Origin of the sequence: Chryseobacterium sp. 'Rf worker isolate 10' (genome assembly GCF_050753305.1) — a bacterium.
Lineage (GTDB): Bacteria > Bacteroidota > Bacteroidia > Flavobacteriales > Weeksellaceae > Chryseobacterium.
The window spans coordinates 865,688-923,358 of record NZ_JBOZOF010000001.1 but is presented as its reverse complement, the minus strand read 5'-3'; the positions used below and the strand labels follow the sequence as shown (position 1 = coordinate 923,358).

Below are 57,671 nucleotides of genomic sequence, written 5' to 3'. Positions count from 1 at the left end.
AGATGTAAAAATTGCATTAAGGTTTCCTTTGCATAAAAATCCTTTTGGGTAACAACCTGATAAATAAGATTATCCCAAATATTAGAACCTATTTCAATAATGGGCTTTGGGGTCTCTTTATAAGTCTTAATTTTAGCATCAAATTCCTCTTTGGTTGCTTTTACTTTATTTTTTGCAACCCAAACTGACAATTCATAAAATTGTATACTTTTAGCTTTAAGAGAAGCTTCTGTTTCTAATGTTAAACCTGTGATCTTTTCACAAACATTTTTCAAAGATTCACCAGCTTCTACTCTTGGGTCAATTACTCCCTTCTGTCTTAGATAGTTTCTGAAAATAAATCTTTTCTCCCTATTCTTTGGATCAGATAATTCTGCACTGCGCATCGTTGCAAATCTGAATAAAGTTTGTGAGCTATTATTTTGATTAATTGCTTCCATTTTTTAATTTTGTTTTGGTTTTTATAAAGGTTAGGATCTGAAGCTCTTTTTAGTAGATTGTCTTCAGGTTTTAGCCTTATTTTTTTAGGTGGTTTCCGGCAAAAGATATCCACCATCAGTTTTTAAGTCTGATTTCATTTCCTGTGTTTTTTCTTGAAGCAAAGATCACCCCCAGAAGCGACAGAACTCGTCGTATTAAATTTTATTCAGAAAAAAAATGAAAACTACAATACAGGAGTTATAACCTCACGGAGAGAAACAACAAAATGAGTTTGTATTAGGAAAGCTTCTAAACCCAATAGCATTTACATCCGCAGAATAATTTGACTCTAGTTAAAATAAGGTACTACTCTTTTCACGTTGATATTTCATAAACCCATACTTATGAAATCAGCGTATTTATATGTCAGAGTGAGTACTGATGAACAAATGAGAAAAGGCTACTCTCTTCCCGAGCAGGAAGAAAGATTGTTGAAGTATTGTGAACTGAATCAAATTGTTGTCAAAGGAATCTTCAGAGAAGATTTTTCGGCAAAGGACTTTAATCGGCCTGAATGGAAAAAAATAATTAAAACTTTAAAAAACAACAGAAAAAGACCTGCGGAGAATATACTATTCATTAAGTGGGATCGATTTAGCCGTAACATTGAATATGCCTATCAAATGCTTGGTATATTAAGAAGCTTAAATACAAAACCATTCGCTATTGACCAACCAATCGATTTTGATGTGCCTGAAAGTATAGTAATGCTTGCTGTATATCTTTCAATACCTGAAGCTGAAAACAACAGAAGAGGCAGAAACGCTTCTGATGGGATACGGAGGGCTAGAAAAATGGGGAGATGGCCAGGAAAAGCTCCAATGGGATATATAAACCAATCAGCACAAGATGGTAGAAAAATCATGAGACTTAAACAGCCACAGGCAGATTTAATTAAATGGGCTTTTGAACAGTTTGCAACTGGTACATATTCAATCAGCCAGGTGAGGACAATGACGGTTCAAAAAGGTCTACTATGCAGTAAGAATAATTTTTGGAAGATATTGCATAATCCTATTTATTGTGGAATAATTACGGTTAAAGCAACTAAAAATGAAGAGGTTCAATATGTCAAAGGAATTCATAAACCAATCATATCTGAGAACCTTTTCCGAACAGTCCAGTTATTACTCAAAAGTAAACGTAAACAGAATGAGTCAAAACTTCAAACAAAATTTCTATTCCCTCTCAGAGGATTCATAAATTGCCCTTTTTGTGGACGAAAGCTTACAGGAAGTACATCTCAGGGCAAAAGTAAAAAATACAGATATTACCATTGTAGTACATCTAAATGCAAAGGCAGGTTTAGAGCAGATTTTCTGGAAAAATCATATGAAAGTCTCTTAAAAAGAATTACCCTCCTCCCTGGTGTACATGACCCTTTTGGCCTCATTCTAGAAGACGAAAATATATTCACAGCAAGAAGGCAAGCATTGAATGATAAAAAAAGCATCCTTGCGGAAATTTCTCAGAATAAGGAGCTCCTAGCAAAAGCAAGAAGGTATTTATTGGTTGGAAAAATAGACTTTGAAGATTTCAGAGACACAAAAAAAGAGCATAATCAAATTACTCATGGCCTAAACGAGAGATTACAGCATCTTACACAGAAATTGAATTTGGATTTTTATAAAGACAAAGAAATATGGTCAAAAGATCAGATTAACATTTTTCAAGTCTATAATATTCAAGACTTCGTTGGTAAAAGGCATATTACAAGTATGTTTACACCTTCTGAAATAAATATAGCTCAAAAAGACCTTAAAACTATACAAATCAACCCTATTCTAAAAAAAATAATAATGTATGATGGGGTAATCAATACTAGAACTGATAAAGCTCTAAAAAGTAACGAGAAAAACATCAACAGGAGTACAAAATATTTTTCGGGGCGAATGATTTCTACTATTCAAGCAATAAAAATCCTGAGAAAAAATGGAATACATGTGAATGAAGATGAAGCAATTGTTATCTTAGATTTCCTATACATGCTAGCTACTTCTTTCAAAAAAGATGATGATTTTGAACTACGAGATTGAATGGTTAGAGGAATATCGAACACATAATAATGGATAATGGGGTGCTCTAAAGGCGAATATCTTTTCGTTTAAGGAAACATCACAAAACTCGAACACATTTTTGGATCATTTAAAAACAATGCAATAAACTGAAAACCAATAAATTACAAACATAAAAAAAGGAGACGTTTAAAAATAAACGTCTCCCTAAGCGGAGAGTGAGGGATTCGAACCCCCGGACCTGTTACAGTCAACAGTTTTCAAGACTGCCGCAATCGACCACTCTGCCAACTCTCCTTTAACTCCGGTAGTACCGTTGTTTTCAGTGGTGCAAATATAGAAAGTTTTTTATTACTGACAAAATATTTTTACAATAAAATTTGGGTTTCTATATTTTTAAAGAAAACTCCATTTTTTCAGGCTTCTGAAATATGAACATTAATAACTCGATGTCAGTTATTTAACCCTGTACAGGTACTATTCAGTTTTCAATATTATTTTTTCTGCCATTTTTATCCGTAATAATATTCTGTAGTAACATCTCCGCTAAAAGCCGGATGCATGTCCTGTTTCTGCATATTCAGCTCAAATAATCTTTCTCCGTTTTTATTTCCTCCCCGTATTTTTAAAGAATACCATCCATTTTCTAAGGAAAGGGTTATGCTATTACCTTCATTAATAGAAGCAATATCTTTTAAATATCCAATACCGACAATTTTCACTTCATTATTGGCGGTCTGAAATACCCAGCCTCGCGACTCCACCTCTACTTCATCATCATTCAAAATATTTTCATCGTTCACTGAAACCCGAAAAGCATAATCATCTTCTTCAACACCTATTATTGGAATAGCTATTCCTGACTTTGTTATTTCATCCCCATGTTCGTTTTCTACAAAATATTTTAAAATATTATTACCCTGAAGATGATTTTCTTCCAGGTATTTTGCTAAAAGTTGTGGGCTGAATACCACAAAACCTTTAAGTTCAGAGAATATTTTCTTCATATATATTTGGATTGGATTTGGATTAAATATTTTATAAAGGAGATGTTATTGTAATAACTTAATAAAATTCATAATACTTGCTTCAAAAACTTCCCTAAGTTCATCAAAATTGAACTTTTGTTCAAAGTTTACATTGGGCATATCATCTATATCTATTACATCGAACTCAATATCATCAAGCTCAGTCCCAAAACTGATTTCTTGATTAATTTTATAATTATTATCGTTAATTTGTAATATGATGCTTAAAGTTATATCATTAGGCCTCTGCCCAAACTCGTCCTCTATGTCCTCTTTAAATGTATATGAGATAGAAAATGTAAATACTTCTTTTTTACCTCCTTCAAGTGAATGAAGTATAAAGTTGTTTTTTTTCCCATAAACCACCTCTTTTTTAACTAGTGAATCTATACTTGTTTTAAGTAAAAAAGTATTGATCTCGTTTTCTGTTTGTAAAATTTCATTATTGATGAATGATTTTAAATCCATTATATTTTATTTATAGGTTGCTGCTTTGGAAAGTTCTACACTAAGTGGATGCGACTCTCCTTTTGCATTCCAATCATCTAAAGCTTCTGCCATGCTCATATTATTTCGTGCCAGATAATCATCTGTTGGTTTAACGCTTGCATGTTCTTTTCCATCTTGAATTATTTCTAAATTACTCAATTTCTCTGAGTCAATCTCTAAAATATCTTTAACACCAATTTTTTCAAAAAACTTAGTTGCCTGGCTATTTAACTTAGGTTTTGTTGAAAGTCCCGGCATTGTTCCCGTATTTTTAAAGTGCGCAATATCTCCTGAGCTGGGAAAAAAAGGAGCCTGCCCGGATTTAACGCCTCTAAAAACACTGCCGCTGGTAATAGGCTTGGGATCAAATGGCATTAATCCTAGAATATCTACCTTTCTGTTACTATCATCTACATACCCATAGAAGTTAGGCTCGCCACTCGCAAAACCTATTGGGTCTTTGCTTATGTATCTCCCATTCTCAGAATCATAATATCTAAACCTGTTATAATAAAGACCAGCCAACTCTAAATCTTCATATTGTCCGAGCTGTCTGAATGGAATAAAATGCTGATTCCCTTTAAGGACTCTAACCTTTCCAAAGATATCATATTCTGCGCTCCATATTAAACTTCCATCTTCATCATAAGCCTGTACAGGCCTACCTATATAATCTAAAATAATGGAGGCTTTTCTACCGTCTTCTATTTTGGCACTCGGCACATGATTTCCTCTTTCATATACCCAGGTCACCACATTCTCTACGGGTTCTTTGCCGATAATGAGATTTCCTTCATCATCTACAACTGTTACCGGATCTTCCTCTGCATCGTAGCTCCATTCATGCAGAAGGACATTACCATCCCAAATATAACGAGTTATTTTCTTTAGTCCAATTTTTGAAGTTCTTCTTCCCAGTGCATCATATTCAAAGCTTATTTCCTTTCCGTCAGGACGTTTTACTTTAGCAAGCATTCCGCTGGCAGTCCAGGAATAAGCCCAATCTCCCGAGAACCATTCCTGGTTTTGGACTTCCGTTGAAATCTCCTCATTGACATTAGGTAAATCAGCTCCATCCGGCATTTTCGGGTTACTTAACCAGTCTGAGGCAATGGTTTTATAGTAAGGATGTGTATTATTGGAATCTTCTGTACGTTCCGGTTTCACATTATTGATCGGCCGTTTGCTTTTTAACAGCAAATAACCTTCATCATCGTAATGATAAAACCAGTTTTTATCCCGCATCAGCTGTCCTCCTTTGTTATAAATACGGTCCGTACGTTTGGCGCTTTCATATAAACATCCTGTGGCATCCGGATTTTTATACTGTACTTCTCCGGTGGAATATTCAGCTGTCACAAGGCTTCCGAAAGCATTATAATCAAATCTTGTTCTTCCACCAGTCACCCTATCCAGCGTATGCAGCAAACGGTTTCCTGCTCCCCAGTCGTAATCTTTATGGAAAGTGGTATTGTTTTTATTCACCGTTACTTTCTGGCTTACAGGCATTCCGATGTGATCAAGTTCAAAGGTACTTTCTACCCCGCCAGTCATTTCACGGGAATACATCTGCCCGTTCCGACTGATCTGAAGACTCATCTGCCATGGAATTTCAATATTCCGGTTGGTAGCAGTAACTGTTCTAAGCTGTCCAAAATCATTGTAGCTATAGTCAATTTCTGCTCCCAAACTACTCTTTAAACCCACCAAATTCCCTTGATTGTCATATTCATATTCAATGGAATGTTCGCCTTGTTTTTCGCTGGTAACCAGTCCTAATTTATTTCTTTGGAAGGCTACACTGCTATTTTCATTATCTGCATTAACTAATAACCCTGAAGTGTCATATTGATAGGCTTCCCAGGTTCCGTCCGGATAATGAGTTTGCGTTATTCTTCCTGCCAGATCATACTCATAAAAGATATTATTCCCTTGAGGGGTTCTTCTTTGGGTAACTAATCCATCTTTATCACGAACAAAGAATTTTTTCTGCCCCTCAAAACCAGTTTCGCCTATGATTTCGTTATTATTATTTCTTTCAAAAGAATAAATTTCTCCTTTTTCATTGGTAATGCTCATTAAGTTTTCATAAGCATCATATCCAAAAGCCAGAGTTTGTTCTTTTTTACTCGTAAGTGCATTCCTTCGAATCTGTCGTTTCAGGCTTCCCATAGGGGTGTAACTCATGAGCCATTCTGCACGGCCATCTGTGGCATAAACCGGAAGATCATAAGCATCGTAACGAAGTTTTAATGGCAGCTGCCCCTGTTCATTTACTTCTACAACCCTTCCCATTTTATCTCTGTTCCAAAGAATTCTGTTTAGAGGGTTCGGACTGAAAACCAATAATCTTCCATACTCATCATATTTCCAATATTGCTCAGTTCCCATTGTATTGGTCAACTGAATAAGCTGCCCCTTCAGATTATATTCGTAAGATGTTGTAATATGTTCTCTTATGCTTCTTTCAGGAAGTCTTTCCCTTTCGGCATACTCATAATAGACACTTTCTTCTGCTGCGTTTGTATGGCTGATCAATCTTCCATCCTCATCATAACTCCATGTTTCAGAACTTCCGGATGGTGAAAAGCGTGCAATAACCTGTCCGAATTCATTGTATTGATAATGATACTCTTCCCCGTCAAAACTATGGAAAATCTTGATATTTCCCATTTCATCATAGGTATACCCCTGAACTCTTCCTTCCGGAGTTCCAATCATTTTCAACTCGTTGTTCGCTGTAAAATCATACCAGGTTTCACCACCTTCCCCATCTACTTTTTTGTAAACAAGAAAATTTTCATCATAATAATAACGTTCGGTTTTATTGTTCTGTTTTGGATATATTACTTCTGTAAAACCTTCATCTTCATTATAATTAAGCCTGCCTTCCATAAATCCATCCACTCCTTTGGTATGAACGACTCTTCCCTCTTTATCATAGTTCCAGATGTAGCTCATTCCATTTCGGTTGGTTCTTTTCACCACGTGATTGTTTCCGTCATATTCAAAGGCAATTGCCTTTTTGTGAATATCCCAGACATGGATAAGATTTCCACGATCATCATAATCATAGCGAACCTGCAGATCTCTCTGCTTTTTATAACAATAATAAACTTCTGTTACTTTTTTATATTCAGGATGAATCACAGTTTCTATTCTGAATCCGCTTTTCATATCTTTGATACTTTTCAGGATAATATTGCGATCTTCATATTCGTATTCTCTGATGGTGCCGTCGCCGTATTCAATACGAATTACTTTATAAATTACTCCTTCTGTAACATGATGAAAACGTTTATAGGTATAGATATCAGTTCCTTTTCTTATTACCCAAATGCTGCTGCTTGGTCTGTACTGCCATATTTTATGATCTCTGAAATAGGTCATTTCTTCGCCAATTTCCGGTGCAGGGATTAGCATGGCAATATTCTCAGAAGGATGCATCCATCCGGCAAACTTATTGTTTTCTTCAGGCAGGATAAACAGATCATGATTATTAAAAACTCCGTTTCCTAAAGGACCAAAATCATAAGGCCTGTCACTGTGCCATATATTTCTCCATTTTAAAGAAGTACTTCCCTGAATTTCAAAATCATCCCATTCAAAAACCATTGCTCCTGTGGCAAAATTAACAGGTTCTAATCCCCAGTGGCATAATTTCTTAGAAAGGGCATTTGCAAATTTGAATTTATTGAATGGAGCTTTTTTAAGGACACTATTATTCAGTTTTTTTAAACCATTAGCTCCTAGTTTGCCTATTTTTTTGGTCAAACTTCTCATTAAAAACATTCCCGCGAGACGCATCAGCATTTCTCCGGGTGTATAAACATGCGGAACAAAAGCTCCTCCCACTAATACAGGTCCACCCGTATTGATCTGGATATACATGCTTGAAAAATTATTATAGAAGGCAAAGTAGGCCAGTGGATTTTTCTTTGGTTTGTCCGGCATGGCAGGCAGCATGGTCATCCCGAAAGGAAATCCCATACAGGTAAGTACCTGCTGAGGCTGGTTTCCACTCATTTTACTTCCCTGCGCCAAAACAGTTTGTGAACCATAATAGACTTCTCCTTCGTGTGGAGCTTCCTGAGGAAAGGGAATAAGATAAACCGGAATGAGTGACGTAATGTGTCTGAACGGAATTACCACCCCCATTACACTTGTAGTAGTGGTTGCTTTATGTCTTCCGTGAACGTATATTGAGCCTCCCATCGGAATGCTTTCCGGAAGTGACGGCATCAGATTTCTTGCGAATTGAGGAATCGGAATAGTGATCGTAATGTAATCCATGATATCAAAAACAATCCCGATAAACGGATGCGGCAATGGCAGCGGAATCAACATAAATGAAGGTGGCGGCGGAATCAGTGTCCAGTGAATATCAATCGCCAGCACAATATCAAAATGCTTACTTGTATGCTGAATGGCAGTGGATGGCATTGCAGGTGTATTGACTTTAATCAGCTTCACTTTGCTTTCCGGAGTTGCCTTTTCTGCAGTTACAGCGCTGTCTCCTCCACCTCCTCCACTGCTTTTCGCAGGCTGAGCACTGTCTCCTCCTGCAATGGATTTAGCCATGGAAACCGGATTCAGGGAGTCAACATTATTTTTCATCCCGTTCTTCCATCCCTGTGTGGTTTTATCCCAGCTTCCCGAAGTAACGTCCGCATTTACCTTTATGGAGCGATCAGGATTCATATTCGGTTTTTCAACCTTAATGGTTTTTACTGTTTTTTTATTCAGATCTGCCATGATTCTTTTAATTTGAGGTTACTCAGCTTTTGGTCTTTCTACACTTACCTTCCAGTCATCACCAAAATACATCTTCATTTCATTGTCCAATTTTGTTTTTTTATCCTGATCACCTTCGTATTTGAGAATCAGCATTGAGGCTACAAACCGCAGGCTGCTTTGTTCTCTGACTGAAGGCTCCATTACTTTTGCTATATCAAGGCATTTTTCAAAATACCTTATCATTTTATCTTTTGTAAGGACAGTATCATTAAGGGTTGCTATGATTCTATAGCATTCAATAGCCATCGCATATTCTCCTATTTTCTGTGCTGTTTCTGCAGCTTTTTCAAATATTTTTTCTGCTTTGGATTTCTTGGAGTTTCCTAATAAATGGGTTCCGTAATTCATATACATCTGAACTTGTAAAGGCGAATCCGGCTCCACTTCTTCCAATATAATCCGGTAAGTATCTTCTGCACGCTCTTTTTTTCTGTCTGCTGTATAGGCCTGAGTAAGCATAAAATACGCAGAAATCTCTCCTTGTTTATTCTTTTGTTCTCTGGCCAGTTTCACTGCTGTTTTCAGAGCATGTTCTGCTTCTTTGAACCTTTCTTTACTTAGATGATTACTCGCTGTAAGAATCTGCTGCTGAAAATCCGTATCCGGACTGTTTTTCTTCCGGTTGGTATGTGCTGCCGTATTCTGCATCAGCTGATGAATATCCACTTCTACCCTGAAACTGTGGGCTGAAGGAATTTGTGACAGTGTTCTATAGGTATGATGTTCTGCCCAGACCAGTTTAATATCTTTATTTTCTGATGCTTCACAGATCCTGCACCATTCTTTCACCCATAGAGACAGCTCTTCTTTATCACTGATCCTGAGTGGAGCAATGTAGAGATAGATTTTGGAGTCCCTGATATTTGGGAAGTTTTTCTTTAGTTCCAGCAGCGGATAAAATGCTTTGTAGGCATCTGTTTTAAATGTTTCTTCCGGATTCTTAAAGTCCCATTGCGGAATATTTTCTTCGCTTTTTTTCAGCATTTCATAGAACTCAGTCCATTCATCCAATAAGATCTGTCCAAAGGAATTCATTCCGTTAAACTCCTGATAATGAAGTAAAAAAATATCATTACTTTCTTCATCTTCAGAAAGTTTTGACTTTATAAATCCGTCAAAAAGATCGGTTTCATGTTTTTCACCTATACAGATCAGCATAGGTTTTTCTTCATTTTTTGAAACGACTTTCTGCCATTGTCTTTTTAATTTCACCAACTCCAGGTCTACAGGATTCATCTGCTTTTAATTCAGTTTTACAGTTCCACTTACAATATTTGTTTCACTTCCGCCTCCGACATTTATTTTTCCTCCACTGCTGAGATTGGCTTCAGTATCACCTCTCATTGAAAGAGTTTTGGTTCCGATATCCAGTGTATCGGATTTGATTCCGACTCCCGAAGTAGGATCACCGTCTTCAGGTCCTACCCCTACTCCGATACTCGAGGTTCCCCCAACTCCAATATTAATTCCCTGCACAAATATTTCTTTTCCTTTGATCTGAATATTTCCGTCTTTATCCATATAAAGAGAACTGCTTCCACAGTTCAGAGTAATGGAAATCTTACTGTCTATGGTTATATTTCCTGCTCCATCCAGAAAAACAGAGTTTTGATCTTTATCTTTTACCGTAATTCCACCGGCATCATCCAGACTCATGGTATGACCGCTTTTACTGCTTAAACTTTTAATATTATTTCCGGCACCTCCGCCGCCGCCAACACCGCCATGAAACATTCCTCCCATCACAAACGGACGGTCAGGATGCTGATGTGCAAAATTGACTACAACCTGGTCGCCCACTTCCGGAATAGCCATGAATCCACGGTTTTTGCTTACTTTTTCGCTTCCACCACCATCGGGAGTCATTACTCTGATATATTCTGTAGTGGTAGAACCATTCTGCCAGTCGAACTGTACTTTAACTCTTCCCTGGTTCAAAGGATCCGTATTGGAAATTACTTTGGCAAATTGTGCATCTGCTTTTGGAGAATGAAACTCCGGACGGGGAATAAAACCTGTGTCAGAAGCAATTGCCTCAAAGGTTCCGGTGTAATATCCCCTTGCATCTACATCGTGATGCATATCTATAATCATCAGTTTAGTGAAATAGGTGGTTTCACTGCTTTCGGCTTTTCTCATTTCAATATCAGCGATACATCCCGGATAAAGGAATGGTACTGTTGTAACGCCTGAAATAACAAATACTTCTGAAGCTTTGCTTCCAGCTGTTCCTTTCTGTGAATTTTCCACATCCATAAAAGAGGCCGCTTTTATCGGAGCTACTCTTAACGAAGGGGTTGTAAAGGTTTTTTCTGAAATTTCATAGGCTCTTTTAGCAATATCTGAAGTATGATTGATTTTTGAATTTCCAGCGGTTAATTTTTCATTTTTACTGCTGTTGTAGCCATAAAATGACGGATTCACGTGCTGGGCTTTCATTTTTATCTTTACATCGCTTACACTACTTCCGTAGGTCAGTTTTACTGGTTTTTCCTGCGGTGGAAGTTTCCCGAAATGTAAGACTTCACCATCGTAATAAAACTGTTCACCATACGCTTCTGCCATTCTTGCCAGATAGTTGTAATGGGTTTCTTCATATTGTGAGCTGTAGGAAACATTTCCGTGGGCCGCATCTACCCTGAAATCAAAGGTATTTTGTCCCAAACCTTCTTTGATGACCTGATCTGCAATACTGTTGAGACTTATTTCCTGTGCTCCGCCAAAACTCTGAATATGAGGCGCGGCATCTAAAAGAACGGTAGGACTTGATCCTGTAAGAACAATATTTCCAAGACTCCCTTTTTCCTGGCTGAAACCTACTTCTGTAATTACGCCTACAAAGTTTCTTTCGGGGCCGTCTTCAACGTCTTTATATCTGAAAATAACAGTCATTCTTTTACCTAAAAAATTCTGGGCTTCTTCCAGGTTATGATTTTCTGAGCTTCCTAAGGTATCATGAGCCAGCATCAGATCAAATTCATGATGTTTTACAGCGCTTTGTTTTAATTGAAAATGCTTGAAATGTTTGATTACTTTTCCGTCAATTACAATTTCAAGCTGTATCACACGGTTGATTCCCGCTACCTGATTGCCGGGGATTGTATTAGCATTGTAAATTCCAGAAGTAGGCTGTTTGGACCATACTTTGTCTTCTACCAATGTAGGAGGATTAGGCTGTTTGACCTGATTCATAAACATTTGTGAACCGTTCTGAACCATTCCTGTATAGGCTTGAGCCTGAGCCATTTTTTCTGTAGCTTTTTTAATGGTTCCACTGGATTTTTCCTGTACTTCCTTGGCTGCTTTGCTTACCGCCTGGTCTTTCAGGGTTTCTTTTAAGTTATTTACAGCTGGAATTTTATCTTTGGAAACAGGCATTTTGGGTGAATGATCGTCCTGAAACATAATTATACTATTTTGATTGATTGGGTGTCAAATTTTTTAAGGCTAAAACCTACCTGACGTAAAAACATTCAGATACATTTTCATTATCCGTATTTCATTCTGAGAAATAAAATGCGGATATTAAGATCAAAACAGGGTATATAGAATTGTAAAAAAGTAAAGCAGAAAACAGATCCACTTTACACCCTGTTGAATTCCGGGATTTCTCCTGTATTTACCGTTATAAGATGAAATTTTTAATCATTATTAATTTTTTTTGTAATTGATTGGTGGTATTACAAAGATAAAACGGTAATTTCTATTCAAAAAATTTTCTGGAGCTTATCTGAAAATTTGTAGTAGTTCTACTACTTTTCATCAATAATTCCAAAACAAATGATTAAATAAAAGAAATAAATATCTATTTATCAGATCTATATTTAACAATTTTTAATAAATGAAAACAATAAATTTATCACCTAAAATAGAAATAACATAAAATTATTCTAAATTTCAGCAACAAAAAAACCATCTGAAATAATGAATTTTCAGATGGTTTTATATATAATATTTCAATAAAATGAATTTATTTTACTGCTTTCTCAGCTCTGAAACTTTTCTGAGATAAACATCAGTCTGATCCAGAAACTCCTGATTGGTCTGCTGAATTTTAATATGGGGTATAATCCCCTGTCCTCTTTTCTGATCCGGAAGATTCTGCGCATCCTGAATCACATGAACAATAGAAAATCCTGTCTGTATGCCAGTATTGGGAAGTTCATATACCAGGGGAAGGTGCCCGTTATGTTCATAATAACCTCCTACAGTTTCTTTTCCGATTACTATTGCATTGGTGTAGGATTTAATCAATGAAGCAAGATGTGAAGCTGCAGAAGCCACACGCTGATCTACCAGCAGATACAGCTGCCCTTTAAACGTCCTGTCATTAGGCATAATTAAAGGATTTTTATCATCTGCCCAGTAATATTTTCCCTGAACGGCTTTAGGATAAAGCTGTTTCAGATAGGCATTTAATCCATATTTGTCCTGCACTCCATTGGAAAGAAAAAGAGAAGTGATAATCAGTTTTTCGTCCAAAGGAACTTCATTAAATTTGGTATAAGCATAGTGGCTGTCACGGAAAGGTCTTTGGGTAAGATAAGAGAATACTTTTTCATACAAAGCTCCGGTACCTCCGGTATTGCCTCTAAGATCAATAATAAGGTTATTTATTTTCTCGCGTTCCAGGGTATCCATCATCTGATCAAGGAAAACACTGAATTTTTTATAAGCAGGATCTTCTTTTCCGGTTGAAAAATCAAATCCTCTCAAAGATAGACGGTATATTCCATCTCCTTCATTAGTAAAACTGTATTTTTCGGAGAGCAGTTTTTTATCAAAAGTTAATGAATGTCTTGAATCCTGAAGCTTTTTAAATTTTTCTAATGAAATTCCCGGTAATGCAACTTCTTTTACATTTCCATTCCATTGATAGCTGATGACATAGTTTTTGTGAGTACCAAATTCTATATAAAACTTATCCAGCATACCTCTCTCAAAACCTGTTGTTTCTTTGTAAGGTATTGAATATCCGTCAGAAAAATAATATTTTGAAAAACGGCTAATCATTTCTTTTGCAGAAACTCCGTTGACAGAAAGGATTTCGGCTCCTAAAGGCAATGCCACGTCTTTTGAATCCTGAAGCAGACGGCCATCAATATTCTTCAGTGTAATGGGTAAATATTCCGGTTTTTGGGTGAGGTAATAAGAAGCGTGATTAGGCAGATCTGTGTAGTTATGACAGCTTCCTTCAAATCCGGTAACATTGGCAATAACTTTATAAAAATCGAAAATATTTTTGCTGTTTCGGGCTTCTATCTCAGCCTGCTGATAAATGCTGTCAATCTGTTTTCTTGTTCTGTAGACATATAACCCTGAGTTTGCTTTTTCTCTGATAGAGCGGAACGTTGTAAGATCTTCTACAAACTGGTCCGGACTGAACTGTCCGTCCAAAACTACCACGTTTTTAGATTCCATAATGGAAACTTTAGCTGTTTTACTTTTCTCAACATAAGATTTAGCCCAGATTTTAAGCTCATATCTTTTTCCTTTTTCCGGGGTAAGGTATAAACGTTCAACACTTTTTATTCCTCTGGAATCATCCTGTTCTTTAAGTTTTTTCCCATCCATGAACAATGCAACCCCCAAATTGGCATCTCCGGACTGTACCGAAATCCATGAAGGTTTATGAGACTTGGGAATATATTTTAATGTATCTCCCGGTTTCAGTTCTGAATTTGTTTGTGCATAAGCACTGTTTAGAAACAATAAAAGAGGAATGATAAAAGGTCTGGTCATTATTATTTTTTGAATGGCTAATATACAAATTAACCTTACCCGATTGAACAGCCTTCAATTATTCCTGTTTATCCTATAATTTCACGCTCATCTCCTGAACTTCCTCTGCAGAAAATCCATAGATTTGAGGTGTTTTTACATTCAGAAGATTCAGATAAATATAGATTTCTGCTCTGTGATGAATTTCATGTTCTATCATGGCGCGAAGCCATTTCCAGATAGAGATTTCATTGTTGGCAGGAGTTAAACATTTACGGGTAAGATCCTTATCGGAAAGCCCACTGATGATTTCCAAAGTCTGCCGATGCATTTCATTAAAAAACAGGACTGTATTTTCATAGCCGTCAGCCAATTCTTTTCCACATCCCGGATAAGCACTTTTCTTTCCGGAAATGGTTTCTCCATACATGTATCGTTCTATTGTTGCAATATGCCTTATCTGGTCACCAATAGTAAATTTCCCGGGTTTGTAAGTAAAATCAATGTGTTCGGGAGGCACAACTTCAATAATACGATGGGTTCTTTCTCTTATCTTTTTATAATAATCCAGAAATGATTCTACAGTTTTTATTTCCATATCTATTCAACTTTGTCTGGTCCTTTTTCTATAGAGTGAATATAAGAAATCTTATGAGAGAATTTTTTGATTTCCACTATAAACAATCCATAAAATTAAAAAAATCCCCAATAAGTGAAGATAAAATTTGGAATCTTATTAAATATCCAATATTTTAGTTAAAAAATAACCATGATGAAAACAGGAATTTGTTTGTGTCTATTTCTATTAGGCTTTAACAAAATCACAGCTCAATCTGCAAAAATTGACAGTGAAAAGCTTCTTGAATATTATGAGACACAACGTTATGCCGATGCTGCCCAATATCTTCAGAGTATATATCCAGGAGATACACAGGATATAAAAGCCCTTTCGCAAATAGCGTACTGTAATATGATGGCCGGTAAACTGCCGGAAGCAGAGAAAAATTATCAGAAAATCAATACCATCCAACCGAACAATCTGCCTACTCTATTCAGTCTGGCCAGTATTAATTCCAGGCGTGGTAATGCCTCCAATGCTAAGGAATATCTACAGCAGATCATTCAGCTGGACAGTCTCAATTTCAGTGCTTATAAACAGCTTGCTGCCTATGCAGACACTCCTGAATCCAAACTCAATTATCTGAAAAAAGCCAATATCCTGAACACCACAGATCCCGATGTAGCCTATGATCTTTCTCTGACCTACAGCGGTCTGAAACAATTTAAACCAGCTTATGATGTATTAAAAACAGCCATTGCTTCTGATACAGAAAATTTCATTTTACAACAGGCTTTATTACCGGTTGCCAATCAGCTGGCTAAATATCCAGAAGTAATTGAAATTGGTGAAAAGCTTCTGAAAAATCATTCCGATGTGAATGTAATGAATGATATGGGACAGGCTTATTTTTATCTAAAAGATTATCAGAAATGTATCAGCCTTTATAAGATGCTGGAAGATATGGGAGTACAAAATGAAGGCACCTTATATTTCATGGCATTAAGCTATCGCGAACTGAAAGATTATAACAACGCTGCCATCTATGCGCAAAAGACTATTGATGAAGCTATTTCAGATCATACCACACTCTATTATGCTGCTCTGGCAGGCATTTATGAAGCCAAAAATCAATATAATGATGCGGTGACGGCTTATAAAAGAGGATTAACTTTTGGTACCAGTAATATTATTTATTATCGTTTGGGACTTCTGTATGATCTCAACCTGAAACAGCCCAAAAATGCTGCAATTTACTATCAGCTGTACCTTAAAAACAATCCGGATCAGGAAAAGGAAAAAGAGCAGATTGCTTATGCTAAAGGCAGAATTCCTGGTTTAAAATAGTAAAAATTATAAATCATTTTGTGATTACAATCACAGATGAAATGATATGTGACCAGCTAAATTTGTATTTAACAATAATATTAAGACTTATGAACAATAAAGGCCAAAACACAGCAGAACAGTTTATCCAATATTTAAATGAAGAAAATTTTGACAAGGCAGAAAGCTGTCTTGATCCTAACTTTAAATTTATCGGAGTATTGGGAAAAAGAGAAGGTGCTTCTGTTTATATCACAGATATGAAGCAGATGAAGTTTAAGTATAAAATTCTGAAAGCTTTCACGTCCGGTGAAGATGTATGTTTCTGGTATACCATTGACATGGGAGAAAAAGAGATAGAAGCTGCCGGATGGTATCAGATTAAAGATGGAAAGATTCATACCTTAAAAGTTTTGTTTGATCCCAGACCATTATTACAAGATTAAAATAAGTTTTTACCCTAAAAAATGAGGTATTTCAATCAGCTACCAGAATTTTTGCTGTTCTGCTAAAATTGGATAAGTTTGAAATATAAAATTCCAACATGACGGAACACATTGAAAAAATTCAGGCGCTGGTATCCCGTTTCAGCAAGGAAACTACTGATGCTCTTGACAAAATTACAACAGTAAAGCAAGTCCGGAAAGGAGAAATCCTGCTGCAGCAAAATGAGATATGCAGAAAAAGTTTTCTAATTATCAAAGGGGTTGCCCGTAAGTTTTTCTTCTCTGATAAAAAGGAAATAACAACTGAGTTTTTCTTTCAGGATGATATTGCGCTTTCTTTTAAAAGCTATCTCTACCAAAAACCAAGCAAAGAAGTGATCGAATGTCTGACAGATGTAACTATTGAAACCGTTGATTATACATCATTTGAAACTGTAAAAAAAGACTTTCCACAACTGATGGAATATGATATATTATTAACGGAATTATACACCATTTGGCTGGAAGACAGGCTTTTTGATTTCCATACAATGAGTGCCAGAGAACGTTATGAAAGCCTTTTGAAAAAATCTCCGGAGTATTTTCATCATCTGAAGCTGACACACATTGCTTCTTATCTGGGTGTTTCACTAGAAACCCTGAGCAGAATAAGAGCCAGAATTTAGGTTTTAACAAAATAAAAATAAGAGCCCTGTCCCCATTTTGACCTCCCAATCGTCATTTTATTACATAAACGAATCTTATTATGAAAGAATTTGCATTAATATTCAGACTTAAAGGCATTTCTGATTTAAAACCTTCGCCGGAACAGATCCGGGAACGTATGAGTTGGCTGGGAAGCATTGCCGCTCAAAATAAGCTGGTGGATACAGGAAACACTCTTTTAGCTACTCCCGGATCTGCCAAAACTGTCAAACCAGACAATATTATAACGGACGGACCTTATACTGAGATCAAAGAGTTCATCAGCGGATATATTATCGTAAGGGCAGAATCTATTGATGAAGCAGTAGAAATGGCTAAAGGAAATCCTATCTTTAAAATCGGAGGAAACATTGAAGTACGTGAAATTTTGAAGAAGGATAAGTAAGATGGAAGCTGGAAGTTCTTGAATTTTAAATAGAAATTTTCTTTGTTCAATTTTTTAATAAAAATACTGTCATTTCAAGAGAACTTCTCTTACTTTTTTATCTTCCGTATCCTACTCTCTTTTATTTTTTGACTTTTGTCAAAGGAATGCCCGATCCTATTGTTGACTTTTGCTGAAAATAATTATTCAGTATGAAAAAAAGAATCATCGGGTTCGATCTGGCACGGGCTTATGCTATTTTCGGAATGTTTATCGTAAACTTCAATATGGTCTTCGGAAATCATGATGATCATTCCACTCTTGGAAAATTGCTGATCCTTTTCAGCGGACATTCCAGTACGGTATTTGTAATTCTTGCTGGTATGGGAGTAGCACTGATGACCAATCGTCTTCAGGAATATACTTCGAAAGACAGAAAAATGCTTCGCAATACAATTCTCAAAAGAGCGGCTTTTCTTTTTCTATTCGGAATGCTGTTTTGTCTCTGGTGGCCAGCTGATATTCTTCATTTCTATGGCGGTTACATGAGTATAGGTGCATTACTGGTATTCATGGATAAAAAATATTATCTGATAACAGCAGCCATTGCCATTATTTTGTTTCATTTGCTGTTACTGATTATCCCATTCGAAACAGGATGGAATTTTTCCACCCTTGAATACAGAGACTTCTATACCGTTTCCGGATTTCTCAGAAATACATTGTACAATGGCTGGAACTCTATACTGCCATGGTTTGCTTATTTTGCTATCGGGCTTTATCTTGGAAGACTGGATTGGGCACTTAAGCAGACTCAACAAATGATCTTCAGCATTGGATTGATAATATATCTTATGGTAAAAGGGTTCCGTTACGCAAGCACCTTCATGGATATCAGTACCGAAACGCGAGAATTCATCAATGCAGATTATATTCCTCCAGTATTACCTTTTATCCTGAATACAATAGGTTTTGGGATGATGCTTATTGCGGGTTTTATGTTTATCAGTCAGTATATTTCTGAAAAAAAGTGGACCGCAGACCTTGCCAGGGCCGGACAAATGACACTCACTCATTATGTATCTCATCTAAGCATCGGAATGGTTGTATTTGCTTTATTACAGGGTGAAAATTATTCAGATTTAATGAGTCATAAAACCTGGGTATCTCCACTTGGTGTTTTCCTGTATTCAATAGGATTCTTTATTTTGAGTATTTACTTCAGTAAATTCTGGGGAAAAAAATTCAAGCAGGGACCTTTGGAAATGATGATGAGAAAGATAAGCGGGTAATAGTAAAAAATGAAGAATTAAATCCATCCTACTTTTTTCCTCCAGACCATATACTCAGCATCTTTGCTGTCTATTTCCGGAATCTCTTCAGGTTCCGGAATTTTATGAATCTCAGCCTTTGATAATGCCGGAAGATTTACCTTTTCACGTTCTTCGTTTAAATTTTCTTTATTTTTAACAGGATAGATGGTTCTTTCAGCAGTCAGCTGTGTTCCATATTTTTGTGGTTTACTTTGAAAAACCTGAATCCTATCGTACAAATAGGCTTTATTAGCAGGATTAATATCACTGCCACTCTCTTCCATTATGATACAGCATTCTTTCATAAATTCAGGTTCACCAATAGCATGCTGGATAATCAGCCAGGCTGCATTGCTTGCTTTTTCACCCACTTTCGAGATGGTAGGATAACCGATTTCCAATATAATTTCCCGAAGGCGCTGGGCATTAGCTTTATGAATACTTTCCATCTCGGGATGATAGCCTCCGGATAATTCCCCCGCTTTTAACAGCTTTTCTCTGACAGACAGGTCTTTGTCAGCCAGTTCAATAAGTTCTTTTTCAAAAGGAAGATGATTCATGCTATAAATGATAATTGATGAATGATAATTGATAGATGATGAGATAATTAATCTAATTATTATATGAAATAGTATCAAGGATGAAGCGTACTCTGTTTTTTACTGCAGCTTTCGGAACTTCTACGATATTGTATCCATATTCCTGATAAATTCTTTTCATACATTCAAAGGTAAGTATTGCTTTTTCAAAGGTTTGTTGTCTTTCGGGATCATTTTCATAAATCTCTTTCCATGGGGGAAGAATAAAAACATTATGGTGATAAACCATTTCTCTGGCTTTCGTTTTCATTAATTCCGGAATAGGAATATTTTCAAGCCTCATATAACCCAGCGTATCCAATATTCCACGGTCGAAGAAAATAGGTTCTGAATGGATCATCTGATTTATTTTCCGGTAAGTTTTTGCGGACTCTTCAAACATCAGATGGGCAAAAAGCTCCTTATTCATCCAGGGAAGCCCTTCTCCACCAGACTCCATTTGTTCTTTTATGATTTTTCTGCCTTCTTCCGGAACAGTTATCATTCCGTTTTTGTTTAATTCATCCAGTAATGTAGTCTTTCCTGCTCCGGGACCACCCGTAATACTATATAATGTTAAAATATCCTGCTTCATGGGCTTGACTTATTTTTAAACACAGCCCGTTGTACAGCAGAACCTTTGGATATTCTACAGGGGCTATTTATTATTTTTAATGATACTTTTATAGGTATTGATACGATCTTCCTCCCGATGCATATTGCATAATATCAGGAGATCATCCGTATTGTATTTTTCTGAAACCTGCTGTAATCTCTGATCAACAGATTGTGGTGTTTCCAGGATAATTCTGTCTAAAATTGTAAAAAACTCTTTTTCATCCTGAGTACCCAGAATTTTTTGCTCAACGGCTTCAGGAGAAAGAACAGCATTGGGACTGGCTAACTGACGGGATTGTAAAAACTGATATGCCATGCCATAGGCATTTCTTCTGGCTTGTTCAAGAGTATCTGCCACTGATACTGCCACTGCTACCTGTAAAGAAGGCTGGGAAAAATATTGAGTATCATCGAATTCTCTGAGATAAGCTTTTGTATTTTCCATCCCATTTTCACCATTCATAAAGGCAGCAAAAGAGTAACCTATCCCATGTTTTGCAGCTTCTTTTGCAGAAGTCATACCCGAGCCCAGCCACATGATTTCAGGGATGTTCTTTACCTGAGCAGGTTGTGCAATCAGTCCGTCATACACGCCTTCTTCATCCCTGATGAATTGAATAATCTCTTCCAGTTTTGTTTCCATATTGGATAGAACAACGGGTTTATGATTATTCAGAGCCATTACAGCATCTTTTAATCCTCCGGGAGCTTTTCCCAGTCCGAGAATAAAACGTTCAGGATAGAGGGCTGACAGCATTTTGGTCCATTCTGCAATTTTATAGGCAGAATAATTTCGCATCATAATGCCGGCTGTTCCTACTTTAATTCGATTTGTTTTGCTCAGTATAATGGCTGATAACAGTTCAGGGCTGGAACTTCCATAAGCTTCTACACCATGATGTTCAGAATACATAATACTGTGAAAACCTGTTTCTTCAGCTAATAAAGCAAGATTGATACTGTTTTCCAATGCAGATGCTGCACTGCCGCCCATCGTTGTAGGTGACTGGTCTAATATCCCTAATTTCAACTTCATACTGTTGAATCAATTTTATGGTGAAGTTATGAAAAAAGCTTTATTTAATGGAGAAATATTCGCTGATCATTCCTTGGGCGGAAAGACTATTCCTTCATCTTTGATCAAATCATACCCAAAGTTCATAATGGTTTCAATTACAGGAATTGCTTTTTTCCCTTTTTCTGTAAGACTATACTCCACTTTTGGCGGAACTACGGGAAATACTTCACGATGAACCATGTCTTTAGCTTCCAATTCGCGCAGCTGGCTGGTCAGCATTTTATCAGTAATATGAGGAATATCTTTTTTAAGTTCACTAAAACGAAGAGGTTTTTCCTGTAATCTCCACAGGATGGGCATTTTCCAAGTTCCTCCGATATGACTTAAAGCGAATTCAATGGGAGTATAATACAATCTTTTATCATGGAAAAATTCAGGCATAGAAATCGTTTTTACCGTTATACTTTCGAAAAAGGTAAGGTTATTAAAGACGAAATATACAACTTTTACATTTTAACAAAAAAATAAAACCTCCCGATAATGGAAGGTTTGTTTATAGAAAATGATTATGCACATCTGATATCAGCACAGCCGCCACCGCCGCCATTTCCGTTTTTATAATAACATGTTGAAGTTGGACATCCACATGCTATACATTCACTCTCTGCTGGCGGACGACCTCCTGTGATTGTTTTTAAACTTTGTCTCGCGATTTTCTTTAGATTTTTCATAATAAATAAGTTATTAGTTTGAAGGAGTAATTTAATAAAAAATCATTGAACAGGTTTGATTCCAATTGTTAAAGTTTTATTTTTCTTAGGATATAATACAAAAAAGTCAGCAATAAAGCACCAACTATAATAATCAGCCACCAGTAAGGCAAAACCCAAAGCACAAAATATTTCATGGAATTCATCAGATAGGAAATCCCATTTTCTGATGGATAAACCTGTCTGAAGGCAGAGTCTGTAAGCCCAAGAATATAGGCTGTCAAAGACAATATCATGATGTTTATGATGAACACTTTTAGAATATTTTTCTTCATATCTGCAAAATACATAAACAATTGCTCTAAAACCTTTCCAGAGATAAATCCTTACTTCAAATCCTTATTTTTGTGACCATCTTTAATAATAGTTATTATTACAAAGTAAATCAAGAGTGCCAGCATGTGTCCCCCTGATATAAAAAGTAGAAAAAACCACCATACAAGTCCTGTTCCTCCACTGCTATCAAATATTAACTGATAATATAATATCGAATTGTATAAAAAGAGCAATATCATATTGATAACACCAAATTTTCTACTATGTCTGAAAGATACCATAATAAGCAGAAAACAAACTATGGAAGCAATATATAAAAGTTGATTATCACTCATCTATAATCTAACTATTTGTTCGCTGTTTTAAACTTTATAAGAAGTTTCTCATTTTTAAGAGAATAGCCTTCTTTAGATCTGAAACTTTTATTAGTGAGTACAAATTCATATTCTTTATTAGGCTTAAGATTTACACCCAAAACCAACGTTTTATTATTGTTTTCCATCCCAATAACTTTGGTAATTGGCATGTAATCTTTTCCTTTTTCAGAAAGATTGAAAGAATAATATTCCGGCACCATCTCTTTAGAAAAAGTAATTCGTATTTCTTTTGTATCAGGGTTTACACCTAAAGAACCGTTTACAGGATCTATTTTTACTACATCCGGTGATTTCTTACGGTATTCCTTCATCAGATCACTCGTCTTTTCTTTAAAAAACTTTGATTGGGTAAGGAAATTTTCAACAGTTTTATCACTGTTATAATTCAATTCAATGATATCTTTGATGGCCTGTTTTTTATTTTTAGCATTCTGATAATACAATTTACTGATCTCATATCCTACGTAATATCCTAAATCTGCACTTTCTCCTTTATCTCTTCCATTATAAAGCCAGTTGGCAAAATTTCCGGTGAACATTTCTTTTTTAAACTGATCTTTCACTTTATCTGCATGAGCAGTTCCATAAGATAAATATTTCCTTTCCAGAGGTTTATTCATCACAAGTTCAGCAATCAGGTCGCACGATCCTTCTTTTATAGATTGATTTAAAACCCTTCTGCGGTTGCCAGTTTGCTGGGTATGGATATATTCATGGATATTCAGAGAAACGATATTATCCAGTGACTGCTCAGCAAATACCCCTTTCAACCATTCATCTTTGAATTCTGACACCTCTGTAGACGGAAGCCCTGTGGCAAGTTCAGCTCCTACCAGTACCATATTTTCACTCACTGTTCCCCCGGAATTCAGCCCGCCAATGGTAAAATACATTTCAGCATCTTTGAGTTCAGGATATATTTCTTTTAGCTTGACAACACTGGCTTCCAGTTCAATGGTTTTGGTTTTTATCGTCAAAGTATTGGGTCTTACAGAATTCCAGAATTTGGGATATTTATCAATGACCTTCACATATACACTATCATTATAATTTCTGGCTTTCATAAAAGCTTTTAAGCCTTTTGTAGCTTTATCGGTATACAATCTTTTTATCAGATCCAGTTTTTGGGAGTGATTGTCTGTCTTTTGAATGCTGTCATAAGCGACCCAAAAATTATCAATATCTGAAGTGAAAATTTTGGCCGATTTTTGTGAAAAAGCACTTGCAAATACAAGTGAGAAAATAATGGTGGTAAAACGTTTCATGATTATTTTTAACAGTAACAATGATACATACAATTATTGTATTTTACAACAGTGTTTTTACCGTATAAACACAGTGCATTTTAAAAGAATAAAAACTAAAAACCTATCCTAATAACTCTAACAAAAAAAGATCACAATCTTGGGGTTGTTATTTATTTATATCAATTCCAAATAATTTTAATTCTTTCCATTTTATTGTCGCAAATATTTAATACTTTAGCTTAATAATTTGAACAAATGGGAATAATCCTTAAACCAATTGATATTGTAGATGATATTTCACAAGAAGATTTCCGTGAAAAATATCTAAAGCCATGTAAGCCAGTGGTAATCAAGAATATGGCAAGAAAATGGCCTGCCTACCAAAAATGGACGATGGAGTATATGAAAGAAGTAGTAGGAGACGTTGAAGTTCCCCTTTACGACAGTTCCAAAGCAGATCCTGCCGCTCCTATCAATACTCCAACGACGAAAATGCCATTTCGTGACTACGTTGATCTTATTCAGCGCGAGCCTACTGATCTAAGAATATTTTTCTTTGATCCTATAAAATTTGCACCCAAACTTCTGGACGATTATGTTCCGCCAAAGAATCTGATGGGAGGATTTTTAGATAAATACCCAAGCATGTTTTTCGGAGGTAAAGGCTCTGTGACTTTCCTTCATTATGATATTGATATGCCACATATCTTCCATACCCACTTCAATGGAAGAAAGCATGTTCTATTATTTGAATACAAATGGAAATCAAGACTTTACAAACTTCCGTATGCTACTTATGCACTGGAAGATTATGATATTGCCAATCCGGATTTTGAAAAATTCCCGGCATTGGATGGTATTGAAGGTATCGAATGTTTCCTTGAGCACGGAGATACTTTGTTTATGCCTACCGGCTGGTGGCACTGGATGAAATATCTGGACGGTTCTTTCTCTATTTCTTTACGCGCGTGGGACAAAAGCTGGGCTGTAAAAGCACATTCTCTTTGGAATCTTGCTGTTCAGCGTAACTTTGATAACTTCATGAAAGGACGATACAAAAAAAGGTATATGGACTGGAAAGAAAGAAAAGCAGTAGAAATAGCGAATAATGCATTAAAAAGAGGACTTCCTAAATAACAGGAGGCAATTCTAATACAAGCAAAGAGTGGGTGATTTATGAAAATCATCCACTCTTTTTTATTTGTAGGCTTTGTTTTTTAAAATATCGTTTAAAATTTAATTAAATTGCATAGTACGTTTCCTAATACCCGTGTATATGTTTGAAAAGTTGATCGATAGCTTTGAGAAGCTGTGCCTGCAGATTATTATTGAAATATTATTGGTTCCGGTAACCATTTTCAAATTATTTCAGGATCCCCGGCGCTGCTATGATCTTTCTGTACACGAGATGGAAAAAGAAGAAACTGAACGTTTTCAGGATTATCTTTCTCCTATTAAGCTTTCCGTTTATACCTCTGTCATTATCTCTGTCCTTTTAATGGACTATGGTGGTGAACACAATATTATCTCGAAGATCAAGGGGCTTAGTATGGTTGAAAAAGCTTTATTTATTTTCCTGATGAATAATATTACTGCCGTACTATTCAGTGTTGCTTTATTATGGTATAAAAAAGAGAAGATAAATACTGTTACTTTCAGAACATTATTATTTTCATTCATTTATACTACCGTGTATACCTCTACTCCATTTTTTATATTGATCAGTTCAGCTATGTTTTTGGGACAAACTTTGAATGTAGAAGCTTATCTGGATCGTTTGGGCAAGGTGAGTGAATATGGAACAAGAGACTATCTGTTTTTTCTCGTCTTTCTTGTTTTTATTATTGTTGGAATCATTGGTATATTTAAGCTTTTCAAAGCACTGCACTATATTTTGAAGAATAATTTCAGTTATCATCCTTATGTTGTATGGTTTTTCACAGTACTTTTCTTTGTTGTTCAGCTTTATTATGCACGAGGATTTATTTAAAACCATCATGTGATAAATTTGGGCTAAAGCCCACTATTGAATCTTAATAACAACATCGTTTATCTTTATAAAATCCCTTGTATTAACAATTCTTAAGAAAACCTTAATTTTCTCTTTAACTCCTTTCCCAAACAGATGTTTAATTTCGTTGTGATTTTTATCTAAAAAAGGAAAAGTGAAGAAAATTTTTACCTCTGTTTTGTTTTGTGCCTCTATTTTTTTCTATGCACAGACCGGTTCTTTGTCCGGAAACATTAACGACGATTCGAAAATAGCCCTGCCGGGAGCTAAAATTTCCCTAAGCCCGGGAAATATCTATACGACATCTGATGAACATGGAAACTTTGTTTTCCTGAATGTTCCTCCAGGAAGTTATACCATGAAAATTGATTATCTTGGTTACGGTATACACGAATATAATGTAACAGTAGAACCTGAAAAAAATACCCGCCAGAATATCGTTTTCGATAAAAAAGAAACATCTATTGCAGAAGTTGTAGTCTCCGGAGCTACGTTAAAGAATCAGGCAAGAGCTTTAAACAAGCAGAAAAATAACGCCAATATTACCAATGTGATTTCTTCGGATCAAATCGGGCGTTTTCCTGATGCCAATATCGGGGATGCTTTGAAGCGTGTTCCGGGAGTCACGATACAGAATGATCAGGGAGAAGCCAGAAATCTTATCATCAGAGGGCTTGCTCCCAATCTTAACTCGGTTACCATGAACGGTGACAGAATTCCGTCTGCTGAAGGAGATAACCGTAATGTACAGATGGATTTGATTCCTTCTGATATGATTTCCACTATTGAAGTCAACAAAACACTAACTCCTGATATGGATGCGGATGCCATCGGAGGTTCTGTAAACCTTATTACCAGAGCCTCACCGAACGGACAGAGAATTTCAGCAACAGTTGCTGGAGGGTATAATCCCATCCGTGAAAAAGGAAATTACACCGCCGGATTTGTCTATGGAAACCGGTTTTTAGACAAAAAATTGGGTGCAGTATTCAGTTTTTCTTATAACAACAACAATTTCGGTTCAGATAATATAGAACCTGTATGGAGCCAGGCGAACGATCTTGCACAAACCGTTTATGTGAGCAAAATGGGTGTGCGTTATTATAATGAACACCGTATCAGACACAGTTTTGATCTTAATATGGATTATGAATTCAATTCCAAAAACAAGATCTATGCTTCTGCCATGTACAATTTCAGAAATGATAAAGAAACCAGACTGGCTTTAGGATATAAAATAAAACCTGTTTACAATGCCGATGAAACGGAAATTACAGACTGGAAAGGAAGTATTACAAGACAGAACAAGGGAGGAGCTGCCGATAACGACAATACCCGTCTGGAAAAGCAAAGAGTTCAGAACTATGCTTTAAAGGGAGAACATTTATTAGGTTCCAAAGTAGATCTTGACTGGTCTGTAAACTATGCCATCGCAAGTGAAGACAAGCCTCATCAGCGTTATATAGAGTTTGAAAACAGTAAAATGAACTTCGCTCCTGATCTTAGTAACCCTGAAAAACCAATGTTCAATCTCCTTGCAGCAGATAATCTGGGCAGTTATAAATTGAGTGATCTTTCGGATGCCAATAACTTTACACAGGAAAAAGAACTGGGAGCAAAAGTGAATGTACGCTTTCCATTTTCAGTGATTGATGGTCAGAAAGGACGCCTTCGTACCGGTTTCCGTATGCGTCTGAAGAAAAAGGAAAGAGAGAATGATTTCTATGCTTTTACTCCAGTCAACCCCATGGGAAGCCTGTTATCTGTACCAACAATAAATCTTAACGGTCAGAACTTCCAGGCTGGAAATTATGTTCCGGGAACTTTTGTGGATCCTGCTTTCCTTGGTAGTTTGGATTTATTCAACCCTACTTTGTTTAACGGCAAACTGAAACCCGAAAAGTACCTTTCCAGTAACTACAATGCAAAAGAGCAGATTTATGCAGGTTATATCAGATGGGATCAGGATTTTAATGATCAACTATCTATGATCGTGGGAGCCCGTATTGAAACCACCCAGATTGATTATACCGGAAACTATGTGATGAATGAAAAGGATCTGGTAGGACAGATTAATAATACCAATACGTACACAAACGTACTTCCGAATATTTCCTTCAAATATGTTCCTGTGCAGGATCTTGTGCTTCGTGCGGCATTTACTACAGCCCTTGCCCGCCCGAATTATTACTCACTGGTTCCTTACCTGAATGTGATTTCAGAAGATGAGATCGTTGCAGCAGGAAATCCGAATTTAAAGGCAACCTATGCTTATAATTTTGATTTTATGGCTGAGAAATATTTCAAATCTGTAGGGATTCTTTCCGGAGGACTTTTTTATAAAAATCTGAACGACTTTATTTATACCTATTCCAAAAGAAATTATACAGCCAATGACTTCGCGAATGATTTTGCAGGACAAACCAACCCGATTCCTGCCGGAGAAAGCAACTGGAAATTTACCCAGCAGCGTAATGGTGACAATGTAGATATTTACGGTTTTGAAGTCGCATTACAAAGACAGCTTGATTTTATTCCGGGAGCCTTCTGGAAAGGACTTGGGGTTTATGTGAACTATACCTATACCAAATCCAAAGCAAAAGGAATTACCAATGAAGATGGTGTGGAAAGAACAGATGTAGGACTTCCCGGAGCGGCTCCTCATATGTTCAACGGATCTCTTTCATGGGAAAATAAACGTTTTTCAGCAAGGATCTCTATGAACTATGCGTCTCATTATATTGACGAACTTGGTGGCAAAGCGTTTGATGACCGTTATTACGACAAACAGTTTTTCCTTGATGCCAATGCTTCCTACAAAATTACAAGCCAGCTTAGAGTTTTTGCAGAAGCCAATAATCTGACCAATCAGCCGTTAAGATATTATCAAGGAATCCAAAGCAGAACTGCTCAGGCTGAATATTACAGACCAAGGTTTACGATGGGAGTGAAATTTGATTTTTAAATAAGCATGAAAAACATACATTATATATTGGCTCTTTCAGTTCTCCCTTTGGTGATCAACTGTACAGGGCAGAAAGAAGCAATTGAAAAATTAAAACCGGCCGTTATTACAGAAACTGTTGTTCATGATACTGACGACCCTGCCATATGGATCAATCCTCAGGATGCCTCAAAAAGTATCATCATCGGGACAGATAAAGATACTGATGGAGGGTTATATGCCTTTGATCTTAACGGGAAAATCATCAATAAAGTTCTAGGACTGAAACGTCCCAATAATGTTGATATTGAATATGGTTTAACGCTGAATGGAAAAAAAACAGATATCGCAGCATTCACTGAAAGAGAAACCAACAAAGTAAAATTATATACGCTTCCTGAACTGAAAGAGGCTGGAGAAATCTCTGTATTCGAGGGAGAATCAGAGCGTAGTCCAATGGGAATTTCTATGTATAAAAAACCTAAAACAGGAGAAATATTTGTGATTGCCGGAAGAAAATCTGGTCCCAGTGACGGCTATCTCTGGCAATATAAACTTTCTGAGAAAAATGGAGCTATCACAGGAGAAGTTGTCCGTAAATTTGGGAAATACAGTGGTTTGAAAGAGATTGAAAGCATTGCTGTGGATGACGAGATGGGTTATATTTATTATTCTGATGAGCAGCTCGGGGTTCACAAATATTATGCTGATCCTGCGAAAGGTAATGAAGAACTGGCTGTTTTCGGGAAAGGCGATTTTAAATCTGATGTGGAAGGAATTTCAATCTATCCAACCTCTAAAGGAAAAGGATATATTCTGGTTTCAAATCAGCAGAATGACACCTTCAATGTCTATTTAAGAGAAGATCAGTCTAAAGGAAGAATAGCAGAAATTCCGGTTTCTACGTTGGAAAGTGATGGCTCTGAGGTGACGAATGTTAATTTGGGTCCAAAATTTCCCAAAGGAGTTTTTGTTGCGATGAGTAATGGCAGGGTATTTCACTTTTATGACTGGAGAATGGTTGAAAAAGCAATAAAATCAGCTATGAAAGCTAATAAATAAAAATAATCTTTCAAACCATTAAGGTTTGATAAGGGTTTAAGAGTATTAAGCTGAGTTAAACAGTCATTGCGAACCGCAGGTGAAACAATCTCATGAATTTTACTTAGCTTAATACGCTTCATTTTTTCGTTCTTCCTAATGATTTATAATCTTAAAGTTTTTCAACGCAAAGTTGATTTTAAATTGGATAATATTTTAATGGTGCTAAGAAAGAGTTGATTTACAATCAACCGATAAAGCGAAAGGCATATCCATGAGCTTTTTAAGCTGTTTACTGCAAATCTTTACTACCTCAAAAGTATGAAAGTCTATTGCATAAACTTTGCGTTTGAAAATAATTACATTATTATAAACTATAACACTTCAGCTACTTCCCTCTTCCAGCCTCCATCATCCCTCCTGCTTATACGTTCCAAACACCCTATCCCAGATAGAAGTATAAAATCCGAAATTTTTACTTTCATCCTGATGATGCTGATTATGAAACCTTGTTGTCCCTACGAAGAAACGGTCAAAAGAAGCAGGAAAAAATTCTCTGTTCAAATGTCCTATTGTTCCCCAAATGAGGTTGAGCAAAAGATATATTGAAATGGAAATTACAGAAAAATCATAACCTATAAGTAAAGCCAACATCATCAACCCAAATCCTATGGTTTCGAAAGGATGAAGTACAAAAAGGCTCAAAAAATTGGTGCTGATGTGTTCATGATGCTTTCCATGCAGGATTTTGTAAAAAAATGGTAAATGTGCTGCGAAATGAAAGAAGTACATCAGAAGATCCATTAAGAGAAGCAGAGCAGCAACTTCCGCTATTATTCCAATCACAGATTGAGTTTGCCCCATCACAATCCATCCGTTTTTCCATAGGAAAGCTCCTAACAACAGTACCAAACTGTTACATAAAACAGTAACCAGACTAAGGTAAAAATCGGATCTTGTTACAGGATGATTTTTCTCCTGTAACTTGCTTTTACGGCAAGTTTTTTCTATGAAAACATATAAACCTATAGAAAACAGATACAGAACAACATTAATGGTCAGACTGAATATGATCCACTCTGGCCAGGAAAACTGCCAAAAAATATGCAAATAACCGGAAAGTTCTGTATGATTAAAATTCATGAGTCTGTCATCCTTCAGCTTGATGTCATAAAGGTATGAATTTCACAGTAAAATTAACCTATAAACTACATCTCAGGCATTATTTCTGTCTTGCCTTTCTTCTAAGCTCCCGCAGTCTTGATGTGAGTTTTTTTCTTAAATCATTATGATATTCGCGGTAGTTTTTGATGCTGTTCTCCAGATTCTTTTTATTGAGCAAATACTCATCATACAAATGTCTGAGCTCTGAAATCTGATTAATCACCTCCGAAGGCTGGCTTTCAGGATCTTCCGCAGCTTCTATCAGCAGACGGTAATATTCAACGCGGCTGGTCAGGTTCATGTGAAGTTTTGGTTCTATTCCCTGCATGATCTTATTATTTTATTGAGTTCTTGAATGGGTAAAAGAAAAAAAGACTTTTGCTTTTACTATTCGATATATTATTTTTTACTTTTATTATTAATGATCAACCTGTTTCAGGATAATAACCCAATGAGTTCTTTTTCTATTTCTCCATCATAACCGGAGGTACATCACTCTGATATAAAATCTTAACATTTCCATTCTTTTCCTGAGCTGCAGATTTAAAATAACCTCCGTTCAGGGCAGAAGAAATAAGAGTTTCGTTAGGATCACCCAAAGGCAATAATGGCAAACCGGAAAATTCATTGACGTTGAGCTGCGGGGGAATTCCATTACTGTATTCTCCCGTTCCGTTGGCGTTAAATACTTTATAGATTACCGGATGAATCTGCCATGAAATTTTTCTGGGTTTACGCTTGTCTTCCACTACAAATCCAGCCATATCTTTCCCTAGAGTAATGTCTCCTACCTGAATGACCTGCATATAGGGTTTCAGATTGTTAACAACTATTTCAGCTGCAGATGCTGTACTGTTTGATGTCAGAATAAACACTTTCTGTAATCCCAATGCATTCGCACGTAAAGTTGTAAAATCCAAAGCTTTTGGATCATAAGCGATTTGCTGGGCAAATGTTCTTTTTACTTCACCTCCATTTTTATTTCCTTTAAAAACAATGAATGGCGATCCGGATGATAAACCTGAAGGAATCAGCGAACAGAGTGCAGCAGCAGATGACACAGAACCTCCATAATTGTAGCGAAGATCAAGAATCAGTTCCTGGACTCCGGCAGCTTTCAATTCTCCAAACTTTTGGTTCAGCGTCTGAGTCATTCCGTCAGGAAAGTCATAAATGTACAGATAGCCTATTTTTTTACCGTTTTTTTCAAAAATTTTAGATAAAACAGGCTGTTCAAAAGAAAAACCATAGTAAACCGTGATATTTTTCTCATCGGTAATAGCTCCGTTCTGCCATTTCCCGACCGTAAGTTCTACAACAGTCTGATCTTTAATAGATGAAGCCATTGTTTCGGCATTAGCAGCCGTCATTACTTTTCCATTAACTTTTGTGATGATCATTCCTCTTTCCAACCCTGCATTGAAGGCCGGAGAATTTTGAAGAACCAGCTTTACCACAGTAACAACCTCATTATTGGCGAGCTGAATAACCGTGTAATCAAAACCGTACATGTTCCTTATAGAACGTGGATAACTAGAAGAATCTTCCGTATTCACCATAAAAGAAAACCGGTCCTGAGAAGACAGCAGACTTTTAAAAAAGTCTTTTACAGGAAGCTGATAATTTGGCTTTGCCGGCATCTGATCTGCCCAATAATAATACCGTTTCATACTGTCCTGAACCCATAGATTTACAGATTCTGTGCTTCCTTCCGGAAAAACGGGCGCGCTTTCGTCATTATTATTCGTACACGAAATGAGAAAGACTAAGAGAGCAATGCACTGAAGTTTTAAAAAGTTTTTCATACGCAATTACAGATATTCAGCGACATCAATATCTCCTTTTACGGCCCATTCTCCATTTTCCATTTTTTCCTGAAGAACTATCATATTGGCACCTGTGTGTTGTTTTATTTTCACCTGAATCATTTTAGATCCTGCATAAGGTTCTGTAGTTCCCGGTTTGTACAGTTCCAGATATACAGGAGTTGTGGAGCTGTAAAAGTTATAGATTTTCACTGCTGTAAAATTATCTTTCCCGATGTTGTCAAATTCTGCCAGTACAACTCCATTATCTCTTTTCAAAATACCTTTCACATTTTTCAATGAAGTTCCGGACAACTCGCCCAGATTAGGAAAAATAAATTCAAAACCGACTTTCCCAAGATTAACCTGAGGTTTTACGGCGTAAGTCTGTAAATAAATTCCGGGAAGATTAAAAAAGTTTAGGGTTTTAAAATCATTTATATTGTCATATGTAATATTGTATTTTGCTATTTCAGCGCCTGTTTCATTGTTATAGACAGACAGTTTGTTAGTTTCTCCCTGATCCAGTACAAACTGAAGCTGGGTTTCTATTTTATTGGTATAGGACGTTTTTCCGTCAATGGATACAGGCTGTCCGTTAAACCTCAGCTGAAGAGCATCAGGCTTGGAAAATCCTTTGATATTAATCTCTCCGGGTTTCTGTACTTTATCATACAACTCCATTGTATTATTGTCTGTACATGAAAAAAGTACGGTAAAAAATAGTAGTAATGCAAAGATTTTATTCATCCTTATTTAATTATTTGATGGTAAAACTTAAAAATATTGCCCAGCCCATCAGCCGGGCAATATATAATTATAAAAAAACTAGTTGGATATGTTCTGGATAGCATTTTTCAGGTGCTATCCATTATTGTATTTTAAATTTCTGGTGTTTCTAAAGTCAGTTTCTAAGGTCAGAAGAATTATTTTTTAATGAACTTCAGCCTTTCTGCAGTCTTTCCATCTGTAATTTCTGCGATATAAGCCCCTGAAATAAGCCCTGCTATATGGATAGCCTTAGAATACTGAGTGGTAAGTACTTTCTGTCCTGCTGCATTGTAAATATTCACTACAGTTGCATTTTCTTCCAATGCCGGGTTAAGCTGCAGCTGTAAAGATTCTTTTACCGGATTTTCTGCTATTTGTGTTACAATTTTGTTTCTTTTTACATCCTTAGTTCCCAAAAATGCTGTAGCATAGATTCCTATTTCATCAATATTGATATTCTGGATATTATTTCCGCTTGCTTTTCTGTTAGCCCACATTCCGATATAGATTTTCTTCCCCGCAAAAGCAGAAAGATCTACAAGGGATTGTACAAACTGGGTAAGATCTGCCGGAAATGGATTGGCTGAGTCTCCTACCTGTATTTTATAAAGACTCTGAACGTCATTACCACCTGCATCTACTGTCATGGCCTGAAAATCCGCTAATGTAGGAACCTCTTTCTGCGGAGTACTTACATAGATAAAAAGGTCTCTGGCAACAATGGTATGGGTAGTTCTCTGCCTTCCGATATTCGCAGCTAAAGTAACTGTACCTGCAGTGTTGGTAAGATCAATCTGAGGAGAAATGATCCAGTCATTTTCTGTAGTAAATCCTGTAGCATTACCGGTTGGTACCACACTGATAGAATGACGAAGAACGCCTGTGGTTCCATAGGTTAAAGTCGTTCCATTGTGGTAGATATTCTGTCCCTGCACCCATCCGTTACCGTTGCTGTTCAGATCATGGAACGTCCATCCCTGTAGGTCAGCAGGCGTATCAAAAGAATTTCCCCAAACCAGAGTCTGCGCTGCAGCAAGGTGGGATAAAAACAGAACAGATGATAAAATTATTTTTTTCATAATGCTGATTATTAATGTTTTTGAAGTAAAAGCAAGGAATCAGCATGTGCTGTTCCCTGCTTTTTAAAGTTTTTTATTATTCTACAATCGTGAAATTGTATTTTGTCCAAAGTCCCTGGAAGTTTCCACAGTTTCTTGGAGATACATTCCAGCTTCCTTCGTTGAAGAATGGCTGGCTCATACCCCATAGAGATGCAGGAGTTCCAGTTAATAGGTTAGCGGCAGGGATTCCTGCTGTTCCTGTTCCTGTAACAGAAGTATTAAATCCGTGGATCTGGATGGTGTTGTATGCTGAAGCTGAAGAAAGTTCAGAACCTGTACCTTCTACTTTGATTCCCACAGGATATCCTGTCACTACAGCGTTATTCAATGTTAATCTTCCGTGTCTTCTGATGTGGATACCATTTTCATACAAAGCACCCTGAGTAGAGTTTTTAGTACCAATGATCGTAAGATTGTTGATAACAGGGTGCGTCAACAATGATGTAGAAGAACCGTCTGCGTTGTTATCAAGCTCGATACCGTTAGAATCCGGGCTTGATCCACTAAGACTGTGCGTAGAATTGTAATCTGCCAAAGCAAGAGCACAAGTGATCGTTCCTGTATATCCGTTATCAAAGTCGAAGTTATCATCATCCGCAGCGAAAGAAACAAGATTTGACGCGTTTACAGTACCTCCAAAGAATTCAAAAGAATCGTCTTTTCCAAAAGATACCTGGATATGATCCAAAGTAGTTCCGTTACCAACACCTCCTAAAGTAAGACCGTTGATTTCGTTTCCTGAGTTTGGAGCTAAAAGATCATATCCTGCGAACTCAATACGTACATACTTCAATGTTCCTCCGTTGTGAGAAGCGTTTGTACCTCCGTAATAAAAATCAGGACCAGATAATCCTTCAATTGTTTTTGTGAAAGGAGTGTTTGTAGGAGCGTCTCCTAAGATGATAACACCTCCAAAATCACCAGGAGCAGCCGTAGTATCTTCATTTCCGTCTAACAATTTGTAGCTTGTGAAAATGATTGGCTGAGCTTCTGTACCTGCTGCGTTGATTTTTCCTGTTTTAGCAATTACCAAAACTCCTGTAGCTGTATTGCTCGTGTTTGGCTTAGCTTTAATGAATGTACCCGGCTGGATTGTTAATGTAGCACCATCTTTTACGGTTACAACTCCATCTAATTCAACTACACCACTCCATGTAGTATTTGTAGTAATAGCACCACTAACGCTGGTTACCGGAAGAGCCGAAGCTGTAAGGTATTCAGCAGAAGTAGATTTCATATCGAATGGAGATGATGAATCCGCCAGTTGATCGTGTTGACAAGCTGTAAGAGATAATGCTGCCACTGCAATTAGAGTTAGTCTTTTCATTGTTATAATTTTTAGTACAATCCGGTCGTATTATTTTTTATACCAGATCAGTTTTTTAATATTCAGGAATATCTTCCTCTCTATTCCTTCGATTTGTTTTTTGGTGTTCATCCCATCTCCGCAGGAGGAGCTGCATTGCGGGAGTTCCCATGAGATCCATTAACGCCTGAGAAAAGCTGTTAACGTCCGGTTTTTTTCTTAACTGTACTGCTGTGCGCATCATCAGTATTTCTTCAGTCTCTGATCAGGTTCCCGAAACCTGTACCCTTCTATCTAAGAGCTCTTTTTATATAATAATGTTTGGTGTCTTATTTTTAAAAAGTATAGTTCACACTCAGGCTGAACATTCTTCCGCTGTACGCCCGAAACATGATTTTATCAATATTTTTATCATACTTGTCTGTTGCTCCGGGAAGAAGATCCCAGGCTTCTCTTTCCGTACCTACATTACTTCCACCTCCATTTTTTGCCGCGAGATAAGAATTAAAGTTGTTATAATACTCCTTTACCCTGTTGAAGAGGTTTCTTACATTAAATTTCACCTCAAAGTTTCTGTTACGAAGAAATTTATAAGAGATCTGGGCATCTGCCACTGCATAAGGACGTTGGATTTCCTCTCCTTTGTACGCATATCCTACCGTGATGTACTGGTCTCCTTTTGCATTATACAAAAAACTCATCCCAAAACGGGTTCCGTCATAGACCAGTCCAAGATTGTAAGCATAAGGTGTTTGTCCGTAAAGCGGTCGTTTTACTTCGTAGGTATCGTCATTATCACCCGTTTTATACAGGTCTTTAAAAGCCACTACTTTCGTATGGTTATAGGTAAAATTTCCGCTTATAAAAAGTTTCTCCAGAAAAGTTCCGTCAGCGATAAAGCCTAAGCTTTTTCTTACTTCTGCTTCCACTCCCAGCAGCTTTGCATTTTTTGAATTTCCGTTGTATAAGAAAAGATTTCCTTCACTTGAAATATGACCTTCACGTTCAATAGGCCTGTCAATATCTTTGTAATACAATCCTGCAGAAAATATCTCACCAAGCCCTGGAAACCATTCAAATTTGAAATCATAATTATTGATTACTGATGAACTTAATTCTGTATTATAAATCAACCCATTAGCAATAGGATCAAAATAGGGCAATCCTGTTCTCTCATTAAATTGAGGACGGATAACAGATTTGTTGTAGGCAAGCCTCAAGTTAATTTTATTGGTAGGACTGTACGTAAAATTCACGGAAGGCATCCACTGCCAAGGTTTATCGTCTATAGCTGCTCTTATGATGTATTTGGAATCGGAAGGATCCAGCTGCTGGGAAATCATGTCATACTTAAAATATTCTGCACGAAGTCCCCAAACTAATCTTAATTTCTCCCAACGGTTGTCAAACATCAGAAAAACCGCATGCTGATTCACTTCACCTTCATACTTGTCATTTTTGTACAATCCTCTGGTTTCCCAACCAATACCACCCGGAACATAATGGGACCCATTAAACCAGTCAGCAAGAGAACCATACATCGTCAAATAGTTCTTCTCGCTATTCGGAACGTTCCGGTTTTCGTCAACACGAAGAAAAAACTTCTGCTGTTGGTTGGTATTGTTTTTTATAGCTCCGGCATATCCGGTTTTGATGGTATTTTTAAAACTTCCGGCATTCATATCCCATTTCACAGAAGCACCATAGTTGTAATCTGTTTCTCTGTTTTCAATATATCCTCTGTAAAAGTCAGCTCCGGAATTATAGATCTTATGAAAAGTCAGAATTTCACTTCCAATAAAATCATACCGGGTAATATACTGTGTGTAATCTTTGGTATCGGAAGCTACTCCTGTACGGGCTGCAAACCAGCTTACTTCTGCATTTCCTATTTTATGGTTTCCTTCTAATTTATTTTGTAAAAGGGTTTGAAAAATCGGGTAATTGGTATTATCAGTATAAGGTCTGTCTAAATTTTTGATCTGAGCGGGATCATTATTAGGAACAACTCCATTGTAGAAATAATTATAGGCTAATTCTGCATTGGCTGCCATTCCACTTCCGGTTGAATATTCATTCCAGCCTGTTACTCTTGTTAGCGTATTGTCAAAAATATGGGTGTAAGAATTACGGAATGAGATTCTGTTTTTTCCCAATTGAAATCCGAAATTCAACATTCCTGCCAGCGTAGAATTATAGTTGTAGGAAGCTCCGCTGTTTTTGAAATTGTAAAATGGAATCTGTCCGTTCGCATCCGGCATTCCTGTTGTATCCAGCCAGTTACCCCTTCCTGTGTGGTCAATATCCAGTTTATTTTGCTCATTTCTGATAACAAATGCTCCTGCAAATCCCCATTTATTATTGTTTTTAAGAGCATATGTTCTTCCTACTGCCAGCTGTATATTAGAACCCATGTCGCCTCTTGTCTTATAGGTGCTGAAATTGTCGTTGGTAAACTGTTTAGATTGCTCAAAAAATTTGGGATCTGTCCAGTTCATCGCTTCTAATCCTTTGGGAAAATCCCTTGTTCCATCATCATATCCGAAATAATCATACTTTCCGCGCTTACGGGTCAAAAATTCTTTGAATGCTGACTGATCATTGTAAGAAGTTCCCATGGTTACGGTTGTAAAGTTTTCATTGGGAATATCTTTCGTCCTCACCTCCACATAGCCTCCTGCAAAGCTGGCATTCATATCCGGAGTTGCAGATTTGCTTACCACTACACTTTCTACCATTGCGGTAGGAATGATATCAAACGAAAAATTCTGGCTGTAAGCTTCTGTACTCGGCAGATTAATTCCGTCCATTGCAGCGGTGTTCCAACGTTCTCCCATAGATCGTACCACCACATATTTGTTATCAATCGTCGTGATTCCTGTTACTCTTTTCAATGTTCCTCCTACATCGCTGTCGGGAGTTTTGGAAATCTGTTCTGCTGAAATACCATCACTCATCTGTGCCGCTTTCTTCTGCTGGGCAAGGAGCCCTGCCTGGGTATCTGCTTTACGCGCTGCTGTAATTACAACTTCTTTAATATCTGTGATCTTATCAGAAGCTTTGTTTAATGCAAATGAAACAGAGCTGGTTTCTTTATTGCTGACAGATAGTTTTTCAACCCTCAGCGTATTATATTTAGAAGCTTTTATGGTCAGATTATAAGTTCCCGAAGGAAGATCTACTTTAAAATCTCCGTTATTATCTGTTATGACTGTTTTCTGAGCGATATTCACTTCTGCTCCGGTAATAGGATTTCCTACCTCATCCACTATTTTACCGGAAATACGTCCGTTTCCCGGTACTGAAATATTTGAACTTTCATATTTTATCGAAATAAGGTCACCATGCAAACGGTAAACAACAGGAAGTCCATTAGTAATGTCTTTCAGACAATTGTTCACGGAAGTATTTTCGCATTTTATTCCTCTTACCTTCAGCTCTTTAATATCTAATTTGGAATAAGCCAGTCTCATCCCCGTTTTTCCGGCAAATTCTTCTAAAACCTCAATCAACGGTCTGTTGGCAGGTACAGAAAATGTTACTTTCTGAACCAGCTCCTGAGCTTCTGCGGCTACAGTAAAAAATAAGGCTGCTATGGTAATCCCACATTTCAAACTTTTCATACTTAATAGTGTTCTCTTGATTATGATTATTTATTTTTTTTGAATAATGATTTATTTCTTAAGGATATAGGTGTTTTCTTTTTTCTGTACTTCCAGTCCCAGGATGAAGGCCAGTGATTCAATATTTTCAGCAACAGTCCCTCCGGTAAAATCTGCCGTTATTTTTTTGTCTTCGGCCTCCTTAGGATATAAAACCTTTGTGTTATAACTGCTTTCCAGCACCGCAACTACCTCTTTTAAAGGAACATCGTTAAAGCTCAGAGATAATATTGCAGGAACTTTGTTGGGTGAATTTTTCGCTGGTTTCAGTGAAATAACTGCTGTGGTATGAGCAATCCCGAAATTGGTCCATTTCTGATTAGGCTTAAGGAAAGAAACAGGAACACCCGGCGATGATACCGCAACCTTCCCTTCATAAAGATCAACTGCTTTTCTCTTCCCCGACTGTGAGATTTTAAATACCGTTCCCAATACTTTAGTACTGAACCCATCTGCACGAACAATGAAAGGATGTGTCTTTGACTTGGCTACAGAAAAAATGGCATCTCCTTTTAAATCTACAACTCTTGTAGAAGCAGGAAAAGATTTTGCAACGGTCAGTTCAGCACCCGGCAAAAGAGTAACTACGGATCCGTCTTCAAGATGAACAGTTCTGTTTTCAGATTTTGAAAGGTATATATCCGGCTTAATAAACATTGTATAGGTAAAAATGCCTCCTAATGATAAAAGCAGAATGATAACCGCTGCAATTTTATAGAGATGGATTTTAAAGCTTTTTACCTGTTGTATAGAAACAATATCTTTTTGAGGAAAAAAATGTTCCAGCCCAGATAGTATCCTTTCTCTGGATTCTTTAAGGTGAACAATATCCAGATCTTTTTCTGCAAGGGTCTTCCATTGTCTTAACAATTCATTTTCTTTTTCAGAAATAGGATCTTCCGAAACTTCCCGTTCCCAAAGTCTGAAAACAAAGGCTTCAATATTTTTATAGGTTAAGCGTTTTTTCATAGAGTTTTTCATAGTATTCACAGATACTTCTATCTATAAGACTTTGAAAATGAAAAACTTCCCCAGAGCATTCTTAATATTATATTCACATTTACACCAAATTGTTAATAATTTTCGTTTTTTTTCACATTTACTCAACATTAAGATCCAATTTTGGGCTCTTTTTTCAGAAATATTTAATCTTAACATACCCAAAGTTCACAAAAAGTTAATTTTCCTTTAGGTAATTTTGTGACAACAATATGAGCGCAACCGACTATACATTATTAAAGAAAATAAAATCAGGCGACCGCCCTGCATTTATGCTGCTGTATGACCGATACTGGGATAGTCTATATCGCTTTGTTTATGTGCGGACAAGGGATAAAGAAGTCTCTGAGGAAATTCTTCAGAACCTATGGATGAAGATTCTTGAAAATACAGACCTTATACAAACCGATGATACAGAAAGTGCCAAAGGCTACCTCTTCCGCCATCTTCATTATCGGATTATTGATTTTTATAACAGCTACAAAAAAGCACCTCCAACGCTGAGCATTGATGAGTTTGATATTCCGAATGAAATTGAAATCGCAGATTCGGACTATTTTGAAATCCTTGAGGAAAATGAGATCAGTACTTTATTATCGATGATTGATGAGGTTGTTTCTCAGCTTCCTTCCACAGAACAGCAGGTATATGATATGAGAATCCGGAAAAATATGTCTGTGAATGAAACCGCAGAAGCATTGGGAATTAGCAATAAGACGGTAAGTAATAAGCTAAGCAAAGCCTTGGGAGAAATCCGCGAAAAACTGAATCCGGAGTATCAGTCGTCTAAAAAACTGGTTTCAATTCTTTTGCTGATGGAAGTGTTGACGAGGTATTAAGAGGCAAGATTCGGATTTTCGGGATGCAAGATTGTGGCAATGGTCAATTTGCTACGCAGTCAATAGTCAATTTTTACAGTCTCTATTAAATTCACAGCGAAGCATATTCACTATTCACCATTCATCATCCGTTATTCCCTAAATAGAGTCGGAAAATCTGTATTAAAGTCTAAGATTTTAAAGTCTGCAAGGTTTGAATGTATGCTTTCATCATTATTGGTGAAAATTATGGTTTGCATTCCGGCTGCTTTGGCTGCTTTTAATCCTGATTGGCTATCTTCTATAGCAATGCAGTGTTCGGGAGAAACACCCAGATTTTTTGCAGAAGTAAGATACACCGCCGGATGAGGTTTTCCCTGAGTTTCAAACTCTAATGAGTGAACAGTATCAAACAGATCACGAACCTGAAGCTTTTCAAGAACAACATGGGCTACACGCAAAGGAGCATTGGTGGCTAATCCTATTTTGTACTCTTTATTTTTAAGATTTTTAATAAACTCCTGCACTCCAGACATCGTGCAGTCCTTGCTTTGTATCATTTCGATTACTCTTGTGACTACTTTATTTTCTAAGTCGGATGCATCAAAGTTTTCCCACGGAAATCTTTCATACCAGAATTCTGTGACTTCCTGAGTAGTCATATATTTGGTTTGTGCTGCCAGTTCATCTGTAACCTGCACTCCATAGGATGAAAAAACATCAAGCTCTGCCTGAGTCCAGAATTTTTCTGAGTCTATCAGAACACCGTCCATGTCAAATATTACTGCTTTTAAAGCCATTTTCTGAATGATGAATTATGAGTTATGAGTTATAAATGATGAATTATTGGCTGATTTTATACACACAGCGCTGTCCTCCGGAAATGATATGGTCTATCCTTTCTACTTTGTAATCCTTCCCAATCAACGACTGGAAATTGGATAATTCGGCACGGCAAAAACCCTGACATTCTGTTGCTGCAGCGCAGATCGGACAATGGTTTTCAATCAGAAAATAATCTGTACCTTCTTTTTTCCATTCTGCCATATAGCCTTCATCACTACGCACTTTTGCAAGGGATTCAAGGCGCTGCTCAAGAGATTTTGTCTTGGAAAGTATCTTTTCATAGCGGTCATGGGTATTTTTTTCCCGGTCACTAATTAATAGATTTAAAGCATTTTCTCCCAAAAGATTTTTTACGGATTTCAGAATCTGAACCGTTACATCTGCATGCGTATCCGGAAATTGAGCCAATCCTTTCTCTGTAAGAATATAATAAGTGGATGGACGACCTACTCCTTCGCTCTTCACTGAAGACCGGATCAATCCCTCCTGAGCAAGATTCAATAAATGCTTTCTTGCCCCTTCTTTGGTAATCGACAATTCTTCAGCAATAAGAAGCGATGTAGCCTCCCCTCTCATCTTTAAAAACATCAGAATACGATCTACAGCCGGCTTCTTCATTTGACAATATTTAGGTTGTTTTATTTTCCAACAACAAATATAGTCATTTTCTATAATTTCAAAAACAAGAGCTTAAATTAAACATTTACAATACTTTATTAATTAAAATCACAAAATACATAAAACAACTAAAAAGTTGTTTTATTAAAATATATTTCTACCTTTGTCATACATTAATCAAAAAAATAAAGACGATGAACCCATTTACATTACCACAATTACCTTATGCTTATGATGCTTTGGCTCCTTTTATAGATAAAGAAACAATGACTATTCACCACCAGAAGCATCATCAGGCTTATGTAGACAATCTGAATACTGCACTGGCACAAACTGATGAAGTCAATCCGGATCTGGATTCCTTACTGCAAAGAATCAGTGAATACAGCCCTGCTGTAAGAAATAATGGTGGCGGTCACTATAATCATTCTTTATTCTGGGAAATTCTTTCTCCTGAACCTAAACTTACTCCTGAAGGGATGCTTCATGATGATATCACAGCCACTTTCGGAAGCCTTGAGAATCTTAAAGCAGAAATGAAAAAAACAGGTTTAGCCCAGTTCGGTTCCGGATGGGTGTGGCTTTTTGTGAAATTCAACGGATCACTGGCGATCAGTTCTACTCCTAATCAGGATAATCCGATGATGGATATTCTTTCGATGAACAGAGGTTTCCCGATTCTTGGAATAGACATTTGGGAACATGCTTATTATTTGAACTATCAGAATAAACGTGCAGATTATCTGGATGCTTTCTGGTCCGTACTAGATTGGTCTGCTGTTGAGAAAAAATATGAAGAGGCTTTGTCAAAAGTAAGATAATTAACACTGAATGTAAATAAACTATGACTGAGGAAAATTTTATCAATAAAGCAAAGGCTTCAGGCATTATTGCCCTTGACCTCTCAGACTATAAACCGACTACGGAAATTGTAGAGCTGGATATCAAAGATCACCTTTTCATGGGAATTATTGTGAGGGAGAAAGAGTTTAAAGAATCAATTGCTGCGGTGGATTTTTCTGTATATAACGAAAAAGCAGTAGGAATCATCTGTTCTACGGATGCCATCATCCCGCCCTGGGCTTATATGCTGATTATGGAAAAGCTGTCTCCTTATGCTTCCTATGCTGATTTAAACAATGCAGAAACCATTCTGCTCGACCTTTGGAAACGCCGTCTTATCTATGCTGATCTGAAACAGTACAGAAATCAGAAAGTAGTTGTTCGCGCAAGTACGAATCATGACCCTGCATTGTATTTATTAGCAGCAGGATTATTGAAACCTTTGGTGAAAACACTGATGTACGGTGAAATAGGATTACCAAAAGTAATTTTTAAACAATAAAAAAATGAAAGCTATCATATTCAACGGATCTCTGGAAAGAAGGACTTTATCTACTTCCGGACTTATTTCAGATTATTTTTCAGAACATCTGAATAAACTGGGAATTCAAACCAATATTTTTACGCTTGCAGACTCTGGTATCCCTTTATTTGATGTCACTCTCACCAAAACTCCTTTGGCAGTAGAGCGCATGACTCAGATGTTCACGGATGCTGATCTGCATATCTGGCTGGCTCCTCTTTACCACGGAAGCATTCCAGGGGTAATGAAAAACTGTCTGGACTGGCTTGAAGTGACCTCCAAATGGCACGAACCTTATCTTACTGATAAAACTGTGGGCTTGGTATGCTGGGCTGATGGTTTGCAGGCGATGCAGGGAATCAACGCCATGGATTCTATTGCCAAATCATTGCGTGCATGGCCATTACCATTCAGTGTACCCATTGTAAGATCATCATTGTTTGCTTCAGACAACTCAACTGAAATTTCAGATCTCTATTCCGGTAAGTTTAACAAGCTTATCAGCATTGCAACCTCTAAAAAAATTGAAAACCTGAATTCTTCAATTTAATACGACCAGCAGATTAGCCTGCCAGATTCATCTTACAACCCAAATGGATAGATTATCTGTAGAAATATTGTAAACTAATAAGTTAAAAATAAAAATTAGCACACTTTATGCTGCTTATTTTCAAAGAACAGTGTTGAACTGCTGTAATTAAGTTTAGCAGGGATTTCTGAACCGTCCGACGTTGAAGAAATCCCTTTTTTAAACCCTTTAAATTCAAACAATATGGCTATAAAAATAACAGATGCCTGTATCAATTGTGGAGCCTGCGAACCTGAATGCCCCAACTCAGCCATTTACGAAGGTGCTATCGACTGGCGCTGGAAAGACAAAACAAAACTTTCAGGACCTATAACATTTCCTGATGGTACCGAAGGTGATGCCGATACTTATCATCCGGCTGTCTCGGATGAAGTGTATTATATCGTATCCGGAAAATGTACGGAATGCAAAGGGTTTCATGATGAACCACAATGTAAAGCGGTATGCCCGGTAGACTGTTGTGTGGATGATCCTGACCATCGGGAAACGGAAGAAGTGCTATTGGACCGGCAGAAATTCATGCATAGTGCTTAAACAGTTCGTTTGTGAAGAAGAAACCAAAGAATTAAAAATTTCTATCTTTTATATTTAATTTCAATAGAGGCGGGTTTTAACCCGCCTTTTTCTATTTCTTTTCATTCGGCTTTAGCCTAAACTTATTTTGTTTTTAATCTCAGAGTAGATTTTTTGAGTAAAAGGTGTTTCTACACCCACTTCGGAACCATATTTTATAATGGCACCTGCAAAAAGTTCCAGTTCGTTATCTTTCTTTCCCGAATTGATATCAAGTTGTAAAGAAGTAGGAGTTTCATAAGGAAAAGTAGAGGCTTTTTCGAAAGTTGCATGAACAATATCTTCCTGAAGATCAATTCCTTTTTTGGCTGCGATGAGTTTTATTTCATTCATAATTCCAGCAGCTTCATCGTTTTGTCCTTTATCATTACATACCGCTCCCATAGACGAATTATGCTTGGCTGTTACCAATCCGAAACTCGCAATGAATATAAATTTCGTCCAGATAGCATTCATTGAATTATCTTTAAATTCAAACTCTATTTTACTTTCGCTTAATACATCTGTAACCCATTCCACCAGAGTAGAAAAATGCTCAGGATCTCGTCCCACAATTATTTTACCGGCATTTCCTTTATGTTCTACTATTCCTCTTTCCTTAATATGAGAAGCTACATACACACAGGTTGGAAGAACAGTATGATCTGGAATTATGGTACGGATTCTATCGTAGATATCTGCTCCGTTCATCATCGGAAGCAGTATGGTGTCTTTGTTAATGACTGGCAGTAATTGCTTGCAGACATTTTCAAGATCATATTCTTTTACACAGATCAAAACCAGATCAGGATTTTTGATATCACTGATGTTCTGCACAATAGCATTAGGATGAGTCTGTGGATTGGAATGCTCGGGAGACAGTAAGGTCAATCCGTTTTCTTTTACTTTCTCATAAGTTTCTCCGCGGGCAACAAAAGAAACAGTATATTTTCCGGTAGCTTCATTGATCTGATTTATTTTAAAACCAAAATAACCGCCTACACCACCTAATCCTACTACAACAATATGTTTTTTGTTCATGAAATTATTTTTAAGCAAATATCAGTGATGATCTTTGAACTATCACTTGACAAATGAAAAGAAATTACAGTTTATGAATATCCCTTCTGATCCGGCTCAGAGAACTGTCTTTTATTCCCAGATAGGAAGCAATCACCTTCAAAGGAACATGCTGAAAAATATCTGGGTCTTTCTTCATCAGATTAAAATATCGCGTGGAGGCCTTCTGACTCGCCATTTCGATCAGTCTGTCATGAATATTATAATAATTAAGAACAAAAAGAAGCCTGCTGAATTCTCTGAATTCGGGAATATTATGGAAATTATGCTGTACATTTTCCAATCCTGTTTCCCAGAAAACACATTCCGTCACAGTTTGATATATCTCTTTGGTAGGCTGCTGTTTGAAAAATGACAAAAAATCGTTTACAAAACACGGAGCCCTATAAATATTGGTGGTAATCTCCTCATTATCTTCATTTAATATATACGACCGTACATAGCCTTTTTCCAAAAAGTACGTTTTGGTACTGATGGCATCTTTATCCAACAAAACAGTATTTGCCTTTAACTCAAAATGACTGAATTTTTCAGTAATTTTTTCAACCACTTCAGTTTTAATACTGAATAAAGAATGAAAGTAGGTATTAAGTGATGATTTGTCCATTAGGTATTGTCCTAAATCTATTTTAAGCTCTAAAAGTAGCAATAATTTGTGGAAGTCTGGTTTATCAGAAATTGTAAACCATCCCCGTCAAAAATTCTTTGAATTTTCGCCACCCCTCCGGAGGAGGGGAATTTTTCACATCATACGAAATGATACTTATAAAATACAAAACCCTTTAAACATTGGGCTTAAAGGGTTTTTATTTTTGTAGAAAAGTTATTCTTCTGAGAGAACTTCATCATAAGTAACAGGATCTGTAACTTCCTGATATTGTTCCCATTCTGCTTCAAGCTGTTTATTCGTTTTCATATCTTCTTCAAGCTTCAAAGTTTCACGGTACTGTTTTGCTTCTGCTGCAAGTGTCCATTTGCAAGCAATTCCCATAGAATCAATATAGTTTCTGACATCATGAATATTCAACTTAAAAAACTCTTTTCTAGGATTAATTTTATTAAGCTGACTTTTCAAAAATTTCTTGTGAAGCTGTTTTTCTAATGCGGGAGCATCTTCAGCATATATCATGGCATGAACATCGAACTCAAAAGGGACACTTGCATCCCCAAGCTCACGAACACGGTCTAAAGGATCCAAACGTCTTGTCATACCAATTTTATAAACATCTTCTCCAAATGAACCGATATTTGAAATAATATATACATTTCCGGTTCTGGTCTGCTGTGCCATTGAGATTGCTCTTTGATTTTTCTCTTCGGCCTGGGTAAGCTTTTGCTGTAATTCTTCAAGCTGCTGCTGAAAAAGTATTTTTTGCTCCTCATTAGCTCTAACTACCTGAGATTCGGCTTTCTCAATCAGCCTTTTTAAAGTCTGTTCTTCTTTTTCTGCCTCTTTGATTGCTTTTTCATAATCTTTACGTGCTCTTTCTTCTTCTCGAATCTGCTCACGAATTTGTCTTTGCTCTTCCTGTTCCTGCCATTTCAACTCCTGGGCAACTACAGCCCATCTTAATTCTTCAACTCTCGCACTATGGTATATTTCGGATATTCTCGCATTTCTAAAAGCCTGTCCATTAAAATTAACCAATTGGAATGCATCATCCATCTTTTGTTTCAGAATCCCAAAATTATCTTTCTTTACAGACGCCAAAATAGAATCTATTTTCCCGTTATAGGCATCAATAACAAAATCAATAGCTGTATTTCTTCTTGATTCATCCATATAATCACAAATACCGGCCTGTCTGCTTATAATCATAAGCTTATTATTTTGTCTGAGTTTTTTAAGATTATCACCTGCTTCTTTGTGGCCAAAATCTTCTGCCAATTCATCCAATAAAGTATATGTTGGTATCAGATATTCATTACCATAACCTTGAATCACATTTTTCATTGCTTTTATTCTATCAGCAATCTGATCTGCTTCTTTTAAACTTCGATAGGCATCTCCACCTATTGATTCTGCCCTTACTTCTGCATTTTCCACAATACGCTTAGCTTCATTCACAGCATTTTCATACAGTAATTCTATTTCTCTGGATTTCTTTTCAGTGATTTCCTTTACATTTCTACGAATTTCCCGTGCCTGGCTCTGTGCTTCTGAAAGTTCCTGACCAGCTCTTTCTTTCAATCTCAGACTATCTCTTTCAGCTTTTTTAAGAAGATAATCACATTCAACTTTAATATCAATAATATCCTGATACTTTCTTAATGAATCATTGTGTTGTAATACTTCAGCTATTTTTTTGCTTAAAGTAATCTTATCAAGCTGTAACTTAGAAACCTCTACTTTCAACTGGTCATTTTCTCTTTTTAGGTTGGTAATCTGAGCTTCTTTCTTAAGGGATTCTTTTTTAAATTTTCCAGATTTACCAAATGCATAAAGCATCAGTATAAATAAAATAATAATTAATAAAATTGCCATACTTAAAATTTATGATTGAGGCAATATTAAATAAAAAGAATGGCTACAACTTACGGAAAACCATAATTTAAAGGGCTTTATATTTTAAATGTTCGAATTTGATAGCCTAAGACTTTTAATAAGAAAGATTTATTATTAATTATCACGATGAGTTTTACAGGACTTGGCAATCTATAGCAAATTTTGTAATTTTCTTCATTAAAAATAAGTCTTAAACGGACCAACATTATGGATATTGATTTCACTTATAACTTTATCGAACCTGAAAAAGAGCTCGCGGATTTTGTTGAAAATCTGGGAACTTTTCAGAATCTTTCGGAAGAAGCTAAAGAAGTGGTGATTATTCCTGACGGAAGAATTGATTTATTTTTCTCACAGTCGGCATCAGAGCCTTTTCATATTACCCTTCTCGGACTGGAAACTTATCCTGAACAAAGGTATATTGCTCCACATACAACTGCCTTTATCGTCAGCTTCAAACCTCTTGCTGTGGAGTATATTTTAAATACCTCCATCGCAGACTTATTGAATATCGGAAAAGAACTTTCTCATGATTTCTGGAATTTTAAAGCTGAAGACTTAAAGGATTTTAATCATTGCTGTAAAAAGGCAATTCAAAAAATAAAAGAGCTGCTTCCTCAAAGGGTAGATGAAAGAAAACGCAGACTTTTCGAATTGGTTTATACCTCAAAAGGCGAAATGAGCGTACAGGAACTTTCCGAAAAAACAGGCTGGAGCAGCAGACAGATCAACCGTTATTTCACCAAACAGCTTGGCTTGTCATTAAAAGCCTACTCTACTATTTTGCGTTTCAGAACATCATTGGAACACATTGCACAGGGAAGACTCTTTCCGGAACTCAATTATACCGATCAGAATCATTTCATCAAAGAAGTGAAGAAGTTTTCAGGGGTTGCCCCCAAAGAATTATCTAAAAACAAAAACGACCGATTTGTACTATTATCCGTATTGAAAGGAAAATAAATTTGCATTGTAAAATTTAAATTAACAATGCTGATAGAAAATAAATCAATAGCAATCGTTGGTGGTGGTCCTTCAGGACTTACACTGGCAAGACTTTTACAACTGAAAGGTGGAGACGTAAAAGTATATGAGAGAGATTTCAATAAAAATGCGAGGGTACAGGGTTCTCCTCTTGACATGCATGAAGATTCGGGGTTGGCAGCTATACGCAGGGCAGAACTTCTGGAGGAATTTAAAATGACTTTCCGTCCCGGAGCAGACAGAACACTGATAATGAATGAAAAGGCTGAAGTATTTTTTAATGATCATGAAACAAAGCCTGAAGAAGATTTTGGACATGAGCATTTCCGCCCGGAAATAGACAGAGGCCCGTTAAGAAATATGCTGCTGGACTCTCTGCACCCTGAAACGGTTGTCTGGGACAGTCATTTTCTCTCCATGGAACGTCAAAGTGAAGGCTGGCTGCTGCATTTCAAAAACGGAAATTCTGCGTATGCAGATCTTGTTATTGCCGGAGACGGAGCCAATTCCAAAATACGCCCTTATCTTACTGATATTAAACCTGTTTACTCAGGAGTTATCATGCTGGAAGGGAATATTTCAAAAGAAAATGCACCTCAGATTGATGCTTTAATCAAAGGAGGTAAAATAATGGCATTTGGAAATTCTCAAAATATTTTGCTGGGACAGAAAGGCAACGGAGATCTGGGATTTTATGTAAGCTTTAAGGCTGACGAAAACTGGGCTGCTAACAGCGGTCTTGATTTTTCTGATAATACTCAGATGCTGAAATGGTTTCAAACAGAATACTCAGAATGGAACCCTGTCTGGGAGGAACTCTTTAAAAATGCAAAAACTCCTTTTATTCCACGCCTTATTTACTATATGCCTTTGGATCAGACATGGGAAGCCCAGTCTAATGTAACACTAATAGGTGACGCAGCCCACGTAATGCCTCCATTTGCAGGAGAAGGTGCTAATATGGCGATGCTGGATGCCCTTGAACTGAGTGAACATTTAACAGACAGCCGTTACAGTACTTTACAGGAAGCTATTTCGAGCTACGAGCAAACTATGCGAAAAAGAGCCGCGATCGCTACGCAGGAATCCCTGGAAAACGGAGAACGTATGCATTCGGAAAAATCATTAGCCACTATGCTTGATTTTTTTAACGGTCATCTGGCTTAATCATCATCAAAAATCAAAAGGCTGCCTTCTATTGAAGACAGCCTTTTTTCCCTCTTGAAATAATTCTTTTTTCTCTCCGTTTTTAGATCCTGATGTGGAGATTCATTCGTGCCATTTATTTTTTAATTAATTTGGTGTTGTAAGTATTTTTCTCATCTTTTATTGTAATGACATACACTCCTTTTACCAAAGAAGCAACATTGATTCTTCCTTCAATCTTACCTTCCTGAACAAGTCTGCCGTCTGCACTGTAGATTTTGTAATCTGCTTTACCTTTAAGGTTTTTCACTTCTACAAATGTATCTGCAGGGTTAGGATAAATAGATACATCTGATGATTTTGTGTCTATTGTTTCTCTTACAGCAAGATTAGCATTTTCCGAAATTCTTACAGAAAAATCTCTGAAAGATCCTACAGAAACGATTCCTCCTCCATTTACAGGTACAGTAGGGCTTCCACAAGGTCCGCTAGCTGCATTAAAGAAAGTACTTGCCACTCTCATTCTCAATAATTTATCGCCGGAATATGCAGTGTCAGGTACCGTAAATGTTACATCACCATCACGAAGATAAGCTTGAGCAGCGGCAGCATAGAAAGGAAGAGCTCCATTAGTTGCCACTTTTTCAGAGCTTTCGAATACTCCGTTTCTGTTATAATCTATCCAGATTTCAAGCCAGTCATTATAATTTCCTCCTGCAAGGTTTCTAAAGGTTGCTGTGTATTGAGTACCTTTTGTTAAGTTCACAACTTTGGTTGCATCTTCACTAAAGTCAAGGTATGTTTTATAAACATCCACTCCGGAATATACGTAAGCAAGATTAGATAATGTCAATTTTACAAGACCACTATTGAAGTTTCCGCCATTTCCTCCTGTAGTCATTAAGCAATAATCTGTACCTGTTCTCAAACCTTTCGTTTTGAAGGCATAATTAGTTGAAAACGCTCCTGGAACACTATTTACAACAGCAGCCACCTGTACTTCATAATTGGTTTCATCTTCCAGATTTGATAACAATACCGAATTTGCAGTGCTTGTTGTGTTCGACCAGCTTGTTGTCCCAACTTTTCTGTAATTGACAGAATAAGTGGCACCCGGCACCTTATTCCACGATATTCTTGCAGTTGTTCTGAAAACTTCTGTAGCTGTCGCAGAAACTCCTGTTGGAGCGGCTGTAGTAGAAGTAGGAGATATTCCTACTGTTACAGCAGGAGATACAGCATAGAAAATATTACCTATTGCCGATAGTCTTAATTTAACAGTACCAGTTACATTAGCAGGCATTTGTGCTGTATAGCTTCCGGTATTGGGTGTAGAGGCAGTCAAATCTGTCCATGTGGTTCCGTTATTGGTTGTATAATCTATTTTTACAGCGGCTACGTTATAAGGAGCGTTATTGGTGTTTGCAGCATCCCAGGTAATTGTATTGGATGCATCATTATATAACACTGATGTTGCTGTAAGCCCGCTGAACTTGAAAGGTCCGTCATTACCTACTGTTACTACTGTTTCAGCAGTGGAAGTCATTGGTCTTACTGCGTTTTGGTCTCTTACTGTTACTGCGTAATTCAATGTTCTTGGGATATAGGAAACAGTTTCCCATACCTGCTTGTCTGTCAATACACCATTGACCACTGTTTCCAGCTTAGGGAAATATCTTCTGCTATTAGCTGTTCCCGGCAATGATCTAGCGATAGCTCCTTCTGCATTATAACCCCATCCGCTATCTCCTGAAATGGAATTCCTGTCTCCTACACTATTATATTGTTCCCATGTATAATTAACCGGATCACCTTCTGCATCTGCTGCTACAGCGTCCAGATAATAAGCAGTTCCTTTAGGAATAGAATAATTAGCCAGTGGTGTAATCACTGGTGCTGTATTATTTGCGATATCAGCAGCAACCCCACATCCTATTTTGGATTCTAGATTATTTAATACCTGAGAAATAGATTTATAATGGAAATATCCATCCATATTTGCCTGGATATCATCTTGTGTAATTCCCGGGTATCCCATGATCGTTGTTCCTCCCCAAGGCTCTACATTGGCTCCTGAAGCTTCTGTTCTCATAGAGAATGTATGGTTGGCACCCAACTGATGTCCCATTTCGTGGGCTGCCATTAAATCAAATACTTCTCCTACAGGATCAGGGCTCATTGAAAAAGCAGATCCTTTTGCTAAAGAAGTATTCGTTGCAGGATTGGTACAAACAATTCCTATTCCTCCGGCGTTTCCATTTCTGCTTTGCCCTGCATTGCGATGAAATACGTGCCCGATATCATAATTAGCATTTCCTACATCTGCTGTAAGTTTTTGCTGTAACTGTAAGTTTAAAGACGGATCAGTTGGAACAGCCTGAGGGGTATAAAAATCAGTAGCAGGATCAGTATAAATGATTCCAGGAAGATCCAGGACATTAAAATGAGCTCCAAAATCTCTTTCAAAAACCCCATTAATCCTTGTCATTGTATTATTGATGGCAGCAACAGCTCCGGCAACTGTACCTCCATGAAATTGTGTATATTCACCGGTAGCAGCCATAGCCATTCTGAAAGTTCTGTATTTGGTGTTCGTAGGTCTGTTGGTAATTCCTACATTGGAAAGCATTTTTTTCCCGTTTTCCACCAGCTTATCAATATCTTTAAGATCATGGTCCGAATCACATTCAAAACCATGCATTCCTCCTTCTTCTTTTGTTTTGTAGAAAACTCCATAAGTTTGTTTATCTGTACTTATTGGTTCTATAAACTGGAATATGCCATCTTTGATAATCATAGACTGCATATCACCTGGAGAGGTACTGAATCTTAAATATTTAGATGGATCATCTATTCCTACTCCTACATAAGACCCTAACTGATATCTCTCTGCCAGAGACTTATCCATTACAGGATTGCTGTAAACAGAAAATTTCTCAATCTTTCCTTCAGCCGTAGGTAAGGAAATAATAACAGGTCTCGCGTTTTTCCCTGTTTCTTCAGCATTTTTAAGCAGTTCTCTCAATGACTTCAGATCTACTCTGTAAGAATGCTGTACTTCTACACCTTTTCGTATCTGTGAAGTTCTTTGAGTTGTAGATTCCCATCTTTGGGCATTGAAAACAGTAAAACAAGACGCTAATGCGCAAACTAATAAAATTCTTTTTTTCATAGATTTATTTAAGTTATTTTGGGGAGTTTATTGAAAAATACAATTCAATTTCATTTTCTTCCTTGAGTCATATCTTATCAAGATTCAGACAATTATTATCATAAATTCAACAAAACGAAACTTATTATACAACATTCACAACAAAACTCCCTACAAAACTTATATATTTTGAATAAAAAACAAAAAAAGATGGTACTACACAGATACAACCAGATTATAATCAACTAAATATCAGTATTTTACATTTCAAGCCTTATTTAATGATTAATAAACTTAATTTTTATTCTAATCAAAATACAGGATGAAAAAAAGCATTCAAAGTCAGAAAGAAAGTAGTACTTAAATGATACTTAATCAGAACTAAAAAGGGTAAATTATATGAAATACAGCTTAAAAAGATGAGCCAACCTATAGAAGTCTGCTCTTTTCCTGCAAATAAACCCACAAAACAATTCAAAAACATAATACCCTATATATCAAATATTTAATTCACAAAATATACAATGTAGTACCCATGTAGTACAATGTTTTTTCTTGTTTTCGTTAAAAATATTCATATTTGACACATAGACCACGAAAAAAATACAAGTGGTGAAAAGAGAATATTTCGAGTGCTGTCTGACCTGATGAATCAGACAGTTTTTTTTTGGAATTATTTCAGTGTATCAAAGAAAAGATAGATATCTGTTTCGCCGGGAATATTAAGTTTTTTTCTGATTCTGTATTTTTTCTGCTGCACACTCCTGTGCTGAACCAAGGTGTAGTTTGCAATTTCTTTGGAAGTAAAATGCAGTTTCAGCATAGCACAAAAAATCAATTCAGAGCTTTCAAGACCAGGATTTATTGTCAAGAGTTGATCTATGAATTCAGGATAAGCTTCTTTGAAACGATCCAAAAATTCGGGATCATTCTTTTTACCAAGCTCTATAATTTCTTCCTGCTTATTATCATTCATCATGGTTTTCAGATCTTCAGCTTCCATCGTAAGAACCTCTTTTCTTTTTCCTAAATCACGGATAATCCTCCATGCATATAATCCTAATAAGAAAAGTCCTGCCAATGATAAAAGGATAATCAAGTATATTTTGTTCCGGTGTTTTTCTGCATCCTTTTGAGCTCCTGTAATAAAAGCTTCCGTATCCTGATTAATGGTTGCCAGCAAAGAACTATTGGTTTTATAATAAGCATTGGTATATGCCTCCAAATAAAAGTATGCTTTTTCTTTATCGCCTGTACGTTCATACAGCACTCTTAGATCATTATAGATATATTTTCCGTAATAGGCATAAATACGTTTTGTTTTCTCATTGATTTTCAATGCTTTACTGAGAACCTCTTCTGCTTTATCATATTGTTTATAGGCAAGATAATACTCTCCCATAATTGTATTGGCATACAAAGCGATACCATCTTCTTTACCTCTTATATTGGCTTTATTAAAAGCAACAGTTACATATTTGTATGCTGAATCTTTATCTCGATGCATGTAAACATAATCACCTATAGCACAATCCGTTAACCCTGAGTCGTCCAGCTTTTTCGCTTTATGGAAAAATTCAAGTGCTTTTTCGTAATTCTTTTTCTGAATAAAATAAATGGCCTGTCTGAAATAAATACTGAAAAGAAGATCATTTTTGAGCTCCGACTTACCACTCTTCTCTATAAAGCTCATTGCTTCATTGTTATATTGAAAAGCTTTGTCAATTCTCCTGAGTTCTACATTGAAACGGCCATAAACATTATAAAACCGGGCCTTGTGTATTTTGTCTTCAGAATTATCCAGGATTTCTTTTGCGTTATCAAAAAGCACCTGAGATTTCTGAAAATTTTCCAATGAAATATTAAGTTCTGCCAGATTGATATAGCACAACGCTTTTCCATCGGCATAATTCATTTTATCGGCTTGATTGTAATATTTTCTATTAAGATTAATCAAAGAATCGTATTCTCCGGCAACCCTGAATTTTTCATTCTGTCTCAGTAAAGAAACATCAAATTTCTCTTCAGCCTCTTTCTTTGAATGAGAATGGCACGACACCAAAATAATGAGTAAAACAGCAAGAAAAATACGTGTCATATGTTTCTTTATTTAAGCTAAATTTCTGTATAAATTATAATTAAAAACAATCTCTTAAAATGAATTGTACTCTGTTTAAAAATATTCAATGATTTTTTCTTTTTGAAATCAATAATAAAATCTTTTTATAAAACAGAATCCGGAGGCTTTTATTGTGATCATTTTTTTTATTCGGTTAAGTTTTCAAAAAAGTCGTAGATATCTATTTCTCCTGGGATATTCAATCTTTTTCTGATCCTGTATTTTTTCTGCTGAACAGATCTGTGCTGTACAAAAGTATAGTCCGCAATTTCTTTGGATGAAAAGCGGAGTTTCAGCATTGCACAGAAAGTTAGCTCAGAATTTTCAAGATCAGGATTGATTTTCAAAAGTACTTTTATAAAATCAGGATATAATTCTTTAAATTTCAATAGAAAAGAAGAATCATTCCGCTTGGCAAGCTCTGTAATTTCTTCCAGCTGCTTTGTCTGAACGCGGTTTTTCAACGCATTCGTCTGTTCTTTCAATGTATTTTTCTTCTTTTTCAATCCATTGATCATCTTATGAACATACACTCCCGAAACAGTAAGAACAGTAATAGACAATGCAATAAATAATGGAAGGTCATTTTTATGCCAGTCTGATTCCTGCTTTACTTCTGAAATAAAATCTTCAGTAGCTTTATTCATTGCAGCAAACCTCGCTGCATCAGAACTTCCCTCTTCTTCCATGTATTTCTTTAAATAAAAGTAAGCCTTCCCACCATCATTTTTTTTCTTATAAAGGTCTGCAAGCGCTTTGTAGACTTCTTTTATATGTGAAGAATAGGTACGCCTGGTTTTAATATTGATTTCAAGGGCTTTTTTAAGGGCTTTTTCAGCCTGTTCACTATTATCTACTTCATTATAGTAATATCCCATGGTATAATAAACCCAGAGAGATTCCACATCTGTTGTTTTTTGGCTTATCATTTTTTCATCTGCTTTG

General features: G+C 36.6%; 48 protein-coding genes and 1 tRNA gene (2 of these 49 running past the window's edge). 17 read left to right on the top strand and 32 right to left on the bottom strand.

What is annotated here, in order from left to right:
- A protein-coding gene (locus LKL37_RS04060; protein ID WP_431609320.1) for a hypothetical protein crosses the window boundary here: on the bottom strand, window positions 1-440 show its start. It extends 3,499 nt beyond the left edge of the window; 440 of the gene's 3,939 nt are visible here — the first part of the coding sequence; it begins with the start codon at window positions 438-440; its stop codon lies beyond the left edge, outside the window.
- Between the two features lie 384 nt (window positions 441-824).
- On the opposite strand from LKL37_RS04060, the gene LKL37_RS04055 reads away from it, so the two are divergent.
- On the top strand, window positions 825-2,516 hold the full coding sequence (locus LKL37_RS04055) for a recombinase family protein (protein WP_431609319.1): 1,692 nt from the start codon (window positions 825-827) through the stop codon (window positions 2,514-2,516).
- Window positions 2,517-2,707: 191 nt separating this feature from the next.
- Here LKL37_RS04055 and LKL37_RS04050 read toward each other — a convergent pair.
- From LKL37_RS04050 to LKL37_RS04015, 8 genes are all read right to left on the bottom strand, one after another.
- A tRNA-Ser gene (locus tag LKL37_RS04050) sits at window positions 2,708-2,792 on the bottom strand.
- 215 nt (window positions 2,793-3,007) lie between these two features.
- Window positions 3,008-3,502 (bottom strand): hypothetical protein, encoded by a 495-nt coding sequence (locus LKL37_RS04045; RefSeq protein WP_431609318.1) that lies wholly within the window; start codon window positions 3,500-3,502, stop codon window positions 3,008-3,010.
- Window positions 3,503-3,547: 45 nt separating this feature from the next.
- Window positions 3,548-3,991 (bottom strand): hypothetical protein, encoded by a 444-nt coding sequence (locus LKL37_RS04040; RefSeq protein WP_431609317.1) that lies wholly within the window; start codon window positions 3,989-3,991, stop codon window positions 3,548-3,550.
- 6 nt (window positions 3,992-3,997) lie between these two features.
- On the bottom strand, window positions 3,998-8,767 hold the full coding sequence (locus LKL37_RS04035) for an RHS repeat-associated core domain-containing protein (protein WP_431609316.1): 4,770 nt from the start codon (window positions 8,765-8,767) through the stop codon (window positions 3,998-4,000).
- An 18-nt stretch (window positions 8,768-8,785) separates the two neighbouring features.
- On the bottom strand, window positions 8,786-10,045 hold the full coding sequence (locus LKL37_RS04030) for a tetratricopeptide repeat protein (protein ID WP_431609315.1): 1,260 nt from the start codon (window positions 10,043-10,045) through the stop codon (window positions 8,786-8,788).
- A 6-nt stretch (window positions 10,046-10,051) separates the two neighbouring features.
- Complete coding sequence (locus LKL37_RS04025) at window positions 10,052-12,214, bottom strand: type VI secretion system Vgr family protein (protein ID WP_431609313.1); 2,163 nt, start codon at window positions 12,212-12,214, stop codon at window positions 10,052-10,054.
- A gap of 570 nt (window positions 12,215-12,784) precedes the next feature.
- On the bottom strand, window positions 12,785-14,551 hold the full coding sequence (locus LKL37_RS04020; protein WP_431609312.1) for a S41 family peptidase: 1,767 nt from the start codon (window positions 14,549-14,551) through the stop codon (window positions 12,785-12,787).
- Between the two features lie 73 nt (window positions 14,552-14,624).
- Window positions 14,625-15,128 (bottom strand): DinB family protein, encoded by a 504-nt coding sequence (locus LKL37_RS04015; protein WP_431609311.1) that lies wholly within the window; start codon window positions 15,126-15,128, stop codon window positions 14,625-14,627.
- 174 nt (window positions 15,129-15,302) lie between these two features.
- On the opposite strand from LKL37_RS04015, the gene LKL37_RS04010 reads away from it, so the two are divergent.
- The 5 genes from LKL37_RS04010 to LKL37_RS03990 all read left to right on the top strand — a co-directional run bounded on the left by LKL37_RS04010 (window position 15,303) and on the right by LKL37_RS03990 (window position 19,222).
- Window positions 15,303-16,436, top strand: coding sequence for a tetratricopeptide repeat protein (locus LKL37_RS04010; protein ID WP_431609310.1), 1,134 nt, complete (start codon window positions 15,303-15,305; stop codon window positions 16,434-16,436).
- An 89-nt stretch (window positions 16,437-16,525) separates the two neighbouring features.
- Entirely contained in the window at window positions 16,526-16,861 is a 336-nt protein-coding gene (locus LKL37_RS04005; RefSeq protein ID WP_431609309.1) for a nuclear transport factor 2 family protein, read from the top strand.
- 98 nt (window positions 16,862-16,959) lie between these two features.
- Window positions 16,960-17,526: a Crp/Fnr family transcriptional regulator gene (locus tag LKL37_RS04000; RefSeq protein ID WP_431609308.1), complete on the top strand. Its 567-nt coding sequence runs from the start codon at window positions 16,960-16,962 to the stop codon at window positions 17,524-17,526.
- An 80-nt stretch (window positions 17,527-17,606) separates the two neighbouring features.
- Window positions 17,607-17,951, top strand: a complete 345-nt coding sequence (locus tag LKL37_RS03995; protein WP_431609306.1) for a YciI family protein — start codon at window positions 17,607-17,609, stop codon at window positions 17,949-17,951.
- A gap of 191 nt (window positions 17,952-18,142) precedes the next feature.
- Window positions 18,143-19,222: a DUF418 domain-containing protein gene (locus LKL37_RS03990; protein ID WP_431609305.1), complete on the top strand. Its 1,080-nt coding sequence runs from the start codon at window positions 18,143-18,145 to the stop codon at window positions 19,220-19,222.
- A 17-nt stretch (window positions 19,223-19,239) separates the two neighbouring features.
- On the opposite strand, the gene LKL37_RS03985 is transcribed toward LKL37_RS03990, so the two are convergent.
- The 7 genes from LKL37_RS03985 to LKL37_RS03955 all read right to left on the bottom strand — a co-directional run bounded on the left by LKL37_RS03985 (window position 19,240) and on the right by LKL37_RS03955 (window position 24,145).
- Window positions 19,240-19,803: a DUF6624 domain-containing protein gene (locus LKL37_RS03985; protein ID WP_431609304.1), complete on the bottom strand. Its 564-nt coding sequence runs from the start codon at window positions 19,801-19,803 to the stop codon at window positions 19,240-19,242.
- A 52-nt stretch (window positions 19,804-19,855) separates the two neighbouring features.
- Entirely contained in the window at window positions 19,856-20,416 is a 561-nt protein-coding gene (locus tag LKL37_RS03980; RefSeq protein WP_431609303.1) for an AAA family ATPase, read from the bottom strand.
- A gap of 63 nt (window positions 20,417-20,479) precedes the next feature.
- Entirely contained in the window at window positions 20,480-21,475 is a 996-nt protein-coding gene (locus tag LKL37_RS03975; protein WP_431609301.1) for an MsnO8 family LLM class oxidoreductase, read from the bottom strand.
- 66 nt (window positions 21,476-21,541) lie between these two features.
- Window positions 21,542-21,898: a winged helix-turn-helix transcriptional regulator gene (locus tag LKL37_RS03970; RefSeq protein ID WP_431609300.1), complete on the bottom strand. Its 357-nt coding sequence runs from the start codon at window positions 21,896-21,898 to the stop codon at window positions 21,542-21,544.
- Between the two features lie 125 nt (window positions 21,899-22,023).
- A complete protein-coding gene (locus tag LKL37_RS03965) occupies window positions 22,024-22,188 on the bottom strand; it encodes a bacteriocin-like protein (RefSeq protein WP_180565608.1) in 165 nt (54 codons plus the stop codon).
- A 68-nt stretch (window positions 22,189-22,256) separates the two neighbouring features.
- Window positions 22,257-22,502, bottom strand: coding sequence for a hypothetical protein (locus LKL37_RS03960; protein WP_431609299.1), 246 nt, complete (start codon window positions 22,500-22,502; stop codon window positions 22,257-22,259).
- Between the two features lie 347 nt (window positions 22,503-22,849).
- Entirely contained in the window at window positions 22,850-24,145 is a 1,296-nt protein-coding gene (locus LKL37_RS03955; protein WP_431609298.1) for an Ig-like domain-containing protein, read from the bottom strand.
- Between the two features lie 237 nt (window positions 24,146-24,382).
- On the opposite strand from LKL37_RS03955, the gene LKL37_RS03950 reads away from it, so the two are divergent.
- The 4 genes from LKL37_RS03950 to LKL37_RS03935 all read left to right on the top strand — a co-directional run bounded on the left by LKL37_RS03950 (window position 24,383) and on the right by LKL37_RS03935 (window position 30,144).
- Entirely contained in the window at window positions 24,383-25,264 is an 882-nt protein-coding gene (locus LKL37_RS03950; RefSeq protein ID WP_431609297.1) for a cupin-like domain-containing protein, read from the top strand.
- Between the two features lie 139 nt (window positions 25,265-25,403).
- Entirely contained in the window at window positions 25,404-26,117 is a 714-nt protein-coding gene (locus LKL37_RS03945; RefSeq protein ID WP_431609296.1) for a hypothetical protein, read from the top strand.
- 175 nt (window positions 26,118-26,292) lie between these two features.
- Complete coding sequence (locus LKL37_RS03940) at window positions 26,293-29,103, top strand: TonB-dependent receptor (protein WP_431609295.1); 2,811 nt, start codon at window positions 26,293-26,295, stop codon at window positions 29,101-29,103.
- Between the two features lie 6 nt (window positions 29,104-29,109).
- Window positions 29,110-30,144 carry a phytase gene (locus tag LKL37_RS03935; RefSeq protein ID WP_431609294.1) on the top strand — a complete coding sequence of 345 codons (1,035 nt, stop codon included), beginning with the start codon at window positions 29,110-29,112 and terminating at the stop codon, window positions 30,142-30,144.
- Between the two features lie 390 nt (window positions 30,145-30,534).
- Here LKL37_RS03935 and LKL37_RS03930 read toward each other — a convergent pair whose 3' ends face one another.
- The 8 genes from LKL37_RS03930 to LKL37_RS03895 form a co-directional block, all read right to left on the bottom strand.
- On the bottom strand, window positions 30,535-31,266 hold the full coding sequence (locus tag LKL37_RS03930; RefSeq protein WP_431609293.1) for a sterol desaturase family protein: 732 nt from the start codon (window positions 31,264-31,266) through the stop codon (window positions 30,535-30,537).
- 79 nt (window positions 31,267-31,345) lie between these two features.
- Window positions 31,346-31,615, bottom strand: coding sequence for a hypothetical protein (locus LKL37_RS03925; RefSeq protein WP_105703052.1), 270 nt, complete (start codon window positions 31,613-31,615; stop codon window positions 31,346-31,348).
- 136 nt (window positions 31,616-31,751) lie between these two features.
- Window positions 31,752-33,092, bottom strand: a complete 1,341-nt coding sequence (locus tag LKL37_RS03920; RefSeq protein WP_431609291.1) for a S41 family peptidase — start codon at window positions 33,090-33,092, stop codon at window positions 31,752-31,754.
- 6 nt (window positions 33,093-33,098) lie between these two features.
- Entirely contained in the window at window positions 33,099-33,842 is a 744-nt protein-coding gene (locus LKL37_RS03915; protein WP_431609290.1) for a hypothetical protein, read from the bottom strand.
- 176 nt (window positions 33,843-34,018) lie between these two features.
- Window positions 34,019-34,942: a T9SS type A sorting domain-containing protein gene (locus LKL37_RS03910; protein WP_431609289.1), complete on the bottom strand. Its 924-nt coding sequence runs from the start codon at window positions 34,940-34,942 to the stop codon at window positions 34,019-34,021.
- A 76-nt stretch (window positions 34,943-35,018) separates the two neighbouring features.
- Window positions 35,019-36,311 (bottom strand): hypothetical protein, encoded by a 1,293-nt coding sequence (locus LKL37_RS03905; RefSeq protein ID WP_089690915.1) that lies wholly within the window; start codon window positions 36,309-36,311, stop codon window positions 35,019-35,021.
- Window positions 36,312-36,625: 314 nt separating this feature from the next.
- A complete protein-coding gene (locus LKL37_RS03900; protein WP_431609288.1) occupies window positions 36,626-39,913 on the bottom strand; it encodes a TonB-dependent receptor domain-containing protein in 3,288 nt (1,095 codons plus the stop codon).
- 51 nt (window positions 39,914-39,964) lie between these two features.
- Window positions 39,965-40,921, bottom strand: coding sequence for a FecR family protein (locus tag LKL37_RS03895; protein ID WP_431609287.1), 957 nt, complete (start codon window positions 40,919-40,921; stop codon window positions 39,965-39,967).
- A 242-nt stretch (window positions 40,922-41,163) separates the two neighbouring features.
- Here LKL37_RS03895 and LKL37_RS03890 point away from each other — a divergent pair, with 242 nt between their 5' ends.
- Entirely contained in the window at window positions 41,164-41,790 is a 627-nt protein-coding gene (locus LKL37_RS03890; protein ID WP_431609286.1) for an RNA polymerase sigma factor, read from the top strand.
- A gap of 131 nt (window positions 41,791-41,921) precedes the next feature.
- Here the strand turns inward: LKL37_RS03890 and hxpB are convergent, their stop codons facing one another.
- Both hxpB and LKL37_RS03880 read right to left on the bottom strand, forming a co-directional pair.
- On the bottom strand, window positions 41,922-42,569 hold the full coding sequence (hxpB, locus tag LKL37_RS03885; RefSeq protein WP_431609285.1) for a hexitol phosphatase HxpB: 648 nt from the start codon (window positions 42,567-42,569) through the stop codon (window positions 41,922-41,924).
- Window positions 42,570-42,612: 43 nt separating this feature from the next.
- Complete coding sequence (locus LKL37_RS03880; RefSeq protein ID WP_431609284.1) at window positions 42,613-43,233, bottom strand: helix-turn-helix transcriptional regulator; 621 nt, start codon at window positions 43,231-43,233, stop codon at window positions 42,613-42,615.
- Between the two features lie 194 nt (window positions 43,234-43,427).
- Between LKL37_RS03880 and LKL37_RS03875 the strand changes: the two genes are divergently transcribed.
- From LKL37_RS03875 to LKL37_RS03860, 4 genes are all read left to right on the top strand, one after another.
- Window positions 43,428-44,054: a superoxide dismutase gene (locus LKL37_RS03875; protein WP_431609283.1), complete on the top strand. Its 627-nt coding sequence runs from the start codon at window positions 43,428-43,430 to the stop codon at window positions 44,052-44,054.
- 23 nt (window positions 44,055-44,077) lie between these two features.
- Window positions 44,078-44,578 carry a DUF2480 family protein gene (locus LKL37_RS03870; protein ID WP_431609282.1) on the top strand — a complete coding sequence of 167 codons (501 nt, stop codon included), beginning with the start codon at window positions 44,078-44,080 and terminating at the stop codon, window positions 44,576-44,578.
- A gap of 4 nt (window positions 44,579-44,582) precedes the next feature.
- Window positions 44,583-45,149 (top strand): NADPH-dependent FMN reductase, encoded by a 567-nt coding sequence (locus tag LKL37_RS03865; protein ID WP_431609281.1) that lies wholly within the window; start codon window positions 44,583-44,585, stop codon window positions 45,147-45,149.
- A gap of 222 nt (window positions 45,150-45,371) precedes the next feature.
- Window positions 45,372-45,722, top strand: coding sequence for a 4Fe-4S dicluster domain-containing protein (locus LKL37_RS03860; RefSeq protein ID WP_431609280.1), 351 nt, complete (start codon window positions 45,372-45,374; stop codon window positions 45,720-45,722).
- A 111-nt stretch (window positions 45,723-45,833) separates the two neighbouring features.
- Here LKL37_RS03860 and LKL37_RS03855 read toward each other — a convergent pair whose 3' ends face one another.
- From LKL37_RS03855 to LKL37_RS03845, 3 genes are all read right to left on the bottom strand, one after another.
- The gene (locus tag LKL37_RS03855; RefSeq protein WP_431609279.1) at window positions 45,834-46,781 is read right to left on the bottom strand and encodes a ketopantoate reductase family protein; all 948 of its coding nucleotides are present in this window, start codon (window positions 46,779-46,781) and stop codon (window positions 45,834-45,836) included.
- A gap of 64 nt (window positions 46,782-46,845) precedes the next feature.
- The gene (locus LKL37_RS03850; RefSeq protein WP_431609278.1) at window positions 46,846-47,427 is read right to left on the bottom strand and encodes a Crp/Fnr family transcriptional regulator; all 582 of its coding nucleotides are present in this window, start codon (window positions 47,425-47,427) and stop codon (window positions 46,846-46,848) included.
- A 216-nt stretch (window positions 47,428-47,643) separates the two neighbouring features.
- Window positions 47,644-49,305, bottom strand: coding sequence for a DUF4041 domain-containing protein (locus tag LKL37_RS03845; protein WP_431609276.1), 1,662 nt, complete (start codon window positions 49,303-49,305; stop codon window positions 47,644-47,646).
- Between the two features lie 228 nt (window positions 49,306-49,533).
- Between LKL37_RS03845 and LKL37_RS03840 the strand changes: the two genes are divergently transcribed.
- Together LKL37_RS03840 and LKL37_RS03835 are read left to right on the top strand one after the other, a co-directional pair.
- A complete protein-coding gene (locus LKL37_RS03840) occupies window positions 49,534-50,289 on the top strand; it encodes a helix-turn-helix domain-containing protein (RefSeq protein ID WP_431609275.1) in 756 nt (251 codons plus the stop codon).
- A 27-nt stretch (window positions 50,290-50,316) separates the two neighbouring features.
- Complete coding sequence (locus tag LKL37_RS03835; RefSeq protein WP_431609274.1) at window positions 50,317-51,477, top strand: FAD-dependent oxidoreductase; 1,161 nt, start codon at window positions 50,317-50,319, stop codon at window positions 51,475-51,477.
- Window positions 51,478-51,592: 115 nt separating this feature from the next.
- Here the strand turns inward: LKL37_RS03835 and LKL37_RS03830 are convergent, their stop codons facing one another.
- The 3 genes from LKL37_RS03830 to LKL37_RS03820 form a co-directional block, all read right to left on the bottom strand.
- Window positions 51,593-54,628: a reprolysin-like metallopeptidase gene (locus LKL37_RS03830; RefSeq protein WP_431609273.1), complete on the bottom strand. Its 3,036-nt coding sequence runs from the start codon at window positions 54,626-54,628 to the stop codon at window positions 51,593-51,595.
- A 652-nt stretch (window positions 54,629-55,280) separates the two neighbouring features.
- A complete protein-coding gene (locus LKL37_RS03825) occupies window positions 55,281-56,705 on the bottom strand; it encodes a tetratricopeptide repeat protein (protein ID WP_431609272.1) in 1,425 nt (474 codons plus the stop codon).
- A gap of 167 nt (window positions 56,706-56,872) precedes the next feature.
- Window positions 56,873-57,671: the 3' portion of a tetratricopeptide repeat protein gene (locus tag LKL37_RS03820; RefSeq protein ID WP_431609271.1), read on the bottom strand. It continues 611 nt past the right edge of the window; only the last 799 of its 1,410 coding nucleotides appear in the window; its start codon lies off the right edge, out of view; its stop codon occupies window positions 56,873-56,875.

Bases quoted from the DNA above. Each gene is read 5' to 3' on its own strand.
- LKL37_RS03945 (WP_431609296.1), top strand. From the start codon at position 25,404: ATGTTTGAAAAGTTGATCGATAGCTTTGAGAAGCTGTGCCTGCAGATT.
- LKL37_RS03855 (WP_431609279.1), bottom strand. From the start codon at position 46,781: ATGAACAAAAAACATATTGTTGTAGTAGGATTAGGTGGTGTAGGCGGT.
- LKL37_RS03980 (WP_431609303.1), bottom strand. From the start codon at position 20,416: ATGAAGCAGGATATTTTAACATTATATAGTATTACGGGTGGTCCCGGA.
- LKL37_RS03995 (WP_431609306.1), top strand. From the start codon at position 17,607: ATGAAAGAATTTGCATTAATATTCAGACTTAAAGGCATTTCTGATTTA.
- LKL37_RS03905 (WP_089690915.1), bottom strand. From the start codon at position 36,311: ATGAAAAGACTAACTCTAATTGCAGTGGCAGCATTATCTCTTACAGCT.
- LKL37_RS04035 (WP_431609316.1), bottom strand. From the start codon at position 8,767: ATGGCAGATCTGAATAAAAAAACAGTAAAAACCATTAAGGTTGAAAAA.
- LKL37_RS03930 (WP_431609293.1), bottom strand. From the start codon at position 31,266: ATGAATTTTAATCATACAGAACTTTCCGGTTATTTGCATATTTTTTGG.
- LKL37_RS03875 (WP_431609283.1), top strand. From the start codon at position 43,428: ATGAACCCATTTACATTACCACAATTACCTTATGCTTATGATGCTTTG.
- LKL37_RS03920 (WP_431609291.1), bottom strand. From the start codon at position 33,092: ATGAAAAACTTTTTAAAACTTCAGTGCATTGCTCTCTTAGTCTTTCTC.
- LKL37_RS03935 (WP_431609294.1), top strand. From the start codon at position 29,110: ATGAAAAACATACATTATATATTGGCTCTTTCAGTTCTCCCTTTGGTG.
- LKL37_RS03965 (WP_180565608.1), bottom strand. From the start codon at position 22,188: ATGAAAAATCTAAAGAAAATCGCGAGACAAAGTTTAAAAACAATCACA.
- LKL37_RS04030 (WP_431609315.1), bottom strand. From the start codon at position 10,045: ATGAATCCTGTAGACCTGGAGTTGGTGAAATTAAAAAGACAATGGCAG.
- LKL37_RS03970 (WP_431609300.1), bottom strand. From the start codon at position 21,898: ATGCCTGAATTTTTCCATGATAAAAGATTGTATTATACTCCCATTGAA.
- LKL37_RS03910 (WP_431609289.1), bottom strand. From the start codon at position 34,942: ATGAAAAAAATAATTTTATCATCTGTTCTGTTTTTATCCCACCTTGCT.
- LKL37_RS03950 (WP_431609297.1), top strand. From the start codon at position 24,383: ATGGGAATAATCCTTAAACCAATTGATATTGTAGATGATATTTCACAA.
- LKL37_RS03865 (WP_431609281.1), top strand. From the start codon at position 44,583: ATGAAAGCTATCATATTCAACGGATCTCTGGAAAGAAGGACTTTATCT.
- LKL37_RS03850 (WP_431609278.1), bottom strand. From the start codon at position 47,427: ATGGACAAATCATCACTTAATACCTACTTTCATTCTTTATTCAGTATT.
- hxpB (WP_431609285.1), bottom strand. From the start codon at position 42,569: ATGGCTTTAAAAGCAGTAATATTTGACATGGACGGTGTTCTGATAGAC.
- LKL37_RS03915 (WP_431609290.1), bottom strand. From the start codon at position 33,842: ATGAATAAAATCTTTGCATTACTACTATTTTTTACCGTACTTTTTTCA.
- LKL37_RS03975 (WP_431609301.1), bottom strand. From the start codon at position 21,475: ATGAAGTTGAAATTAGGGATATTAGACCAGTCACCTACAACGATGGGC.
- LKL37_RS03860 (WP_431609280.1), top strand. From the start codon at position 45,372: ATGGCTATAAAAATAACAGATGCCTGTATCAATTGTGGAGCCTGCGAA.
- LKL37_RS03925 (WP_105703052.1), bottom strand. From the start codon at position 31,615: ATGCAGGGAATAGAACCAAAACTTCACATGAACCTGACCAGCCGCGTT.
- LKL37_RS03990 (WP_431609305.1), top strand. From the start codon at position 18,143: ATGAAAAAAAGAATCATCGGGTTCGATCTGGCACGGGCTTATGCTATT.
- LKL37_RS03880 (WP_431609284.1), bottom strand. From the start codon at position 43,233: ATGAAGAAGCCGGCTGTAGATCGTATTCTGATGTTTTTAAAGATGAGA.
- LKL37_RS04020 (WP_431609312.1), bottom strand. From the start codon at position 14,551: ATGACCAGACCTTTTATCATTCCTCTTTTATTGTTTCTAAACAGTGCT.
- LKL37_RS03830 (WP_431609273.1), bottom strand. From the start codon at position 54,628: ATGAAAAAAAGAATTTTATTAGTTTGCGCATTAGCGTCTTGTTTTACT.
- LKL37_RS03960 (WP_431609299.1), bottom strand. From the start codon at position 22,502: ATGAAGAAAAATATTCTAAAAGTGTTCATCATAAACATCATGATATTG.
- LKL37_RS03840 (WP_431609275.1), top strand. From the start codon at position 49,534: ATGGATATTGATTTCACTTATAACTTTATCGAACCTGAAAAAGAGCTC.
- LKL37_RS03845 (WP_431609276.1), bottom strand. From the start codon at position 49,305: ATGGCAATTTTATTAATTATTATTTTATTTATACTGATGCTTTATGCA.
- LKL37_RS04040 (WP_431609317.1), bottom strand. From the start codon at position 3,991: ATGGATTTAAAATCATTCATCAATAATGAAATTTTACAAACAGAAAAC.
- LKL37_RS04025 (WP_431609313.1), bottom strand. From the start codon at position 12,214: ATGTTTCAGGACGATCATTCACCCAAAATGCCTGTTTCCAAAGATAAA.
- LKL37_RS03835 (WP_431609274.1), top strand. From the start codon at position 50,317: ATGCTGATAGAAAATAAATCAATAGCAATCGTTGGTGGTGGTCCTTCA.
- LKL37_RS04015 (WP_431609311.1), bottom strand. From the start codon at position 15,128: ATGGAAATAAAAACTGTAGAATCATTTCTGGATTATTATAAAAAGATA.
- LKL37_RS04000 (WP_431609308.1), top strand. From the start codon at position 16,960: ATGACGGAACACATTGAAAAAATTCAGGCGCTGGTATCCCGTTTCAGC.
- LKL37_RS03870 (WP_431609282.1), top strand. From the start codon at position 44,078: ATGACTGAGGAAAATTTTATCAATAAAGCAAAGGCTTCAGGCATTATT.
- LKL37_RS04045 (WP_431609318.1), bottom strand. From the start codon at position 3,502: ATGAAGAAAATATTCTCTGAACTTAAAGGTTTTGTGGTATTCAGCCCA.
- LKL37_RS03895 (WP_431609287.1), bottom strand. From the start codon at position 40,921: ATGAAAAAACGCTTAACCTATAAAAATATTGAAGCCTTTGTTTTCAGA.
- LKL37_RS03985 (WP_431609304.1), bottom strand. From the start codon at position 19,803: ATGAATCATCTTCCTTTTGAAAAAGAACTTATTGAACTGGCTGACAAA.
- LKL37_RS04055 (WP_431609319.1), top strand. From the start codon at position 825: ATGAAATCAGCGTATTTATATGTCAGAGTGAGTACTGATGAACAAATG.
- LKL37_RS04005 (WP_431609309.1), top strand. From the start codon at position 16,526: ATGAACAATAAAGGCCAAAACACAGCAGAACAGTTTATCCAATATTTA.
- LKL37_RS03955 (WP_431609298.1), bottom strand. From the start codon at position 24,145: ATGAAACGTTTTACCACCATTATTTTCTCACTTGTATTTGCAAGTGCT.
- LKL37_RS03825 (WP_431609272.1), bottom strand. From the start codon at position 56,705: ATGACACGTATTTTTCTTGCTGTTTTACTCATTATTTTGGTGTCGTGC.
- LKL37_RS04010 (WP_431609310.1), top strand. From the start codon at position 15,303: ATGAAAACAGGAATTTGTTTGTGTCTATTTCTATTAGGCTTTAACAAA.
- LKL37_RS03890 (WP_431609286.1), top strand. From the start codon at position 41,164: ATGAGCGCAACCGACTATACATTATTAAAGAAAATAAAATCAGGCGAC.
- LKL37_RS03900 (WP_431609288.1), bottom strand. From the start codon at position 39,913: ATGAAAAGTTTGAAATGTGGGATTACCATAGCAGCCTTATTTTTTACT.